This is a genomic window from Streptomyces dangxiongensis (assembly GCF_003675325.1).
GTDB lineage: Bacteria > Actinomycetota > Actinomycetes > Streptomycetales > Streptomycetaceae > Streptomyces > Streptomyces dangxiongensis.
Genome location: NZ_CP033073.1, coordinates 57,672 through 113,295, shown reverse-complemented (window position 1 = coordinate 113,295; position 55,624 = coordinate 57,672). Strand labels below are relative to the sequence as shown.

General features: G+C 69.5%; 52 protein-coding genes and 17 pseudogenes (2 of these 69 only partly in view). 33 read left to right on the top strand and 36 right to left on the bottom strand.

Features of this window, described 5'->3' with window-relative positions; all coding sequences use genetic code 11:
• Positions 1-139, top strand: the 3' end of a protein-coding gene (locus D9753_RS00850; protein ID WP_163010574.1) for a hypothetical protein. It extends 206 nt beyond the left edge of the window; only the last 139 of its 345 coding nucleotides appear in the window; its start codon lies beyond the left edge, outside the window; it ends in the stop codon at positions 137-139.
• Positions 140-250: 111 nt separating this feature from the next.
• Here the strand turns inward: D9753_RS00850 and D9753_RS00845 are convergent.
• Positions 251-694 (bottom strand): annotated as a pseudogene (locus D9753_RS00845) (methyltransferase type 11); the annotation flags it as partial.
• Positions 695-732: 38 nt separating this feature from the next.
• On the opposite strand from D9753_RS00845, the pseudogene D9753_RS37445 reads away from it, so the two are divergent.
• Positions 733-1,059: pseudogene (locus tag D9753_RS37445) on the top strand (helix-turn-helix domain-containing protein); the annotation flags it as partial.
• Between the two features lie 383 nt (positions 1,060-1,442).
• Here the strand turns inward: D9753_RS37445 and D9753_RS00835 are convergent.
• The gene (locus D9753_RS00835; protein ID WP_121785275.1) at positions 1,443-1,844 is read right to left on the bottom strand and encodes a gas vesicle structural protein GvpA; all 402 of its coding nucleotides are present in this window, start codon (positions 1,842-1,844) and stop codon (positions 1,443-1,445) included.
• A 78-nt stretch (positions 1,845-1,922) separates the two neighbouring features.
• Entirely contained in the window at positions 1,923-2,459 is a 537-nt protein-coding gene (locus D9753_RS00830; RefSeq protein ID WP_121785274.1) for a DUF5994 family protein, read from the bottom strand.
• A gap of 463 nt (positions 2,460-2,922) precedes the next feature.
• Between D9753_RS00830 and D9753_RS00825 the strand changes: the two are divergent.
• A pseudogene (locus tag D9753_RS00825) lies at positions 2,923-3,135 on the top strand (transposase); the annotation flags it as partial.
• Between the two features lie 74 nt (positions 3,136-3,209).
• Here the strand turns inward: D9753_RS00825 and D9753_RS00820 are convergent.
• Positions 3,210-4,448 (bottom strand): PP2C family protein-serine/threonine phosphatase, encoded by a 1,239-nt coding sequence (locus D9753_RS00820; protein ID WP_121785273.1) that lies wholly within the window; start codon positions 4,446-4,448, stop codon positions 3,210-3,212.
• A 252-nt stretch (positions 4,449-4,700) separates the two neighbouring features.
• Here D9753_RS00820 and D9753_RS00815 point away from each other — a divergent pair, with 252 nt between their 5' ends.
• Both D9753_RS00815 and D9753_RS00810 read left to right on the top strand, forming a co-directional pair.
• Positions 4,701-4,898 (top strand): hypothetical protein, encoded by a 198-nt coding sequence (locus tag D9753_RS00815; RefSeq protein WP_163010573.1) that lies wholly within the window; start codon positions 4,701-4,703, stop codon positions 4,896-4,898.
• Between the two features lie 125 nt (positions 4,899-5,023).
• The gene (locus tag D9753_RS00810; protein WP_121785271.1) at positions 5,024-5,464 is read left to right on the top strand and encodes a VOC family protein; all 441 of its coding nucleotides are present in this window, start codon (positions 5,024-5,026) and stop codon (positions 5,462-5,464) included.
• Between the two features lie 252 nt (positions 5,465-5,716).
• Here D9753_RS00810 and D9753_RS00805 read toward each other — a convergent pair whose 3' ends face one another.
• Positions 5,717-6,070 (bottom strand): ArsR/SmtB family transcription factor, encoded by a 354-nt coding sequence (locus D9753_RS00805; protein ID WP_121785270.1) that lies wholly within the window; start codon positions 6,068-6,070, stop codon positions 5,717-5,719.
• A gap of 111 nt (positions 6,071-6,181) precedes the next feature.
• Here D9753_RS00805 and D9753_RS00800 point away from each other — a divergent pair, with 111 nt between their 5' ends.
• The 3 genes from D9753_RS00800 (at position 6,182) to D9753_RS38880 (ending at position 8,483) form a co-directional block, all read left to right on the top strand.
• Complete coding sequence (locus tag D9753_RS00800) at positions 6,182-7,294, top strand: alkene reductase (protein ID WP_121785269.1); 1,113 nt, start codon at positions 6,182-6,184, stop codon at positions 7,292-7,294.
• 569 nt (positions 7,295-7,863) lie between these two features.
• A complete protein-coding gene (locus tag D9753_RS38885) occupies positions 7,864-8,145 on the top strand; it encodes an SDR family oxidoreductase (protein ID WP_338057954.1) in 282 nt (93 codons plus the stop codon).
• Positions 8,146-8,159: 14 nt separating this feature from the next.
• Positions 8,160-8,483: a Rossmann-fold NAD(P)-binding domain-containing protein gene (locus tag D9753_RS38880; protein WP_338057953.1), complete on the top strand. Its 324-nt coding sequence runs from the start codon at positions 8,160-8,162 to the stop codon at positions 8,481-8,483.
• A 625-nt stretch (positions 8,484-9,108) separates the two neighbouring features.
• Here D9753_RS38880 and D9753_RS00790 read toward each other — a convergent pair.
• A complete protein-coding gene (locus D9753_RS00790; RefSeq protein ID WP_240467975.1) occupies positions 9,109-9,543 on the bottom strand; it encodes a MarR family transcriptional regulator in 435 nt (144 codons plus the stop codon).
• 169 nt (positions 9,544-9,712) lie between these two features.
• On the opposite strand from D9753_RS00790, the gene D9753_RS00785 reads away from it, so the two are divergent.
• A complete protein-coding gene (locus tag D9753_RS00785; protein ID WP_121785268.1) occupies positions 9,713-10,102 on the top strand; it encodes an HGxxPAAW family protein in 390 nt (129 codons plus the stop codon).
• Between the two features lie 434 nt (positions 10,103-10,536).
• Positions 10,537-10,923, top strand: coding sequence for a protein kinase domain-containing protein (locus tag D9753_RS00780; protein WP_240467974.1), 387 nt, complete (start codon positions 10,537-10,539; stop codon positions 10,921-10,923).
• A 602-nt stretch (positions 10,924-11,525) separates the two neighbouring features.
• Here D9753_RS00780 and D9753_RS37440 read toward each other — a convergent pair.
• The 4 genes from D9753_RS37440 to D9753_RS00765 all read right to left on the bottom strand — a co-directional run bounded on the left by D9753_RS37440 (position 11,526) and on the right by D9753_RS00765 (position 13,619).
• Positions 11,526-11,909 carry a hypothetical protein gene (locus D9753_RS37440; RefSeq protein WP_240467973.1) on the bottom strand — a complete coding sequence of 128 codons (384 nt, stop codon included), beginning with the start codon at positions 11,907-11,909 and terminating at the stop codon, positions 11,526-11,528.
• A gap of 540 nt (positions 11,910-12,449) precedes the next feature.
• Entirely contained in the window at positions 12,450-12,854 is a 405-nt protein-coding gene (locus tag D9753_RS00770; protein ID WP_121785267.1) for a VOC family protein, read from the bottom strand.
• A gap of 156 nt (positions 12,855-13,010) precedes the next feature.
• Positions 13,011-13,172, bottom strand: coding sequence for a hypothetical protein (locus tag D9753_RS36905; protein WP_205614018.1), 162 nt, complete (start codon positions 13,170-13,172; stop codon positions 13,011-13,013).
• Between the two features lie 3 nt (positions 13,173-13,175).
• On the bottom strand, positions 13,176-13,619 hold the full coding sequence (locus D9753_RS00765; RefSeq protein ID WP_121785266.1) for a MarR family winged helix-turn-helix transcriptional regulator: 444 nt from the start codon (positions 13,617-13,619) through the stop codon (positions 13,176-13,178).
• A 51-nt stretch (positions 13,620-13,670) separates the two neighbouring features.
• Here D9753_RS00765 and D9753_RS00760 point away from each other — a divergent pair.
• Both D9753_RS00760 and D9753_RS00755 read left to right on the top strand, forming a co-directional pair.
• Positions 13,671-14,291: pseudogene (locus tag D9753_RS00760) on the top strand (TIGR03086 family metal-binding protein); the annotation flags it as partial.
• Between the two features lie 36 nt (positions 14,292-14,327).
• Positions 14,328-14,879: a GNAT family N-acetyltransferase gene (locus D9753_RS00755; protein ID WP_240468415.1), complete on the top strand. Its 552-nt coding sequence runs from the start codon at positions 14,328-14,330 to the stop codon at positions 14,877-14,879.
• A gap of 144 nt (positions 14,880-15,023) precedes the next feature.
• Here D9753_RS00755 and D9753_RS39180 read toward each other — a convergent pair.
• A pseudogene (locus tag D9753_RS39180) lies at positions 15,024-15,098 on the bottom strand (hypothetical protein); the annotation flags it as partial.
• On the bottom strand, positions 15,095-15,379 hold the full coding sequence (locus D9753_RS36900) for a winged helix-turn-helix domain-containing protein (protein ID WP_205614017.1): 285 nt from the start codon (positions 15,377-15,379) through the stop codon (positions 15,095-15,097). The gene D9753_RS36900 and the pseudogene D9753_RS39180, both read right to left, overlap by 4 nt.
• A 281-nt stretch (positions 15,380-15,660) precedes the next feature.
• Between D9753_RS36900 and D9753_RS00745 the strand changes: the two are divergent.
• A pseudogene (locus D9753_RS00745) lies at positions 15,661-16,337 on the top strand (FadR/GntR family transcriptional regulator).
• Positions 16,334-17,773, top strand: a complete 1,440-nt coding sequence (locus D9753_RS00740; protein ID WP_121785265.1) for an amino acid permease — start codon at positions 16,334-16,336, stop codon at positions 17,771-17,773. The pseudogene D9753_RS00745 and the gene D9753_RS00740 overlap by 4 nt, the downstream one beginning before the upstream one ends.
• 33 nt (positions 17,774-17,806) lie before the next feature.
• On the opposite strand, the gene D9753_RS36255 is transcribed toward D9753_RS00740, so the two are convergent.
• Both D9753_RS36255 and D9753_RS00735 read right to left on the bottom strand, forming a co-directional pair.
• Positions 17,807-17,977, bottom strand: coding sequence for a hypothetical protein (locus tag D9753_RS36255; RefSeq protein ID WP_163010572.1), 171 nt, complete (start codon positions 17,975-17,977; stop codon positions 17,807-17,809).
• Between the two features lie 41 nt (positions 17,978-18,018).
• Positions 18,019-19,113 carry an MFS transporter gene (locus D9753_RS00735; protein ID WP_240467972.1) on the bottom strand — a complete coding sequence of 365 codons (1,095 nt, stop codon included), beginning with the start codon at positions 19,111-19,113 and terminating at the stop codon, positions 18,019-18,021.
• A gap of 66 nt (positions 19,114-19,179) precedes the next feature.
• Between D9753_RS00735 and D9753_RS00730 the strand changes: the two genes are divergently transcribed.
• From D9753_RS00730 to D9753_RS37420, 6 genes and pseudogenes are all read left to right on the top strand, one after another.
• Positions 19,180-20,016: a helix-turn-helix domain-containing protein gene (locus D9753_RS00730; RefSeq protein WP_163010571.1), complete on the top strand. Its 837-nt coding sequence runs from the start codon at positions 19,180-19,182 to the stop codon at positions 20,014-20,016.
• 370 nt (positions 20,017-20,386) lie between these two features.
• The gene (locus D9753_RS37430; protein WP_240467971.1) at positions 20,387-20,914 is read left to right on the top strand and encodes a hypothetical protein; all 528 of its coding nucleotides are present in this window, start codon (positions 20,387-20,389) and stop codon (positions 20,912-20,914) included.
• A gap of 44 nt (positions 20,915-20,958) precedes the next feature.
• Positions 20,959-21,788: pseudogene (locus D9753_RS00720) on the top strand (IS5 family transposase).
• Between the two features lie 82 nt (positions 21,789-21,870).
• Positions 21,871-22,985: pseudogene (locus tag D9753_RS00715) on the top strand (IS701 family transposase); the annotation flags it as partial.
• A gap of 271 nt (positions 22,986-23,256) precedes the next feature.
• Positions 23,257-23,346 (top strand): hypothetical protein, encoded by a 90-nt coding sequence (locus D9753_RS37425; RefSeq protein WP_240467970.1) that lies wholly within the window; start codon positions 23,257-23,259, stop codon positions 23,344-23,346.
• Between the two features lie 55 nt (positions 23,347-23,401).
• A complete protein-coding gene (locus tag D9753_RS37420; RefSeq protein WP_240467969.1) occupies positions 23,402-23,674 on the top strand; it encodes a hypothetical protein in 273 nt (90 codons plus the stop codon).
• 29 nt (positions 23,675-23,703) lie between these two features.
• Here the strand turns inward: D9753_RS37420 and D9753_RS00700 are convergent, their stop codons facing one another.
• The 8 genes and pseudogenes from D9753_RS00700 to D9753_RS00675 form a co-directional block, all read right to left on the bottom strand.
• Positions 23,704-24,471: an SDR family NAD(P)-dependent oxidoreductase gene (locus tag D9753_RS00700; RefSeq protein WP_121785262.1), complete on the bottom strand. Its 768-nt coding sequence runs from the start codon at positions 24,469-24,471 to the stop codon at positions 23,704-23,706.
• A gap of 58 nt (positions 24,472-24,529) precedes the next feature.
• Complete coding sequence (locus D9753_RS00695; protein ID WP_338057952.1) at positions 24,530-25,054, bottom strand: SDR family oxidoreductase; 525 nt, start codon at positions 25,052-25,054, stop codon at positions 24,530-24,532.
• 38 nt (positions 25,055-25,092) lie between these two features.
• A pseudogene (locus D9753_RS38875) lies at positions 25,093-25,302 on the bottom strand (SDR family NAD(P)-dependent oxidoreductase); the annotation flags it as partial.
• A 51-nt stretch (positions 25,303-25,353) separates the two neighbouring features.
• Positions 25,354-25,749: an MFS transporter gene (locus tag D9753_RS37415; RefSeq protein ID WP_240468525.1), complete on the bottom strand. Its 396-nt coding sequence runs from the start codon at positions 25,747-25,749 to the stop codon at positions 25,354-25,356.
• A 16-nt stretch (positions 25,750-25,765) separates the two neighbouring features.
• Positions 25,766-26,446 (bottom strand): annotated as a pseudogene (locus tag D9753_RS37410) (MFS transporter); the annotation flags it as partial.
• Positions 26,447-26,566: 120 nt separating this feature from the next.
• Positions 26,567-26,917, bottom strand: coding sequence for a cyclophilin-like fold protein (locus D9753_RS00685; RefSeq protein ID WP_394346665.1), 351 nt, complete (start codon positions 26,915-26,917; stop codon positions 26,567-26,569).
• Positions 26,918-27,120: 203 nt separating this feature from the next.
• Positions 27,121-27,788, bottom strand: a pseudogene (locus D9753_RS00680) (SDR family NAD(P)-dependent oxidoreductase).
• A gap of 66 nt (positions 27,789-27,854) precedes the next feature.
• Positions 27,855-28,871, bottom strand: a complete 1,017-nt coding sequence (locus D9753_RS00675) for a zinc-dependent alcohol dehydrogenase family protein (RefSeq protein ID WP_121785260.1) — start codon at positions 28,869-28,871, stop codon at positions 27,855-27,857.
• Positions 28,872-29,062: 191 nt separating this feature from the next.
• Here D9753_RS00675 and D9753_RS00670 point away from each other — a divergent pair, with 191 nt between their 5' ends.
• The gene (locus D9753_RS00670) at positions 29,063-29,950 is read left to right on the top strand and encodes a helix-turn-helix transcriptional regulator (protein WP_121785259.1); all 888 of its coding nucleotides are present in this window, start codon (positions 29,063-29,065) and stop codon (positions 29,948-29,950) included.
• A gap of 439 nt (positions 29,951-30,389) precedes the next feature.
• On the opposite strand, the pseudogene D9753_RS38870 reads toward D9753_RS00670, so the two are convergent.
• Positions 30,390-30,506 (bottom strand): annotated as a pseudogene (locus D9753_RS38870) (IS5 family transposase); the annotation flags it as partial.
• Positions 30,507-30,717: 211 nt separating this feature from the next.
• Entirely contained in the window at positions 30,718-31,962 is a 1,245-nt protein-coding gene (locus D9753_RS00660; protein ID WP_205614016.1) for an alpha/beta hydrolase family protein, read from the bottom strand.
• A 76-nt stretch (positions 31,963-32,038) separates the two neighbouring features.
• Between D9753_RS00660 and D9753_RS00655 the strand changes: the two genes are divergently transcribed.
• The 4 genes from D9753_RS00655 (at position 32,039) to D9753_RS00640 (ending at position 35,097) form a co-directional block, all read left to right on the top strand.
• Complete coding sequence (locus tag D9753_RS00655; protein ID WP_121785257.1) at positions 32,039-32,446, top strand: hypothetical protein; 408 nt, start codon at positions 32,039-32,041, stop codon at positions 32,444-32,446.
• Positions 32,447-32,455: 9 nt separating this feature from the next.
• A complete protein-coding gene (locus D9753_RS00650) occupies positions 32,456-32,674 on the top strand; it encodes a helix-turn-helix transcriptional regulator (RefSeq protein WP_121785256.1) in 219 nt (72 codons plus the stop codon).
• A gap of 846 nt (positions 32,675-33,520) precedes the next feature.
• Entirely contained in the window at positions 33,521-33,778 is a 258-nt protein-coding gene (locus D9753_RS37405; RefSeq protein WP_240467968.1) for a hypothetical protein, read from the top strand.
• A 263-nt stretch (positions 33,779-34,041) separates the two neighbouring features.
• Positions 34,042-35,097 carry a cation diffusion facilitator family transporter gene (locus tag D9753_RS00640; RefSeq protein WP_121790805.1) on the top strand — a complete coding sequence of 352 codons (1,056 nt, stop codon included), beginning with the start codon at positions 34,042-34,044 and terminating at the stop codon, positions 35,095-35,097.
• 432 nt (positions 35,098-35,529) lie between these two features.
• Here the strand turns inward: D9753_RS00640 and D9753_RS36245 are convergent, their stop codons facing one another.
• From D9753_RS36245 to D9753_RS00595, 9 genes and pseudogenes are all read right to left on the bottom strand, one after another.
• On the bottom strand, positions 35,530-36,471 hold the full coding sequence (locus tag D9753_RS36245) for a hypothetical protein (RefSeq protein WP_240467967.1): 942 nt from the start codon (positions 36,469-36,471) through the stop codon (positions 35,530-35,532).
• 309 nt (positions 36,472-36,780) lie between these two features.
• A complete protein-coding gene (locus D9753_RS36240) occupies positions 36,781-37,479 on the bottom strand; it encodes a transposase (RefSeq protein ID WP_163010569.1) in 699 nt (232 codons plus the stop codon).
• Positions 37,480-37,648: 169 nt separating this feature from the next.
• Positions 37,649-38,371, bottom strand: coding sequence for an ISL3 family transposase (locus D9753_RS00625; protein WP_163010568.1), 723 nt, complete (start codon positions 38,369-38,371; stop codon positions 37,649-37,651).
• The gene (locus D9753_RS00620; RefSeq protein WP_394346664.1) at positions 38,271-38,849 is read right to left on the bottom strand and encodes a response regulator; all 579 of its coding nucleotides are present in this window, start codon (positions 38,847-38,849) and stop codon (positions 38,271-38,273) included. Before D9753_RS00620 ends, D9753_RS00625 begins: the two co-directional genes overlap by 101 nt.
• A 52-nt stretch (positions 38,850-38,901) precedes the next feature.
• On the bottom strand, positions 38,902-39,234 hold the full coding sequence (locus tag D9753_RS38595) for an FtsX-like permease family protein (RefSeq protein WP_394346793.1): 333 nt from the start codon (positions 39,232-39,234) through the stop codon (positions 38,902-38,904).
• Positions 39,235-39,291: 57 nt separating this feature from the next.
• Positions 39,292-39,962: pseudogene (locus D9753_RS00610) on the bottom strand (HEAT repeat domain-containing protein); the annotation flags it as partial.
• A gap of 24 nt (positions 39,963-39,986) precedes the next feature.
• Entirely contained in the window at positions 39,987-40,190 is a 204-nt protein-coding gene (locus D9753_RS00605) for a hypothetical protein (protein ID WP_121785253.1), read from the bottom strand.
• Between the two features lie 71 nt (positions 40,191-40,261).
• Positions 40,262-40,436 (bottom strand): annotated as a pseudogene (locus D9753_RS39175) (DUF317 domain-containing protein); the annotation flags it as partial.
• 75 nt (positions 40,437-40,511) lie between these two features.
• Positions 40,512-40,649 (bottom strand): annotated as a pseudogene (locus D9753_RS00595) (IS5/IS1182 family transposase); the annotation flags it as partial.
• On the opposite strand from D9753_RS00595, the gene D9753_RS00590 reads away from it, so the two are divergent.
• The 7 genes and pseudogenes from D9753_RS00590 to D9753_RS00555 all read left to right on the top strand — a co-directional run bounded on the left by D9753_RS00590 (position 40,642) and on the right by D9753_RS00555 (position 49,192).
• The gene (locus D9753_RS00590; protein WP_163010567.1) at positions 40,642-41,133 is read left to right on the top strand and encodes a hypothetical protein; all 492 of its coding nucleotides are present in this window, start codon (positions 40,642-40,644) and stop codon (positions 41,131-41,133) included. The pseudogene D9753_RS00595 and the gene D9753_RS00590 sit on opposite strands and share 8 nt — an antisense overlap.
• A gap of 83 nt (positions 41,134-41,216) precedes the next feature.
• The gene (locus D9753_RS00585) at positions 41,217-41,801 is read left to right on the top strand and encodes a TetR/AcrR family transcriptional regulator (protein ID WP_121785251.1); all 585 of its coding nucleotides are present in this window, start codon (positions 41,217-41,219) and stop codon (positions 41,799-41,801) included.
• Between the two features lie 44 nt (positions 41,802-41,845).
• Positions 41,846-43,237, top strand: a complete 1,392-nt coding sequence (locus tag D9753_RS00580) for an MFS transporter (protein ID WP_121785250.1) — start codon at positions 41,846-41,848, stop codon at positions 43,235-43,237.
• Between the two features lie 29 nt (positions 43,238-43,266).
• A complete protein-coding gene (locus tag D9753_RS00575; RefSeq protein WP_121785249.1) occupies positions 43,267-44,031 on the top strand; it encodes an SDR family NAD(P)-dependent oxidoreductase in 765 nt (254 codons plus the stop codon).
• Between the two features lie 305 nt (positions 44,032-44,336).
• Positions 44,337-44,958 (top strand): annotated as a pseudogene (locus tag D9753_RS00570) (IS30 family transposase); the annotation flags it as partial.
• Positions 44,959-45,618: 660 nt separating this feature from the next.
• Complete coding sequence (locus D9753_RS00565) at positions 45,619-47,811, top strand: M48 family metallopeptidase (RefSeq protein WP_163010566.1); 2,193 nt, start codon at positions 45,619-45,621, stop codon at positions 47,809-47,811.
• A 517-nt stretch (positions 47,812-48,328) separates the two neighbouring features.
• Complete coding sequence (locus D9753_RS00555; protein ID WP_121785246.1) at positions 48,329-49,192, top strand: sigma-70 family RNA polymerase sigma factor; 864 nt, start codon at positions 48,329-48,331, stop codon at positions 49,190-49,192.
• A gap of 182 nt (positions 49,193-49,374) precedes the next feature.
• On the opposite strand, the pseudogene D9753_RS39170 reads toward D9753_RS00555, so the two are convergent.
• Both D9753_RS39170 and D9753_RS00545 read right to left on the bottom strand, forming a co-directional pair.
• A pseudogene (locus D9753_RS39170) lies at positions 49,375-49,635 on the bottom strand (DUF4158 domain-containing protein); the annotation flags it as partial.
• 345 nt (positions 49,636-49,980) lie between these two features.
• The gene (locus D9753_RS00545; RefSeq protein ID WP_121785245.1) at positions 49,981-50,454 is read right to left on the bottom strand and encodes a nuclear transport factor 2 family protein; all 474 of its coding nucleotides are present in this window, start codon (positions 50,452-50,454) and stop codon (positions 49,981-49,983) included.
• A gap of 879 nt (positions 50,455-51,333) precedes the next feature.
• Here D9753_RS00545 and D9753_RS00535 point away from each other — a divergent pair.
• Entirely contained in the window at positions 51,334-53,640 is a 2,307-nt protein-coding gene (locus tag D9753_RS00535; RefSeq protein WP_163010565.1) for a LuxR C-terminal-related transcriptional regulator, read from the top strand.
• Between the two features lie 31 nt (positions 53,641-53,671).
• On the opposite strand, the gene D9753_RS00530 is transcribed toward D9753_RS00535, so the two are convergent.
• Positions 53,672-55,624, bottom strand: partial view of a non-ribosomal peptide synthetase gene (locus tag D9753_RS00530; RefSeq protein ID WP_240467964.1) — the 3' portion only. The gene runs 915 nt beyond the window's last position; 1,953 of the gene's 2,868 nt are visible here — the last part of the coding sequence; its start codon lies off the right edge, out of view; the stop codon is at positions 53,672-53,674.

The window sequence follows — 55,624 nt, the reverse complement described above, 5'->3', positions numbered from 1 at the left end:
GGTGGCCGCGGTGACGTTCGCCGACGAACGCCTGCGTGACGACGACCTCGCGTTCGCGGTCCGCACCGCGGCCACCATGCCCAACCTCGTGCACCATACGGTGCCCGGCCCCGACCACCGTCTGCCACGCGGGCCTTGACGACCTGTCGGCGCTGCCGGTCACCGATGCCCCCGAACGCGTACGCGGCCACCGCCTCGATCAACACGGTCGCCGCACCCCCGGGCCGGGAGTGCACTTCACCGACGCGGCCGGCGACGCCGTCCTGGTTGTCGCATCGGCCACCCCGTCGGCCAGCGGGAAGGGACGGAAGACGTCCCAGGCCACCGCGGCGCCTCGGTCGTGGGCACGGGCCGCCGAGCGCAGCGCGCGCACCGACGTGTCCAGACCCAGACCACGGGCGCCGGGCATCCGGTCGAGTACGCCGGCCAGGTAGTAGCCCGTGCCGCATCCCATGTCCACAACCGTGGCCTGCTCAGGCGCGGTGTCGGCCGCCAGGCGGGCCCCGACTTCGCGGATGGGCGCGTAGGTGCCGGTGGACGGGAACCGGCTCCGGGCCAGGACCATGGCTGCGTCGTCGCCGCTGGTGGCGCGGGTGCCCGTCAGCAGGCTGGCGTAGCCATGGCGGGCGACGCCGTCCGGCATCGCCCTCAGCGCCTTCCGGTCACAGGAAGCAGCAGTGCGGGGTGCTCGAATGCCACGTCATGAGTCTACGAGCATCGGCGAAGCCCGTCATGCCGCACCGGAGTCGGGAGAAGTGGATCGAGCCGTTCTCCGGGTTGACCGAGGTGCAGTTCGCCAGGCTGGTGGGCGTTGGTGCGGCGTCGTGGCGGCGACATCCGAGGTGGCCGTCCCTGGCGACTGCCGCTGGAGTACCGGGTACTGCTGGTGGCCACGTACTGGCGCACGAACCTCACGTTGCGGCAGGTAGCGCCGCTGTTCGGGCTTCGAGGTCCGCGGCCGACCGCATCCTCGATCACCTCGCACCGCTGCTGGCCATCTCACCGGCCCGCAGGCCGCGCAAGGACACCGTCTACATCGTCGACGGCACCCTCTCTCCCGCCGGCCCGCGCCGCCGCTCCATACGGACAGCCCTGTTGCGCGGTCGACGACCACGACTGGGGCGCGCGGCTGGACGGCGTCATAGGGCCTGTGTGCCCCGCCCCTGCGGAACTCACCGACTTACGCGGACCCCCCTTGGCCCACGTCGAAGCGCGTTCCGGTCGATATCAGGGAGAGGGAGGCTTGGCCCCAAGCCGCACTCGTGCCGATCAGCTTGTGCACGACCGGATCCCTCCGCAACGGGGCTACGCGGGTTCTCATCCGTTCGGCGGCCGGGTCGCTGCGGGTCCGGATACCTCCGCGGCGCCGCCTTCCGCAGTCGATGTCCTGGGGGAGTGGCGAGTGCGAGGCACGGATAACCGTAGACGCGACTACTCACCTGTCATTCCCCTCGCCTGCCCGGGGCGGGCCGTTCGGCCTGACGCTCCCGGCCTTCACCGCGTGCCTGCTGGAAGGCGTCGGAAACCGTCTCCGCGGCGCCGGACAAAGCTCCCTTCGTCTTGCCGCGGGCGCCGGACTCCGTGACCTGCCCTGTGAGCTCTTTGAGCCCGGCCGGCTTGCTCGGCCCCGCCTCCAGATCGAGGCGGTTGCACGCCTCCGCGAAGCGCAGGTAGGTGTCGACGCTGGCGACCACGATCCGAATATCGATCTTGAGTATCTCGATACCGACGACGGAGACCCGCACGAAAGCGTCGATCACCAGCCCGCGGTCGAGAATGAGCTCAAGGACGTCATAGAGGCCACTGGAACCTCCTCCGCCGCCCTGTTGTGTTGCCACGGTCATTACGACCAGCCCCTTGCCGCCTGTCTCTGTCCGGTCCCGCCCGACCTGTTCCTCTTCGAGGACACGGCCATGAGCCGGCTATCGCCCGTCGTGGCCGCCTTCGGAGTCCCAGACTGCCTCCAGGACGGAGTCCGAGGCGGACGCTTCCTCCTGTGAGGACCGGAAGCCCGCGGAATCCCGGACCAGGGCGCTCGCCGTGAGGCTCCGCGACGGGTCGCTGGCCTTGGTCATCAACCGGGCCGCGGTGGCCGGGTCCGTTTCCGGCGGGATCACCAGCAGGTCCCAGCGGCCGATTGTGCAGGAGAGCAGCAACAGCTCGTGCGGGTCCTGCTCGGCCTCGAACCAGCCGACGTGCACCACGTGCCCTCGGACGGGCACCTTCCGCGGAATGACCGGCCACGATGTGGGGTTAACTGTCACTCGGGTGATCCGCCCCCACAGCGGGTCGAGCACCTCGATGAGCGCCGGAAGCTCCGTCGTCAGGTCGCGGGAGCGGGGCCACCAAGCACCGTCGATCAATGCCGGTGACGTGCCGGCAGGTGCCAGCACGAGTCGGAGCCGCGACGAAGATGAAACCGGGTCTTCGACCGCGCGCATCGCAGAAGTAGCGGCCATGACGCGGACCCAACCCCGGGCCGGCTCGGCCGGCCCGGTTGTCGTGACTCGCCGAGAGCGACGTCAGCGTGGAAGCCGGTGCACGACATGCCCTCGGTATCGACGAGGATACTCCTCGTCCAGGCCCGGCGGGAGCGAGGCCGAAGTCGTGCCGCGCGGGAAGCGCGGTGCGCAAGCCACGATCGCCGCGGGACCCCGGCCGGCCCGAGGTCATTCCATCCGGCCCATCAGGAAGACCTGTGGCGAATCCAGGCGCTGGTTCAACGGAATGCACGAACCTCCCTGATCTACGTTGTCGCGTGAAAACCTTCCGTGATACGAAGCTCCCACTTCAAGATCCGATACGGACAAGCCCGTCCCCCAGCAGGGGGCCGGGTTCGCGGGCGACGGCGCGGATGCCGCGGTCGGCCAGCACGTCGGGGGCGTAACGGTCGGCTGGCGTGCGGTCGTCCGGAACGACTGGCTCCGCGAACGGAACATCACTCCTCGCATCGCCCGGCGCGGCGTCGAGAACTCACAAGAACTGGGCCGACACCGCTGGGTGGTCGAGCGCACCATGTCCCGGCTCGGCGGATGCCGTCGGCTCCACCGGCGCTACGAACGCAAGCCAGAGCACTTCCTGGCCTTCACCGCCATCGCCACCAGCCTCATCAACCACCGGCGACTCACCAAGTGAACCGACGTTCAAGGGCCACGCCGCAGGGATCACGCAAGCGGTGCGGCATGCGCGTGCTGGTTCGTGAGCGTGGTTCATTCCAGGACGGCGAGGTGGTCGGCCGTGCCGCCGCGCCACTCGATGAGGAAGAGGGTCGCGTCATCACTTGTTGCCCCGCGTTCCCATTTCAGGGTGTGGGAAAGCAGGAGAGCTGTTGCCCGTAGTCCTTCCCCGGTGAGTTCGATGCGGTTGACGCACGCGATGAGTCGTTCCTCGCCGAACTGCTCCCCGCCCCTGCCGCGCTCTTCGATCAGACCGTCGGTGTAGCACAGCACCCGGTCGCCACGCCGGAGCGTGTATTCACTGACCTTCGGCGGTGGGCCGCCCAAGCCGACGGGCAGGGTGGCGGGGCCTCCCAGTTGGCGGGCGACCTCGTGGTTGCGGATCAGCAGGGGTGCGGGGTGGCCCGCGTTGACCCATTTCAGGCGGCCGGTGACGATGTTCAAGTCCATCATCTGCGCGGTGACGAAGTGGTCGGGTCCGAACTGTTCGGCGATGGCCTGGTCCATGAACGCGTACTTCTCAGCGAGGCTGATGCCGGCGCGTCTGGCGTGCCGGTAGGCGCCGACCGCGACGGTCGCCATCGTGGCCGCGTCCAGGCCATGGCCCATCGCATCGATCACGGACGCATGCAGGATGTCGTCGTTGAGGGCGTAGTCGATACTGTCGCCGGCGATATCGTAGGCGGGCTCCAGGATGCCGGCCACCTCGACCTGCGGCACGGACATCGACAGCGGCGGCAGCAAGGACCACTGCATCTCCGCGGCCAAGCTCATCGGCTGGCGGCGCCGGGCCTGGAAGAACCGGTCCGTGTAGGCGTGCTTGGTGACCAGCATGTCGGCGACCAGACCCGCCAGCCTGCGTAGCAGCCGCCGGTCGTCGTCATCGACGCTGCCCAGGGTAAGAGCCATCACCCCCACCTCGTCGCTGCCGTCCAGCAACGGCAAGTACACCCGAACGCCGTCGGTCCGCGCGACCTCGACCGGGGTCATCCGGAGGAAAGCCGTGCCCGCCGCGGAGTCACCGATCGCTTCTGGCTCACCGACCAGTAGTCCCCTCCCCGGTAGCGGCACCAGGAACTCCTGCCCATAGTCCTGCAGGAGGATCGAGACCTCGCGTCCACCGACCTGGGCCACACCCTCCGCGATCAACGGAGCGATCAACTGCGGCGGCATCTCGTGTGCCCGGTCCAGCAGCACCCCCAGCAACCGCTCTCCGAATCCCTCCGACCGGTCCATCCTGGCTTTGTCACGCTTCGACTCACCCTCGGCCACGGCTGTCCCCAATCGGCCTGACCGGCCCATCGCCGGTCACCTTCATGAGTCGGCGACGGCCTTCTCGCCCCACAGGCACACACATCGTTCGATCATCACGCGCCGACCCAGCGCTCACCACTCGCAACGGCACCGGCTCCCGGCGAATCGCTCAAACGGGGCAGGCGACGGCTCTGCCATCTTCGTCGGCTCCCGGACGAACGTCTCGGGCGGCCACTCCGGTACCGCCCGCCCGCGCACCAGCCGGCAGTGATGCCCGAGCAGCTCCTCCTCTTCGACCAGGAGCAGCCGGCCCTGGCGCAAGACCGCCAGGCGGTCGACCTTGCGGACCTGCGCACCGACTTAGTGAAAAGCGGGGACGGCACGCTGCGGCTGATCGTCTTCAGGGGAGCGGTCACCTGCGCCGCACTCACTCTCGGTGGCGGCGCCTGGCTCGCGGGTCTGCTGTAGCGGTGCGGCGCGATCCAGATTTTTCGGAGTTGGGCGGTCCGAGGATGTCGAGAACGTGCCACCGGCTCCGTCCCAGGGACATCAGCGGCCACCACCAGCCGCACGAGGAAGAAGGAGAAAACAGCATGGCGATTCAGCGGATGGACAACGTCGGCATCGTCGTCGAGGACATGGATGCCGCCATCGCGTTCTTCGTGGAACTCGGTATGGAGCTGGAGGGCAGGGCGGAGGTCGAGGGCCTCTTCGCCGACCAGTGCACCGGACTCGACGGCGTCCGCTGTGACATCGCGATGATCCGGACCCCGGACGGTCACAGCCGGCTCGAGCTGGCGAAGTACCGCAGCCCCGCGGTGATCAGCGCCGGGCCGCGCAACCGGCCGCACAACATTCTGGGCACGCACCGCGTCATGTTCGCCGTCGACGACATCAAGGACACCGTTGCCCGCCTGCGCCCTCACGGCGCCGAACTCGTCGGCCAGATCGCCCGGTTCGAGGACAGCTATCTGCTCTGCTACCTCCGCGGCCCGGAGGGCATCATCGTCGGACTGGCCGAGCAACTGCGCTGAGCCGCCCCGTGGCTCCCCGGTGGACGCGCGCCGGGTGGGAGGCCGACGTCGCCGGGCTCGCCCATGACCGTGGCGGCGCGCCCGGCCCTCGGTGGTGATCGAGGTGGCCGTGCGCCGGTTCAAGTGTCTGACGCCGTGGTGCGAGGCGGTCGCGTTCTTCGCCCGGATCCAGGGCCGGTCAGGCCGTACGAGTGCGTCATGCCGCTGCGACGGGTCCGGTTCGTCGCGTCCGCAGCCGGGCGCTCCGAAGGCTCAGGCGCTGTCGCAGTCGGTGTAGGGCTCCACGCGGCCGACGCTCTCCTTGAGGACGAGGTCGATCAGCCCGGGGAACCGCTGGTCCAGTTCTTCCTTGCGCAAAGTGTTGATGCGGCGGGTGCCGACGTCGCGCTGCCTGATGACACCGGCTTCGCGCAGGACTCGAAAGTGGCGGGTCAGCACGGACGCGGTGACATCCCGGTTGAAGCCGCTGCAGGCCAGACCAGGTGAGGCAGCAAGAGTGACGACGATGGTGAGCCGGAGCTCGTCGGTCAGCGCGCTCATGATCTTGAAAAGGTCGAGGTCTTCCACGTCGGGGTGGACGAGCGGGGACGAGGTGCGGCTGGCCATGAGGGAAGGGTAACGCCACGGCCTCATGTTCGCGTTTGCGCGTACATGGGCTCCAGTGAAGAAACGGAATGACCTTCATACCGTTATTCACCTCTCTGCACAAGGACGCCCATGTCCGTCACCATTTCGGAATTCTCGCCTGTTCCGTCGCTTTTCTCCCCTGTCGCCCTCGGGAAGATCGAGCTCGCCAACCGCATCGTCATGGCACCGCTGACCCGGGTCCGGGCCGGTTCCACCGGCATCCCCGGGGACCTGATGGTCGAGTACTACCGGCAGCGGGCGAGCGTCGGACTGATCATCACCGAGGGCACCTACCCCGACCATGCATCGCAGGGATGGGTCGGCGAGCCGGGCATCGCCACCGACGAGCAAGCGGCCGGCTGGCGACGGGTGACCGAGGCGGTGCACGCCCAGGGCGGCCGCATCGTCATGCAGATCATGCACGCCGGCCGCGCCGCCCACCCCGACATCAACGGCGGCCGGCGCGTCCTCGCCCCCAGCGCGATCGCCATCGACGGCAAGGTGTTCACGGAGAAGGGCGAACAGCCCTTCCCCGTGCCGGAAGCGATGACCACCGCAGACGCCCGGACAGCCCTGGAGAACTTCGTCGCCGCGGCTCGCAGGGCCATCGAGGCGGGAGCGGACGGCGTGGAGATCCACGGCGCCAACGGCTACCTGCTCCACCAGTTCCTCTCCCCGGCGGCCAACCAGCGCACCGACGAATACGGCGGCTCGCCGCAGAACCGGGCCCGCTTCGTCATCGATGTGGTCACGGAGGTCGCGAAGGCCGTCGGTGCCGAGCGGGTCGGACTGCGGATCTCGCCGGAGATCAGCATCGGGGACGTCTTCGAGACCGACCGGGATGACGTCCTGGCCACCTACGGCACCCTGGTGGACCAACTGCGCCCGCTGGGCCTGGCCTACCTTTCCGTGCTGCACAGCGAGCCGGGCGGAGCGCTGGTGCAGGAGCTGCGGCAGCGCTTGGACGGCAAGCTGATCGTCAACAGCGGCTTCCTCGGGGGGCAGACCACCCGCGAGGACGCGATGCGGCGGATCGAGGCCGACCACGCCGACGCCGTGGTCGTCGGCCGAGCCCTGATCGCCAACCCCGACCTGGTCGAACGCTGGCGGAACGGACACCCCGAGAACGAGCCCCGGCCGGAACTCTTCTACGCGCCGAGCGCGGAAGGCTACACCGACTACCCCTTCCTCCAAGCGGATTGACGCCCACGGTCACGCCTGTGCCTACTGCAGCCCACCCGCACATGCACAGAGTCATGACGATGACGGCACACCGACCACCAGCCGGCGCCCGGCACGCCCGCCCCGAACACAGGCCCGACCAGCACCGGGCAAGCCGTCCCGGCCTCCTGCGGTGCGCACTTGGGTTGCCCCTTTGGAACCCACTTCGGTGCCCGGCACCGAGCAGAATGGAAAACCCGCAGGTCACAACAAGGACAAGCCCCAGCGGAAGCAGGCCCGCACCGCCTCGCACCTCGGGGCACTCTCCGATGTGCGTAAGCACGGCCTGGTGGAGAACAGCGGGAGGACCTCAAGCGGGGACACCCTGCGCAACCTCGCGCCCATGGGGCTGACGGCCGCCTCCTACGAGCTGGGTCGGCCCGTGGGGGAGATGGGCGGCCCGGCCCGTGGCGCGGGCCGCAGCGGCGCCTCCCACGCGACAGCGGTCAACGACGTGGCACCGAACCACAAAGTGGACCGGAGTGACTGCGCGGAATGGTCACGGCCGAAGCCCGTGTGTCACAGGCGACGACGAAGCAACCAGGAACTTGGTGAGGGCCGCGCAATCGGCCAGGGTGCAACACCTGGTGTTCACCGGTGGCACCGGAACGTTGGGCAGCCTCGTGGTGCCGCTTCTGCGGCAAGCCGGCCACGAGGTGCGCATCCTGACGCGTCACGGCCGCGGACCGGGCGACGGCATCGAGTACCACACCTGCGACCTGCTCCAAGGGGGCGGGCTGAGTAGTGCGCTGGACGGCGTCGAGACGGTACTGCACCTCGCCGGCGGCCCCAGGGGACCCTGCGCGCGGCCCAGTTCCACGACCTGGCACTGACCGTGGCGCAGAAGATGAGCAAACTGCCACTCATCCCTTCACCGGGCGGCATGCGCTGGCAGCCCGTGGACGCCCGGGACATGGCGGAGCGCCTTGTCGAACTGGCGCTGACAGCACCCGCCGGCCGGACCCCCGACCTCGCGGGTCCCCGGACGTACGGCCTGGGGGACCTTCTGCGCAGCTACCTCGAGACAACAGGAAGGCGGCGCCCGTTGCTGCCGGTCCGCATCCCCGGCCCCGTCGGTCGTGCTTGCCGCGCCGGTGAGAACCTCGCCGCCGAGGACGCCAGTACGGGACAGCGAACCTGGGAGGCTTTCCTGTCCGAGCGGGCAGCGTAGGACAAATCTGCCCAAGTCGGGCTGCTCCCGGGCGACGTCATACGCAGGCGCTGCAACCTTACCCCCACCGTACAGAAGGCGTTCGGGGGCCGGCCGAGGACGCCGTCCCGCCGTCCTGGTGGGTCGTGGCGGGCGTGGGTGCTGGCCCTGGGCTGGGGCTGTGATGTGCGGGTTGGTCAGGTAGCTCACCGTGGTGATCAGGCCGTGTTCTCTGTGCTGCGCACGGTACGTGTGATCGTCGGTATCGGCGGCTTGGTCGAGCCGTCCGCTTTTGCGCCAGGTCGGCCGGGCGAGGGCGGGCCAGGTACGCCCCGGCTTCCAGCCGCCGCGTGCTCCGTGCCGCCAGGGGGGCCCGCGTCCGTCGTCCGCCCGTCCGTCGTCCGCCGCCCGGCGCCGGCTCTCCAGGGGCGTGGGGTCCGGCCCCGTGCCGGCCCCGCGCCTGCCGGGCGTTGCCTCGCCGCCCGGCCGCCCGTGTCCGGTCGCCGTGTCGGGCTGGGCCGGGCCCGCGCCGCACGCTCGGGTCCGCCGTGGGGGCCCGCGTTGAGGGAACGGGTCGGCCTGCCGGTGTCGCCAACGCCTCGCTTGCCAAGGGAAAGCGCAGGTGCAGCCTTGCGGAACCGTTCCGTCACCGGGAACCCGGCGGCTCCTCTCGGATCTCCTGCAATGCCTCCTCGAACAGGCCCCGGGCCCTGGTGAACCAGTCGGCCAGTACTGCGACCTCCTCGGCCTCGTAGTCGGCGAAGAGTGCGGCCAGGCGTTGGTACACGGGGCCGTACACCGCCAGAATGCGCTCTTGCGCCGTTTCGTCCATCACTACGACCACACGTCGGCGGTCGCCCGGGTCCGGGGTGCGACGGATGTAAGCGGCCTTCTCCAACCGGTTCAGTACACCCGTCACCGCTCCCGTGGTCAGCCTCGCCCGCTCCGCCAGGTCGCCGGCGACCAAGGACTCACCGGCCATGGATGCCTCGGTGAGGAAGCCCAGGCAGGTGAGGTCGGTGACGTTCAGGCCGAGGCGGCGTGCGATGTCCTGTTGGCCGAACTGTGCTGTCGCGATCATTCGGTCCATGGCGTACAGAGCCTGGTCGCCCGTTGCGGCCGGGCGCGCCTTGCGGTGCCCCACAGATTCCCCTTAGTATCTAAGTAACTTAGGTCGTGAGGCATTCTACCTGTGACGTGCTCTCGCGACCGTTCACGCTCCCGTCCGCAGCTCTTGAAGGAGTGCCATCATGTTCATACACGGAGACGACCCGTATGACCTGGGGCATACGGTCGCCGGCTGGACCGGAGTGGCCGTGGCGACGCTGGGTGCCGGGCTGTGCGGCATCGGCGTGATCGTGGTCTCGGGACCGCTCGTGTGTGTCGGCATCGGCGTTCTCGCCCTGGCCATCCTGGTCACGTGGGTGCTTCATCTGGCCGGCTGGGGTAAGTCGAGTGGGCCGCGTCCGATCGAGCAGTGGGACTGGCGTGTCCGGGACACCAGCGCGAAGGCCGGGCACGCTGATTGCCTGGGGTGTCGCCTGGCGGGACGGCGTGGCGCACGTCGCGCGCGCTCTGCGCCTGAGGTGGAATCCGCCAGGACAGCCGAGTCTTGGCTCAGCACGTCGACGTCTGCCTGACGAACGCCGCCGAGAAGCTCCACCAACGATGGTGCACGGTGGGTGAAACGGAGCACCAGACGCCCCACTCCGTCAACTCGCAGAAAAACCGGGCCGCGCAACGGCAGAGCATCGTTAACGGGTAGGCGCACTCGCCATCAGCACGACAGGACACCGGCCGCCATCCGGCCGGCGGCGGCATGACCGGTGCGTAGCGCCGGGCCGAGATCCGTGCATCGCCGACCATCTTGGCCCTGCCTCGCTCACTGCACCCAGGACCCACCCCTCCTGCTCGCCGCCGCGCCCGCCGCCGGCCTGACCGCGGTCAAGGCGGGCGCCGCCGTGAACCGACGGCATCCACCCCCGGGCCCTGCGGCGTCGGCCCGGGTCGACCAGGCCCCGGCCGCCGCCGCACCGTGCCCGGTCGGCCCGCCCGGGCCGTGCACCGGGGACAGGTGCACCGCGACATCAAACCGCAAAACCTCCTGCTCACCGGGGCCAGCGACCACGCGACCATCAAAGTCGCCGACGTCGGCCTGTCCAAGGCGTTCGACAGTGCAGGCCTGTCCGGCCACACCCTCACCGGCGCGATGGGCGGCAGCCTGGCCTTCATGCCGCGCAGCCAGGTCATCGACTTCAAGTACGCACTGCCCGGAGTCGATCCGTGGGCTATGACGGCCTGTCTGTACTGGATGCTCACCGGTTCACCCCCGCGCGACTTCCCGGCCGACGCCGATCCGGTTCGCCGTCGTTCTGCGCGAGCCGGCCGTGCCCATACGCGACCGGCTACCCACGCTGCCACGCCGAATCGCCGCGGTCATCGACACCGCTCTCATCGATGAGCCCCGTATCGCTCCCACTACCGCGGCCGACTTGTCGCACGCGATCCGCCAAGCGCTCTGAGCGGTGTCGTAGCGGCCCGGCAGTACCGTCCGGGGGTCGGCGGGGGAGCCGGTGACGGCCCGGGTGGACCCGCACCCTGTACGTGGGTCACGACCGCGTCGGGCGCCAGGGCCCGTCCAGCGGGGACTCCAGCCCGTAGTCCGCGAACAGCGCCAAGCGCGGCACGCCGCCGCTCGTACGCCCTCCGAGTGCACGATTTCCGGCGTCTGCTCTCCGGCCGGGCGAAGCGAAGGCTGCGCTGCGCTGATCAAGGAGGTGCGTCGTTTCGGAGGTCTCGGAGTGCGCGCCGGGCCGCAGGGCCGGCTGTCAGGCGCCAGTCGGGTTCTCCCCCCGGGGGAGGCGCGCACGCCAATGTGCCGCCTCCCGTTGATCCCCTTGCTGGTCACGAAGCCGTATCAGTGCCGCCGTGGCGAAGGGGTGGCCGCCGTTGGCGCGGTTCGCCAGCGGCACTATCTTGACCGGCTGCCCGTGGAAGGAAGGTGCTCATCCCGCCCCCGTCCTCGCGTGCCCACCGATAACTTCCGGCACGCGGATCAGCCGTTCACCGGCGGAGCCGGGACACCAGCACCGTGCGCACGGCCTTGGCCACCTTGCTCGCGGCGGACCCGTCCTCTTCTTCGGTTTCCGGTTCGAGCATGCGCTGGATCTGCGACAGCAGTTGGCTGGTCGACCGCCAGAGCGGGACGAACATGCCGGCGACCGGCCCGACGCCCTGGATCGCGCCGTCGGACAGCTCGATGACCTTCTTGGCGGTCGTGACCGTCGTCGGGTCCCGAAGGATCAGGTGCACCTCATCGTCGACCAGCCGGATCTCCATCTGGCGCGCGGCGGCTTCCTCCGGGTTCGCGTCCGTGGTCGTCTCCGGATCCAGTGCGTCGATCTTGGCGGCGACCGCGTCCGGGTGGACCCCGAGTTCCCGCAGCACCCTGGCCCGCCATGCTGTTCTCCGTCCGCAGCATCGCCTCCAGCAGGTGATGGCTGCCGACCGGTGCGCCACCGGCCAACGCGCTGGCGGTGGAAACGGTGTCCTCGGTGGCAGGTGTGCCGGCCGGCCAAGGGACGGCCGCAACATCCTGCGATCCCTCCAGCACTGCCAGCACCGCGTCACGGATCTTGCTGATCGGAGCGATCCGCTCGGCGAGCACCTCAGCGCCGACGCCCTCACCTTCGAAGGGAAGCCGAACCCCCTGTCGGTCCTGATCACGGCCCGGCATCGCGGGGACTCGCCCATTCCAAGCCGTCTCGGGGCACACCGGGGTTGCGCGTCCGGCCCGGGGCCGGACGCGGGCACCCGGCCGCGGGGAGCCCGCGCCGATGAAGCGTATGCCTCCCGCCGGAACCGCACCTACCCGCGACGGCGCGGCGACCGTGGCCACGCCACCGACGAGTTCGCGGTCGTCACGAGTCGACCGTCCTCGTCGCGACCATCGCCGAGTGGCTGCGGGCCGGCCCGATTGACCAACGGCTAATCGTCGAGCTCGGTGAAGAGAGTCAGCTGAAGAGCGCCCGGTGCCTCAAGCCGCGAGTTGAGCGAGTTCCAGGGGGTGCGTGTCGGCTCGGCGACCACCTGGGCTCCGGCCGCGGCCAGTTTCGACGTTGTGGCGACGGAGTCGTCGACCTGGAAGGCAACGCGAATGTGGCCGGCTACCCGCCGACCGACCTCGACGTCGTCGATGAAGGCAGCGTGGTTTGGATCTGTCAGTTCCAAGGTGGCTCGGCCGGCGTCAAGAATGGTGACCCGGCCGTCTGGAGAGGCGAACGCGCCGCGCTCCGGCAGGCCAAGGACGTCACGGTAGAAGTGCAGCGCCGCATCATAGTCTGCCGCCGTGACCACCAAGCGGAGTTCACGCACAGCGGGTTCGTCGGTCATGCCAGCTCCTTCGAGATCTCTTACTGATCGCCAGGTCAACCCCGTGATTGGCGGACGATTCCCCAGACGCGTCTCCCCGCCGCAGCCCTCACGGTCGAAGACCACTTCCCTGGTCTCGCTCACCGCTTCCCACGCCCTCTTGCCTTGGCCTCGCATTCACTGCGTGGAGAACGCCGTCACCCACCGCCTGGCCACGTTCAGCACCACGTCGTACTCCCATCGCGGCGACAGCACGAACGGCGGTCCGTCCGACACCTCCGCCTCGCCCAGCCGTGCCGCCCGGGTCGAGCGTTTCGACGGAAAACCCAGCCCCCGCACACCTCATCCACGGCGTTGGGCGTCTATCGAGTCGGCCAAGGCGTTCAGCGCGCTCAGGAAGGCGCGGCGGTCGGCTGGCGTGAGTGTGGCGAGGACGCGGTCCTCGCCTGCACGGATGGCGGCGCGCACCGAGTGGTGGACTTCGCGCCCTTCCTTGGTGATCGCCAGGAGGCGGACACGGCGATCGGCCGGGTCCGGCAACCGGGAGATGAGCCCGGCCGCCTGGAGCTTGTCGAGGGTGGTGATGATGCGCGTCTTGTCCGCACCGATGGCTTCACACAGTGCCGCCTGTGTGCGTACCGGGCCGTCGCTCAGGGCGCCGAGCACGGCGTATCCCCACATGGACAGGTCGTGAGCGGCGAGTACCGGCAGTTCCGCATCGACCAGGGAACTGAGCAGCGGCTGGAGCATCGCGGCGACATCGCGACTCCTGTGGTCGACGGCCATGGCGACATAATACTCGTTGACAGACCATAAGCATGAAGAGATCGTAGGCGCATGCCTATGAATGAGGAAGCCCAGTCTGCGAAGTCCGCGTCGCGCGGTCCTTCGTCGCCGCTGACGGGAAAGGAACTCCTCGCACTCGACGCCGACGCCGTGCGCACCAGCACGGAGGTGGTGTCGCTGGTGAGCGCGGCTGATCTCGACCGTGCGACCCCCTGCACCGCATGGACGTTGCGCGAACTACTGGCCCATATGACCGCCCAGCACAACGGCTTCGCGGCCGCAGCACGAGGAGACAGCGACCTTGGGCCATGGCAGCCGCAGACCGGCGAGCATGACCCCGTCGGCGCCTACCGGCGTTCGGCCGAGCGTGTCCTGGAGGCCTTCGCCGAGGCCGACGTCCTTGGCCGGTCCTTCCACCTGCCGGAGATCGACGTCGAGCGGCCCTTCCCCGCGGCCCGCGCCGTCGGCTTCCACCTCGTCGACTACGTAGTGCACGGCTGGGACGTGGCCCGGAGCCTGGACGCCACAGTGAACTTCAGTCCCCAGTTGCTCGACGCCGCTCTCGCCATAGCGAAGGCCGTCCCTGACGGCTCCGCCCGCACTGCTCCCGGCGCCGCCTTCGCCCCCCGCGTCTCGTATCCCTGCCGGACTCCCCTGGAGGAGATCCTTGCCCTCCTGGGGCGGTCCCCCACCTGGCCGGAGCGAGCCGTGGACGCCTTCTGGCCCCTCCGCACTGATCGCCTCCACCTGAGACTGTTCACCCCCGACGACATCGAAGCCATGTACGCCTACCAAAGCCTCTCCGAGGTTGCGCGTTACCTGTACCGCCCACCGCGCACTCGCCAGGACTGCGCGGATGCCATCGCCAGGGTCTCGACGGCCACCGCCTGGGCGCACGACGGCGACACCCTCACCCTGGCCGTCTGCCGCAACGACTCCCGGCACGTCATCGGCGAGATCCTCCTTAAACTCGCTGACGCCCGGGCCCGTCAAGTGGAGATCGGCTGGGTCTTCCACCCCGCCCACAGCGGCCGGGGCTACGCCACCGAGGCGGCCCGGGCAGCGGCGGTGGCAGCCTTCGGCCCACTGCGCGCGCATCGCCTCTTCGCCCGCCTGGACACGCGTAACGGCGCCTCCGTCCGGCTGTGTGAACGGCTGGGAATGCGCCGGGAAGCACACCTGGTCGAGAACGACCTCGACGCAACGGGCTGGGGCAGTGAATACATCTACGCCGCCTTGTCCCACGAACTCGCTCGATGACGACACCTGGCCGCAGGGCACTGACGCCAGGTGCTCACCCAATTGGGCCCGAGGGGGAAGGGACAGAGTGCCAGCCCGTTCGACAGTGCGGATGACCGGCGCCGTCTCCATGCCGCGGATGGCGTCGAGGGAGGCGATCCGCTCGGTGAGATAGCGGGAAGGGCCTTGTGTGTCACTACAGTTGACCGCGGCAAGGAGATTGGTCGGCCCGGTGGTCATGACCACCAGTGAGGCTTCGGGGTGCTTCGGCAACGCCGCTGCCACCATGGCGCCTGGGAAGGCTGGACGGTCATCCAGATCCGGGCCTCGGCGCGGAAGCGCAGGGCGGCCGAGGGGACGTCCACGAGGCAGTTCAGGGCCCCGGTGCGGCGCAGGGTGGCGATAGGGTGCCGGACGGCGGAGTCCGACCAGTTGGTGGTGGCGGCGAGTTCCGGGCGGCTCGTCCGCCCGTCCCGGGCCAGGGCGCTGAGCAGGGACTGGTCGCCGTCACCCAGGTCCACCGGTGAGTCGTCGCTCGGCGGCGGCGCGGGGGCGAGGAGTGCGGTCTGCTCGGGGGTGAGGCTCGCGGAGCCGGCCCAACGGTTGGGCAGGACGTACGAGGGCGCGGCCGAACACGACTATGACCCCGAGGCACGTAAGTTCAACTTCTCCGTGAAGCCCATGGCCAAAGAGGACAACCACCCGGGCGTCTTGACAGCGACCTCGGGCCACGCGGAGTATCACTCCCGTGAACCTGTCAGACAGCCAGACAGGTGGTCGGGCCCCGCGGCGCGTCGGCGCCATGGAAGCGGTCCTCACCCACCTCCGCGGCGCCATCGAGCGCGGCGAGTACCCCATCGGCGACAAGCTCCCCTCCGATGCGGAGCTCTGCCGCACCCTAGAGGTGCCCCGGCCCGTCCTGCGGGAGGCCCTGCGGGCGCTGCAGACCATGAGACTGACCGGCGCCGAGACGGGCAAGGGCACCTTCGTGATCGCGAACATCGTCGAAGACCCCACCTTCGGCGAGTACGCGGCCAGCGACCTGCTCGATGTGCGCCGCCACGTCGAGATCCCGGTCGCCGGGTACGCCGCCCTTCGCCGCACCCCGGAGAACCTGGACCATCTCGCCCACCTGCTGGACCGCATGGATGGGGAGACGGACACCACCGCCTGGGTCGCGATGGACACCCTCTTCCACCTGGCCGTCGCGAAGCCGCCCAAAACCCGGTCTTCTGCCGGGTCATCGAGGAGATCCGGGACGCACTGGCGCGTCAGTCGGCCTTCCTCGACGAGCTGGGCGGACGGCGCGAGCGGTCCAACCGCGAGCACCGGGCCATCGTCGAGGCCCTGATCGACGGTTCCGAGTCCGACGCGGTGGAGGCCATGAGCCACCACCTCGACCGCGTCGAGACGACCCTCACCGATATCGTGCGCGCCCCGCGCGCGAACTCTCCCCTGGAAGGCGGACCCGAGGCGTGAGCGAACAGCACCTCAAAGACGAGACGCGCCCCTCGCCCCGTCACGTCGACGCCGGAGACGCCGGCTACAGCAAGTCGCTGAAGTCCCGGCACGTCAACATGATCGCCATCGGCGGCGCCATCGGCACCGGCCTCTTCCTCGGCGCGGGCGGCCGGCTCGCCGACGCCGGCCCCTCCCTCTTCATCGCCTACGCGGTCTGCGGGATCTTCGCCTTCCTGGTCGTGCGCGCCCTCGGCGAGCTCGTCCTCTACCGTCCGTCCTCCGGCGCCTTCGTGTCCTACGCCCGAGAGTTCATGGGCGAGAAGGGCGCGTACACGGCCGGCTGGATGTACTTCCTGAACTGGGCCACCACCGGCATCGCCGACATCACGGCGGTGGCCACGTACACCCACTACTGGGGCATGTTCTCCGACATCCCGCAGTGGGTGATCGCCCTGATCGCCCTGGCCGTGGTCCTCACCGTGAACCTCATCTCGGTGAAGATCTTCGGCGAACTGGAGTTCTGGTTCGCCATCGTCAAGGTCAGCGCACTGGTGATCTTCATGTGCATCGGGATTTTCCTGCTGGTCACCCGGCACCCGGTGGACGGCTCCACTCCCGGCCCGTCCCTGATCACCGACAACGGCGGCGTCTTCCCCAACGGTCTGCTGCCCATGCTGCTGATCATCCAGGGCGTCGTCTTCGCCTACGCCTCCGTCGAGCTGGTCGGCGTCGCCGCCGGCGAGACCGAGAACCCCGAGAAGATCATGCCCAGGGCGATCAACTCGATCATGTGGCGCGTGGGCCTGTTCTACGTCGGCTCGGTGGTCCTGCTGTCGATGCTGCTGCCGTGGAACAAGTACACGTCCGGCGAGAGCCCCTTCGTGACGGTCCTGTCCAACGTCGGCATCCCGGCGGCGGGCTGGGTCATGAACCTCGTCGTCCTCACGGCGGCCATGTCCTCGCTCAACTCCGGCCTGTACTCCACCGGCCGCATCCTGCGCTCCATGGCGATGTCCGGCTCGGCCCCGAAGTTCACCTCGGTGATGAGCCGCAGCCAGGTCCCGTACGGCGGAATCCTGCTCACCAGCGGTATCTGTGTCCTCGGCGTCGCCCTGAACTTCGTCGTCCCGGCGGACGCCTTCGAGATCGTCCTGAACTTCGCGGCGATCGGCATCCTCTCCACCTGGGGCATGATCATGGTCTGTCACCTCCTCTTCTGGCGGAAGACCCAGAAGGGCGAGCTGACCCGTCCGGGCTACCGACTCCCGGGCTCCCCCTGGACCGAACTGGTGACGCTGGTCTTCCTCGTCTCGGTCCTGGCCCTCATGTACGCCGACGGCGGCGCCGGACGCACCACCGTGCTGTGCCTGCCGCTGATCGTCGCCGCGCTCGTGGCGGGTTGGTACGCCGTCCGCCGCAGCCTCGCGCGCACCTCGTCCAAGGCCGACGCGTGACCCGGTCGTCGGCCCCCGCCAACCCACAAGCGATCAGGCAGTGATGTTCGGGACCAACAACTGCCGGTGGACGTGACCTGGCTGAATGCCGTCAACGACCAGGTCGCTGGGATCGCTGGTCAGCGCTGTGGCGCAGGAGTCCGCGACGCGTTCGCGGTACCGTGCGGCATGCGCGCGGACGAGCTCGCTGGACGGTCGGCTCACGGCTGCTCCTCCCGGGGTATAGGAGCTGGAGAACCTCAGCACTATGCCCGCCCGGGCCTTGACCCGTCAGCCCTCTGCTTCCAGCGTGCTCGGCCCACCGCCGCGGCCATCGTCAGGGGCACGGTCAGGAGCGCCGCCAGCCAGAACAGGGGCCGGTAGTCATGCGCCTGAGCGGTGGAGGCCGCCAGCCCGCTGGCCACGGCGCTGCCCACGTACAGGGCAACACCGAACGTGGTCACGCCCGTTGCACGGGCCGCCGGGGACAGGGCCGTCGCCCACGACTGGATCGTGGAGTGCATGAAGGACCAGCCGCCCCCGAGGAGCAGGGCGACCACGACGAGCGCCCCGGTGGACTGGTTGTAGCCGGCGAGCAGGTACGCCAGAGCCATCTGCACCCCACCGGCCACGATCAGGCCCGCCGGGGACCACTGTCCGACGAGCCGTTCGACCACCTGCGCCGCGGCTATGGAACCGACCCCGTACAGGGCCGCGACCACGCCGGCCAGGGTGGTGGGAACTCCACGCGCCTCCAGGGCCGGGGCCAGGTAGGTCAGGAAACCGAGCAGCACCGCCCCCTCCAGCATCGCCACCGCCATGACGTACCACTGCCACCGTGAGGACAGGACCACGCGGAAGGGCGCCAGCAGTGATCCGGAGGGAGCCCGCTCGGGCTCGGGCAGACGGCGCAGGGCCACCGTCAGGTAGGCGGCGAGGACGCCGGGTAGCGCGAACACCAGCCGCCACGTGAGGTAGTGCGCCAGCGCTCCGGCGACGACCGTTGCCACGGCGGTGCCCAGCGCGGACGCGGTCATCAGCTCACTGAGGGGGCCCTGCCGTATGACGGCGGGCACCATGTCGCCCACGTACGTCAAGGAGGCAGCGATGGAGGCGGCGAAGAACGCGCCGGCCAGGGCGCGCGCCCCGATCAGTAGGGGAACGTCGGGGGCGAGGGCCGGGGCCAGGGCGGCCACTGCCGCGCCGGTGAGCGACACCCGCATCACCCGCACACGGCCCCATCGGTCGCTGGCCACCCCCCACACCGGCTGCATCAGCCCGTAGGTGAGGTAGTAACCGCTCGCGGCCAGCACCACGGTGGGGAGCGGGGTCCCGAGCCGGGGGCCGATAAGCACCAGCATGGGCGCACCGCCCACTGCGGACCACGGTTCCTCGCCGGTCACGGCCGGCCGCCGGCGCGGTGGCCGGTGAGCACCGTACCCACACCGCCGGGCGAGTACCCCCGCCATGAACTGGGGGCCTTTCTGCGGTCCCGCCGTGAACGGCTGACGCCGAAGGACGTGGGCCTGCCGGACGCCTCGGGCCGCCGGACACCGGGGCTGCGGCGGGCCGAGGTCGCCGAACTCGCCGGCATCAGCATCTCCTGGTACACGTGGCTGGAACAGGGCCGGGTGCGCACCTCGGAGCAGGTGCTGCGCGCGGTGTCGCGGGTGCTGCGACTGGACGCCGCGGAAACCGCGCACGTCCTGTCGTTCGTGGAGGAGAGCAGGCCGCCCACCGACGCCCCCACCTGGGTGTCACCCAACCTGCTCACTCTGGTGCAGGCCATGACACCACACCCCGCCGTGGTGCTCCACCCGCACTGGGACCTGCTGGCGTGGAACACCGGGTACGCCGCGCTACTGACCGATCCGGCACGGCTGCACTCCAAGCAGCGCAACCTCCTCTGGTTGGTGTTCCGCTGGCCGCCGGCCCGCACCCTGCTCCCCGACTGGGAACACGAAGCCCGCGCCCTGCTCGGCCAATTCCGATTCCGGGCGGCTCGCCGGCCGAACGATCCGCGGTTCGCCGAACTCATCGGCGAGCTGCTGTCCGACGGCGACGCGGCCCGCTGGTGCGAGCGCCGGGAAACAGCCGCATTCCAGCCCTCCGTCCGCCGTTTTCGGCACCCGGCCGTGGGCGAACTGCGCCTGCGGTACGTGAAGCTGGCCGCCGTCGACGAGCCCGGTCACCGCTTTCTGGCCTACCTGCCCGACGACCGGGGCTCCGAGGACGCCCTGCGCCGCCTGCAGGCAGGTGGATGAGCCCCGGTGGCCCAGGCGTTCCGGGACACGGCGACGACATTCATGAACAACGAGGGGAGTGCGGTGGCGCCGGGCACGACGCAAGTGCGGCCCAGGACGCTGACCGTCGGTCCGCCGGCTGCACTGCGGTGATCCGGCAGACCCGGTCCCGACCGCGCCCACCGGTCCGGGGAGAGAGCGTGCGCGGGCTACCGCCGCGCGAGACTTGCGGGGTCCGCGCGCGGGTGCCACATGAGGCTCGGCGGCCGGGGACGTCCACCGGGCGGCGCGGCTGCGCGGCCGTCTGTGGGAGAAGGACCAGCAGGCCGCGCGCACCGGATACGACCCCTTCGGCCGGCTGGTCCTGCACAACCCGGACACCGGCGCGCTCGTGGCGGAGCGGCCCCGCGCCCTCAACGACGTCACGTGGGGCTACGACGGCACCGGTCCCGGCACGCTTGTCACGGCGCTGTCCTTCGCGGTCCTGGACCACCCCGACCGCGACCATCCCCAGACGTTCCACGAGCGGCCGCCCGCCGTCCGCGACTACCTGGAGCGCCTGGTCGCCGAGGAGGCGGACCAGAAGGAGCCGTTCAGCATCACCGACCATCTGGGCTCGTACGAGTGGTCGAACGAGGAGACGGCCGCGTACGAGGCGGCGATCGAGGCGGTGAACGGGGCGGTCGGCGCCTACAGTGCGCTCATCGCCTCCGAGAAGGCCAAGCCCGAGCCGGACCAGGCGGTCATCACCGAGGCCCGCGCGGGCAGTCCCGGCTCGCCCGCGAGCGTGAAGACCTGCGCTCCACCGACCGCGAGCAGATCGCCCAGGCCCGTGCCGGCTACGCGCAGCTCGCCCGCGAGGTGCGGGAGCGGATCGCCTGATAGACAGGCAGAGATCGAGCGGTACCGGCTGCCCTAGGTCGTGTCTTCAAATGATCTTGAGTGGTGGATCATGGTCGGGTGATACGTCGCCATGAACTGTCTGATGCCGAGTGGGAGTTCGTCCGGCCGTTGCTGCCCGAGTCGTTGCGGGGCAGGAAGCGGTTGGACGACCGCACGGTGCTCAACGGGATCGTGTGGAAGTTCCGTACCGGGACGGCCTGGCGGGACGTGCCCGAGCGGTACGGTCCATGGGCCACTCTGCACACCCGCTTTCGCCGGTGGGCGCTGGACGGCACCTTCGACCGGATGCTCCAGGCCGCCCAGGCACACGCCGACTCGGCGGGGGACATCGACTGGCTGGTGTCGGTCGACTCCACCATCGTCCGTGCTCACCAGCACGCCGCCGGGGCCCGAAAAGGGGGGCCCGCAGTCCCGGCCTCGGACGTTCCCGTGGCGGCCTGACCAGCAAAATTCACCTCGCCTGCGACGGTGTCGGCCGCCCGCTCGCTTTTACCCTCACCGGCGGCAACACCAACGACTGCACCCAGTTCACCGCTGTGATGGAAGCGATACGAGTGCCCCGCATCGGCCCGGGACGTCCCCGCGTGCGGCCCGCCCACGTCCTGGGCGACAAGGGTTACAGCTCCCGGGCCATCCGCACCTGGCTGCGACGGCGAGGCATCGGCCACACCATCCCGGAGCGGGCCGACCAGGTCCGCAACCGGCTCCGGCGCGGCAGCCGGGGCGGGCGCCCGCCGGCCTTCGACAAGCAGCTCTACAAGCACCGCAACGTCGTCGAACGCTGCTTCAACCGCCTCAAGCAATGGCGCGGCATCGCCACCAGGTACGACAAGACCGCCCAGTCCTACCAAGCAGCCGTCACCCTCGCATCGCTCCTGATGTGGGCGTGAACACTTTGACGACAACTCCTAGTACTCCAGTCAGAAATCGTTGCCTGAGCTGGTCGGCCTCGTTGTTCCAGGCATGGTGGGGATGGGCGAAGCTGACCTGTGGGCTGGGGAGTTGGAGTCGGTGTTCGCCCGTGTGGCGGGCCGCTTCTCGCGGGTGGATCTGCGGTGGCGGATGCGGGACTACGTGCGTGGTCTGCTGGCTCCGGTGGAGCGGAAGAACGGCTGGCAGCTGGCCGAGTACGCAGGTCACCGCGGACCGGCCGGCTTCCAGCACCTGCTGAACGGTGCCTCCTGGGACGCTGACGCGGTCCGGGACGACCTGCAGCAGTACGTCGCCGAGCGGCTCGGCACCCCGGACGGGGTTCTGATCGTCGACGACACCGGCTTCCTGAAGAAGGGCACCACCTCTGCCGGCGTGCAGCGGCAGTACTCGGGCACCGCCGGCCGTACCGAGAACTGCCAGATCGGGGTCTTCGCCGCGTATGCCTCCTCCAAAGGAAGGGCTTTGGTGGACCGGGAGCTTTACCTGCCCAAGTCCTGGACCTCGGATGCAGACCGGTGCCGGGCGGCGAGAGTCCCTGACAGCCGTGGCTTCGCGACCAAGGGAGAACTGGCCCGCGCGATGATCCTGCGGGCTCTTGCCTCCCCCCTCCCGATCGCCTGGGTGACGGGCGACTGCGCCTATGGACAGGAATGGCGCATGCGCCGCACCCTGGAGGAAGCCGGTATCGGCTATGTCCTGGCCGTGCCGAAGTCCCAGCAACTGCACGCTCCCTTCGGCCGTATCGACCAGGCCATCGCCGACGTTCCCGATCAGGCGTGGGAACGACGCTCCTGCGGCGACGGCGCCAAAGGCCCGCGCGCCTCTACGACTGGGCAGCCGCCCGTCTGCCGGTGATCGAAGTCTTCGACGGTGACCGGCCCACCCATCAGCGGTGGGTGCTGGCCCGCCGCAGCCCGGCCCGACCGGAGGAGATCGCCTACTACCTCGCCTACGCACCCAACGGCACCAGCGTCACCGACCTGGTCCGCATCGCCGGATCGCGCTGGGCGATCGAGGAAGCCTTCCAGGCAGCGAAGAACGAATGCGGCCTCGACCAGTACGAAGTTCGCCGCTACCCGGGCTGGTACCGGCACATCACACTTGCCATGCTCGCCCACGCGTTCCTGGCCGCCGTCGCAGCCCAGACCACCGAAAGGGGGGCCGCAGAAACGAGCCCACCAGCACCATCCACTTCACCGTGGCAGAAGTCCGCCGACTCCTGGACGCTCTGCTGCCCCCGCCCCACACCCCGCCTCGGACCCGTTGCACATGCCCTGAACTGGTCCCTCTGGCGCAGACGACACCAAGCCACAGCCCGCCGCTGCCACTACCGAAGAAGAACCAGCTCAGGCAACGATTTCTGACTGGAGTACTAGGCCGAGAACCAGCGGACAGCCCGGCGCGGGCAAGAGCCGGGTCACCGAGATGGTGGCCGCCCAGCTCAACCAGCACGGCGGCTTCGCGGACATCGACAGCGACCTGTACAAGCCCTACCACCCCGCTACGCGGAGTTGATGGACCGGGACGACACGCTGATGGCCGCCTACACCCGCGCCGGCGGCCGGGCCGGATGGCGCAGGCAGAGCAGTACGTCCGCGGCCACGGTCTGCACGCGATCATCCAGGGGACTTCGCAGAACGCCCAGGCCGTGGAGGAGAAGCTGCGCGCCTGCCGTCAGTTCGTGCCGACGGCGCCGGATGAGAAGCGCACGAGGTTGGCGCGTATCCGGGACGGTTCCTGGCCGGCGACGATCACGCCCACCAGCGTCGCCGGTGAACCAGTCGGCCGGGGCCTTGCTGGTGGGCTGCTGCTGAACGAATTCCGTAGCAATCCTTCGTGCTGATGGAGCGGAGTGGCTGACTGGCTCGGGCCCTACTGGGCGGTGTAGCCGCCGTCGACGGGCAGGGCGATGCCGGTGACGTAGCTGGCGCCGGGGCTGCATAGCCACAGGACGGCCTGGGCGATCTCCTCGGCGGTGCCGAGCCGGTGGATGGCCTGGCCCGTTTCGGCCTGGTCGCGGTCGAGTTCTCCGCCTTCGACCATGGCGTCGACCATGGGGGTGCTGATGGTGCCGGGGCAGACGGCGTTGACGCGCACACCGCGCGGGCCGTATTCGAGGGCGGCGCTCCTGGTCAGACCGATTACGCCGTGCTTGGAGGCGTGGTAGGCGGCACGTCCGGGGTTGCCGACGAGGCCGCCGAGAGAGGAGCAGTTGACGATGGCGCCGCTGCCCTGGTCGCGCATGTGGCGCAGTTCGTGTTTCATGCTCGCCCAGATGCCGCGCAGGTTGATGCCCTGGACGCGGTCGAACTGCTCGGCGCTCTCGTCGGCGGCGTCGGTGGGCGGGGGCATGATGCCGGCGTTGTTGTAGGCCATGTCGAGGCGGCCGAAGGTCTCCACCGTGCGGTCGACGGCGACGCCGACCTGGTCCTCGTCGGTGACGTCACAGACCAGGGCGAGGGCCCGGCGGCCCGCGTCGGTGAGCTCCTTCGCCGCCTGGTTCACGGCCGTCTCGTCGATGTCGGCGAGGGTGACGGCGGCGCCCGCTTCGGCGAACGCGCGGGCGGCGGCCAGGCCCATGCCCGAGGAGGCGCCGGTGACGAAGGCGACCTGGCCGGTGAAGTCGTAGGTGGGGTTCATGGGGGGTGACTCCTCACGTGGGATTTCGACGCCGGGGTGTGGTGGGGATGCTGGCGGCTCAGGTGGTCTGGCCGCCGTCGACGACGAGGGCGGTGCCGATGGTGAAGGCGGCGCCGTCGGAGCACAGCCAGAGCACGGCGGAGGCGATCTCCTCGGGCTTGCCGAGGCGGCCGACGGGTTCGTCGGCGATGAGCCCTTCGCGTCCGCCGGGGCGGGTGTCGCCGAAGCGGCGGATCATCTCGGTGTCGATGATCCCGGGGCAGACAGGCGTTGATGCGAATGCCCTGCGCGGCGTGATCAAGAGCGGTGGAGCGGGTGAACCGATGATCCCGTGCTTGGCGGCGGCGCAGGCGGCCTGGCCCTGGAAACCCTTGACCCCGGCGCCGGAAGAGACGTTGACGATGGCGCCGCCGCCGCCGTCCTGCTGGAGCATCTGCCGGATCTGGGCGCCGGTGCACAGGAACGCTCCGGTGAGGCTGACTCCGAGGATGCGGTCCCAGTCGTCCTTGGCGGTGTCGGAGGCCGGCTGGACGGGCTGTTCGACGCCGGCGTTGTTGAAGGCGCGTCCAGGCTTCCGAAGCATTCGACGGTCCGGTCGACCGCGGCCTGGACGTCTTCCTCGCCGGTGACATCACAGATGAGGGTGAGGGCTTCGCCGCCACCGGTGGCGGCGATCAGGCGGGCGGTCTCTTGCAGGCCGTCGGCGGACATGTCGGCGAGGGCGAGGCGTGCCCCCGCGCGGGCGAAGGTGAGGGCGGTGGCACGGCCGATGCCGCCGGCGGCGCCGGTGACGAAGGCGGTCTTGTCGTGGAAGTCGTAGGTGATGTTCACGCGGGTTCTCCCATCGAGAGGCGGGCCGTGGACGACGGGCCCGGAGATGGGTCAGTGCCGTGAAGGCCCCGGTGCGGTGATGTCGTCGTCTACGGGGGCCGGGGCGGTGCGCTGGGCCACGATCCGGGCTTGTCGTCGGGTGCCGCTGAGGGCGAGGGCGATGAGCGGCAGGAGGGTGAGGGTGGCGAAGAGGGCGCCGACCAGGGCCGGTCCGGTCAGGCCGAGGGAGGTGTTCAGGGCTTGGCCTGCGAGGGCGGAGCCGGCGGCGATGCCGGTGTTGTAGGCGGAGGTGGTCAGCGCCGAGGTGAGGGTGGGGGCGTCGCCGGCGGCACGGAGGGCGACGGAGGTGACGACAGGGTTGACGGTGAACCCGGCCAGGGCCATGAGGAAGACCAGGGCGACGGCGGTGACGGGGCCGGCCGCCGATGGCGGTGCCGCCCAGGGCACCGAGCCCGAAGACGATCAGGACCAGCGGGACGGCCCCGGCCGGGATGCCGGCGCGGTCGGTCAGCAGAGGGGTGATGTAGGTGTAGGTGGCCAGGACGCCGCCCATGATCAGTACGGCCGCGGCCAGGGCGAGCCACAGTCGGCCCTGGCGCAGGGCGCGGACCTCGGCCCGTACCGAGATCTTGGCCCGCTGTTCCGTCCGGGGGATGAAACGGCCGACGAACACGGCGGCGAGACCCGCGAGGACGGCCAGGGCCCAGAAGGGGCCGCGCCAGCCGGTGTACTGGCCGACGAAGGAGCCGATCGGCACGCCGACGACGTTGGCCAGGGTCAGGCCGCCCATCATGACGCCGATGGCCCGGGTGGCGCGGGCCGGGCCTGCGGCGGCGGTGGCGATGACGAAGCCGACGGCCCAGAACGCGCCGGTGGCCAGCGCGGTCACCACTCGGGCGGCCAGGACGACGGTGAAGGAGGTGCTGAGCGCGGCGACGACGTGCCCGAGGGCGAAGACGGTCAGGGCCAGGACGAGGGTCAGGCGCTGGGGCAGGCGCAGTGTGGCCAGGGCCATGGTCGGCCCGCCGACGATCATGCCGATCGCGAAGGCGGTGATCAGCAGACCGGCGCGGGAGACGCCGACGCCGAGGTCACCGGCGATCTCCGGGAGGAGTCCGGCGATGACGAACTCGGTGGTGCCCATCAGGAACGTGCCGGCGGCGAGCACCCACACGACGAAGGGCAGCTTGCCCGTGGGGGTGCTGGCTGCGGAAGGCATACAGGTACTTCTCTTCCTCTAGGGGGGTTCAGGGAGTCGCCGGGGTCAGGAGGTGGGTTCGATGGTGATGCGCTTGGCCTGGCCGAGCTGGGCGGCGCTGACGTCGAGGTGGCCGAGGACGAGCAGGTCGGCGGAGGCGGCGGGCCCGTCCTGGTAGAAGAGGGCCAGGTTGCCCCAGGGGGCGTAGTAGGCGATGTCGCCGACCTTGGCCGCGGTCGGTTCGGGGGCGCCGGAGGTGTCCAGCTTGCGCGGCAGGTCGGCCACCCGCTCCGTGTCGTGGAAGTCCTCCAGGTCCAAGGTGAGCGGGAGCAGCGCGGCGAAGTCGCGGGCGGCGGGGCTGTCGTTCAAGGCGGCGTCGACGGGTCGGCGGCCGTCGAGGGTGACCCGGATGTCCATGGGAGTGCTCCTCTCGGAGGTGGACGGCGGGGTGGGGGCTGCTGTCTCCTGCGGCCCCGGGGAGGCGGAAGACGCGGAGGGCGGCGTGGCCTCTTGCGCGTCGCTGGAGCAGGCGGTCACGGCCGGAAGCAGGGCGGCTGCCGCAGCGAAGCGGACCAGACCGCGGTGGACCGCGGAGTGCATGAGGGAATATCCCGGGGTCGTCATGCGGGCATGGGCTCGGCGTAGTGCCGGAACCTGCTGCGCTTGGTGTGGATGGCGTACAGGCGCTCGGCCAAGGCTTCAGGGCTGGAATGCTCGGCATCCGAGCGGATCGCCCCGGGGACGATCAATTGGGCGACGTGGATGTTCTCAGGGGCGAGGGCGTCGTGGAGCATCGCCGTGTAGGCGCTCTCGGCGGCGAACGCGATCGAGGTGCCGGCCACTCCGGGGTTCGGGCGCACGGCGCTGCCGCCGTTGACGAACAGCAGCGTGCCCCGGCCAAGGGCCCGCATTCCGGGCAGGACGGCGTTCACACAGGTCACCGGCCCCTTGACGGAGAAAGCCAGCGGATCGTCCAGGTCGCCGGCGGTGGTGTCCAAGACCGGCTTCATGAAGTCGCCGCGGGGCACCGGACTGAACTGCAGGATCTCCACCGGTCCCAGCTCTTCCGCGGCGCTGCGCAGGGCCGTGGTGAGGGAGCCGGGGTCGAGGACATCGGCGGTGTAACGGCGGGCCTGGATCCCATCACCATCTAGCTCGGCCACGAGACCGTCGAGGTGTGCGGCACTCCGGGAGATCAGGGCGACGGTGTGCACCGCCCGGCGCCGAAGCGCCGGGCGGTGGCGAGGCCCAGGCCGGGGCCGGCGCCGATGAGGGCGAAGGTGGTCACGGTGCGGTTCTCCTCGAAGACGCGGAGACGGGCGGGAGGGGCCCGTGCGGGGGAAAGCGGAGCAGGTCAGGGGGTGAGGAGGGTCTTGACGGCGCGGCGCTCGTCCATGGCCTTGTAGCCCTCGGCGACCTGCTCCAGCGGCAGGGTGAGGTCGAAGACCTTGCCGGGGTCGATCCGGCGCGAGAGCACGCGGTCGATGAGGTCGGGGAGGTAGCGCCGTACGGGGGCGGGGCCGCCGCGCAGGCCGACGGGGGAGAAGAACAGCTCCTCGCCGTCGACGGCGACCTCGTGGGGGACGCCGACGAAGCCGACGTCGCCACCGGGCCGGGCCGACTGCAGGGCCTGCCGCATGGCCTCGGAAGTGCCGACGCACTCCATTACGCTGTCGGCGCCGATCCCGCCGGTCATCTCCTTGATCCTCTCGACGCCCTCGTCGCCGCGTTCGGTGACGATGTCGGTGGCACCGAACTCCCGCGCGAGCTTCTGCCGGGACTCGTGGCGGGTCATGGCGATGATCCGCTCCGCGCCCATCTCCCGTGCCGCGATCACCCCGCACAGGCCGACCGCGCCGTCGCCGACGACCACGGCGGTCGAGCCGGGCTTCACCTCGGCGGCGTCGGCGGCCCACCAGCCGGTGCCCATCACGTCCGAGACGGCCAGCAGCCCGGGCCACAGCTCCTCGCCCGGCACCTCGTCGGTGGCGACCAGAGTGCCCTGGGCGTTGGGGATACGGACGTAGTCGGCCTGGCAGGTGGACATGAACTCGCGGTGCAGACAGCCGGACTGGAAGCCGTTCTGGCAGTTCACGCAGGTGTTGTCGCTGGTGGCGAAGGACCCGACGACGAACTGGCCGGGCGTGACCGAGGTGACGGCGCTGCCGACCTCCTCCACGAAGCCGACGTACTCGTGGCCCATCGGATGCGGGGCGCCGACCGGCTCCGCGCCGCGGTAGGGCCACAGGTCTGAGCCGCACACACAGGTCACGGCCGTACGGATGATCGCGTCGGTCGGCTGGAGGATCTTCGGGTCGTCGAGGGATTCGAAGCGGACATCGCCGGGGGCGTAGATCATTGCTCCGTGCATCAGGGGTTCCTAGGTACGAGGGGACCGGGCCGTCTGCGGCGGCCCGCGTGCCGTCCTTCCCTGCCATCTGTCCGGCGGGGAAAGCGCCGCCTCACCCAGGTAACCCACACTTCGCACGGACAGCGAGTCACTGACAAAGGGTGTACCGGCAGTGCATCCCTCCCGTGGCGTGCGGCACGTACCGTCGAGGGGTGGACAACCAGCGAGAGGCCAGCGAGTTCCTCACCTCGCGGCGAGCCAGGATCACCCCCGAGCAGGCCGGGCTCCCCGCCGGCACCCGGCGCCGCGTTCCCGGCCTGCGCCGCAGCGAGGTCGCCGCCCTCGCCGACGTCAGCGTCGAGTACTACGCCAAGCTGGAGCGCGGCAACCTCGCCGGCGTCTCTCCGGCCGTCCTCGAAGCCGTCGCCCGCGCCCTCCAGCTCGACGACGCCGAACGTGCCCACCTCCTCCATCTGGCCCAGGCCGCCGACGGCTCCGACGCCCTCACCCGCCCCCGTCGCCGCACCACCCGGCAGTGGAAAGCCCACCGCAGCCTGCAGTGGACCCTCGACGCCGTCACCGCCGGGCCCGCCTTCGTCCGCAACGGCCGCATGGACCTCCTCGCCGCCAACCAGCTCGCACGCGCCTTCTACGCCGACGTCTACGCCAACCCCCACAACCAGGAAAACCTCGCCCGCTTCCAGTTCCTCGACCCCGCCTCCCGCCGCTTCTACCCCGACTGGGACCAGGCCGCCGACATCGCCGTCGCCATCCTGCGCACCGAAGCCGGCCGCAACCCCCACGACAGAGACCTCCACGACCTCGTCGGCGAGCTCTCCACCCGCAGCGACGCCTTCCGCACCCGCTGGGGCGCCCACAACGTCCGCCACCACGGCACCGGCACCAAGCGCTACCACCACCACGCGGTAGGGGACCTCACCCTCGCCTACGAGGGCCTGGAGATGGCCGCCGAACCCGGCCTCACCCTCACCATCTACACCGCCGAACCCGCCTCACCCTCCGACGAAGGCCTACGCCTACTCGCCTCCTGGGCTGCCCCCCACGAAGCCGACGTATCTTCCCCGCAAGGGTCCAGCTGACCCCACCCCGCTGCTCAGCCTCCGAGGACTGCCGCACTCCGGTACCGGGGAACCAGGCCGCTTCTGCGGCCCATAGATGAGGACCCGGACAGGTTCGGCGGCCACTGAGCGCGGGAATTGGCGAACCCACGCGCTTCCCGTGACCCGGGGCGGAACTGGCGGCCGGGACGCAGGTCGGGCACGAAGGCGTCCGGGACGACCCGGCGGAAGCGCCGACGCCGGGCGGGGGTGAGGTGCTGGAGGTCGGCGGTGAAGCGGGGGAGGGTCTCGAAGGCGGGCACGGTGGTGCGTTCCTTGGCACTCGGTGGTGCTCAGTGGTGCTTGTCGGTGTCGTCCGGGTCGTGTTGTGAGGGCTGCCGGGCTGCCGGAGAGCGATGACATTCGCTTCCGGCCCGGGGCCGCTTCCCGCGTGGCGGGCACCTGAGAAGAAAGTTCGGCCGCTGCTGGAGGTCATGACGCTCTGGGCGTCGATCACACAAGCCGATGGCTCGGCATTCCGACCTTCCTTCTTCCGCAGCAGCTACCTGAGTAGGCCGTTGAGATGGGCGAACACTCCCCGTATTGAGCCGAGGCGCGAAACTTGTCACAAAGGCAGGCTTTTTGTCACCGGCCTGGCGTCGGGTAGCGGGCTGCTGTGCGAGACGGCGGGTGACCTTGCGAGCCGGGGTATCTCGGGGGGAAGGAACGTCGCGGCTGCGAGAGTGCCCCCGTGCGGGATCACCGCGGGCATGGAGGGGGGTGACCGTGGTGCGGGTATGGCGGGTGCCTCATCGGAGGAACCGGATTTGCGGGTAGCGGGGTGAGGGGTGCTGGAGCAGGTGGTTGTCGAGGTGGCGTAGATGAAGGTCGAAGAATGCTCGTGTGTAGTCGCGTTGTGTCTGGATGGCGCGGTGCGGGTCGAGGGGGCCGATTGCTTGCGTCACCTGGCTGGACGTCAGCCCGAGGGCGGGCGCGGCCTGGGGTAGCAGTGTTTCCAGGTCGGTGAACGAGGTGTGTGTGGAGCCGGTGAGGGCCAGTTCGCGTTTCCAGCCGTACTGGCTGGTCCAGAACTGATCCCAGCTTGGATCCTCCGGGCCTGGGCCGGGGTCGCTGCCGAAGAGAAGGAATGGCCGGTCGGTGCCGGCGGTGACGGGTAGCAGGAGGCTGCCGTCCAGGTTGACGCCGGCCCGCAGGCGCCGGTCGGCGCGGATGGCTGCGGCGGCTGTGGCACCACCGAGGGAGTGGCCGAGCATGCCGACGCGGGACAGGTCGAACGCGCCGGCGAGGGTGGGTGGCAGGGGGCGACGTCCGGCGTCGGTGTTGTGTCCGACGTTGAGTGCGGTGAGCTGGTCCAGCACGAACCGGGTGTCCGCGGTGCGGACAGCGAGGGCCTTGGCGATCAGCGCATCGTCGATGTCACCGGTAATGGCGAAGGTTTCCACCCGGCCGTCGGGAAACTCGACTTGGTCGGCGTCGTAGGTGTGGTCGATGGCGACGACCAGGTAGCCGTGGCTGGCTAGTTCCTCGATCAGGACTGTGCCGAGGCTGCGGTCGCTGCGCAGGCCCGGTGAGTACAGGACGACCGGCCTCCCGCACCGGCCGCGGTCCACCGGTGCGGCCAGATGGGCGTGCGTGGTCGGCAGCAGCAGCGTGCCGGACGGGATGCCCTGTTCCCGCTCGAAGAAGGTGACGGCGCCGGGTGACATCCAAGGCGCGGGCCGGTGGTCACGGGCGGCGCGTGCCGGGTACCAGAGCTGGATCATGAGTTCCCGAGCCTGGCGGGAACCCTGCCAGGGATCGACGCGCGACCGGTCGACGAGGTGCGCGGTGACCGTGCCCAGGGGATGCGGACCGGTTGGTGCGGGCAGGGTAAGCCGCACCGGAGTCGGCGTGGGGTCGGCGGCGACCGGCGAGTCCGCGGCGGGTCGCGACTGGGCGGACGCCGCGGTGGCCATCGGGACGGAAGCGATGGCTGACGCCACGGCGGTACCGAGCAGTGCTCGGCGGGTCAGGAGCTGTCTCTCGTTCAACATGGCAAAAATGTAAGGTTCTCCTTCCATCGAGTCAAGGATGCTTGACTTGATGGAAAGGAGACCTTACATTCATTGCATGGTAAAGCAGGTACAGCAGGACCAGGTGACGCGCGCGGCCCGCCGCGCTGTGCTCATCGACGGCATACCCGTGTCTACTTTGGGCGTGATAGCCCTGGCACTGGGCAGCAGCCCCAATCCGGGCACCACCCAGAAGGCCTGGTGGATCGCGACCACCGCCGTCTTCACCCTCGCGATCGTCTGGGTGCTGCTGCGGGCATTCCGGCGCGCGGACGAATACCTGCGCAGGATCCAGTTGGAGAGCATGGCCATCGCTTTCGCCGCAGTCCTCGTGGGGCTGCAAGTGGCTACCCTGCTCGATGCCGCAGGCATCATCCAGCTACATCAGCTCGTACAGTTGATCCTCCTTGGCGGCGTGGCCATCTGGATGACGATCGCCGACCTTCGTACCCGCCTGAACCGGTGACGGCGCACTTTGAAGAACCGACTACGCGAACTGCGTGCAGCTCGCCGGTGGAGCCAGGCCGACCTGGCCGACCGGTGCCGGGTCTCCCGGCAGGCCATCAACGCCATCGAAACCGAGCGGCACGATCCCAGCCTGCCTCTGGCGTTCACCATCGCCGACGTCTTCGGCCTGACCATCGAGGAAATCTTCCGTCCCGACCGGACGGAAACGACGGGCAACCCGGCCTGACATTGAGTCCTTTCAGCCGGGCCCTTCGGAGAGCGTTGTCGACCAGGTGAGCCAAAGGGCGACAGTCGTCACCAAGATCTCCGGACAAGTGGCGCCGGGCTCTCCGCCGGACCCGCTGGGCAGCCCAGGCGAACAGCGGAGCACCGGCGCAGGTGACACTGCCCCTGCTTCGCACGCCACCCGTGACAGATAGCGCGCCCATCTGGTGACACCTATCGTGCTTCGACCTCACCGAAGCCGCAGGTCAGTGGAGGCTGATGGTGACACCTATAGTGCTTCGGCTCACATATTCACGGGCCGCCGTACAGCGCTCTGGTGGCGGCCCGCCCTGATTCCTCATCACGAGTGCGAGGCCGAAGATGACCACGCCCTGGCCGCCCCGGCGCACCGCGCACCGACTTCTCGCCCCGCGCGTCGCCGCGCCCCGCGAGCCGGTCGATCCCGCCCGCGTCGTCCGGCGCCGAGCGAAGGGGATGGACGCCGGCGCCGTCGCGGCGGCCCTCGAGGAAGCGCGGTTCGACGCCACCCCGGGAGGACTCCCGACACGAGGACCTGGCCGACGACGTCCGTGGCCGGGCGGAACTCGCGGAGTGGGAGCGCCTCGCCCGCTGCTCGCCGCAGCGGCACCGCGCACCGACTACGACCCGGACGCCGACGAAGTCGTCCAGGCCGAGCTCGCCGCCGACGCCGCGGCCGCCACCGCCCGGGAAGCCGAGCTGCGCGAAGCCGCCCGGATCGCGGCCCGCGCCGATGAGCTCCAGGCGCTGCGCGAGCTGGGCACGCTGGAGCACACCGAGCCCCGCGACGGCGACGAAGCCGTACGCGACGAACTCACCCGCCGCACCGGTGGCTACATACGTCGACGCCTGGCTCGCCCACTCCCTGGCCGCGCACCTCGGGCACCACCGCGACCCGGCCGCCCGCGAGGCCGCCGCCGGTCTTCTGTCGCCACCGGTCCTCGCGCACGCCGCGCTGCTCGCCGAACTCGCCCGCCTGGTCCCCGATGCTGACGTCGACCAGCTGGCGTTCGCGGCCCGGATCGCCACCACCGAACCCGAAGCCGCCGGTTACCTCGCCGCGTTCCTCGCCCGCGCCCGCTCGTAGCGCAGCATTCGCACGAGCCGCTCCGGTGGGTCCGCACCCTCCCTGTCCTCTGACACAGAAACCGGACCGTTTGCCACTGAAGATTCACCACCGGAACTGCCCGCTATCCGGCGGGAAGCCGGCAAACGACGACCGGAACACCCAGCGGAGATCGACTAAACGCGCCTGTGGCGTCTGATGGGTAGTTGCGAGGGCATCGCACCCGGTCAGAGCACGTATTACGGTGATGGCCGCAATCGGGTGAATCTGGCACGGTGGGCGCCATGGACAACGGTGGGCACCCTCACGACCACGGCCACGGGCAGCATCACGAAGAACACGGACACGGTGATTCGCGGTGGTCCCGGCTTCGCCACCAGCTCGGGCACATGCTCGCCCCGCACAGCCATGAGGCAGGGGACAAGGTCGATTCCTCGATGGAGACCTCCCGCGAGGGCATGCGGACCTTGTGGCTGTCGCTGGGCATCCTGGGGGCGACCACGGTGGTACAGGCCGTGATCGTGGCGGTGTCGGGGTCGGTGGCGCTGCTGGGGGACACGATCCACAACGCGGCCGACGCGCTGACCGCTGTCCCGCTGGGAATCGCGTTCGTGCTGGGACGGCGTGAGGCCAACCGCCGCTACACCTACGGCTACGGCCGCGCCGAGGACCTGGCCGGCATCGCGATCGTGCTGACCATCGCCGCATCATCCGCTCTGGCCGCCTACGAAGCCGTCGACCGCCTCCTCAACCCCCGCGACGTCACTCACCTGTGGGCGGTCGCCATTGCCGCAGTTGCCGGGTTCGCCGGCAACGAGTGGGTGGCCCGCTACCGCATCCGCACCGGCCGCCGCATCGGCTCCGCAGCCCTGGTCGCCGACGGTCTGCACGCCCGCACCGACGGCTTCACCTCACTCGCCGTCCTGCTCGGTGCCGGCGGCGCCGCGATCGGCCGGCGCTGGGCGGACCCGGTCGTGGGCCTGCTGATCACCATCGCGATCCTCGCCGTGCTCAAGGACGCAGCCCGCGAGGTCTACCGCCGGCTGATGGACTCCGTCGACCCCGAACTGATCACCACCGCCGAAACCGCGCTGCGCGAGGTCGACGGCGTCCTGGACGTCGGACAGGTCCGGATGCGGTGGATCGGCCACACCCTGCGCGCGGAAGCCGACATTGTTGTCCACCCTCACCACACCGTCGTCCACGCCCACGCCCTGGCCGTGAACGCCGAACACGCCCTCATCCACGCCATTCCCCGGCTGACCGCAGCCACCGTCCACACCGACCACACCACCCACGGCGGCAACCCCCACGCCGCCCTCGCCCACCACACCGGCTGAACACCACAACCACCTCCGGCGCCCCTGCCGAAAATCCCGGTGCCTCAGTGGTCAAACATCGATGGCAAACGGTCAGGACTCAGTGGCACCGGACACTCCCGAACGGTGTCACGTTGACAGGGCGTGAGCGTGACACCGGCTGCCACCCTCCCCTGGAAAGGTGTCACCCGCTTCAACTGTGTACGTAGTTGTCCCGTTTCTCGAAGCCTGTAGGGGCCTCCAGGCCGTATTTCGGGGGCGGACGTGATATCTCAGCGTTGACCTCCGCGCGCTTGTGAGCAGTACGGAACGTAGCCGCGCGACGGGTCTCGCCCGGAGAGGTCCCGGGCCCCGATCCCCGGCGACACCGCCGGCCCCAGCTACGCGAGTATGCCGACGAAGTCGAGCCCCCATGGGCCGCCAGTTGGTGGGAAGTTAACTGGCCGCGAGCGGTCACTCTGCGTTGACGCGCGTCTGGTGGGTGGAATGGGTCCGGAGCCAGTACGAGCGGGCAGCGACAATCAGTGCGACTCCATAGACCGCGAACGCGGTCATGCCGATCCAGGCGACCAGCAGTGCATCGCTCGAGGAGTGGAAGTCGCCTCGCCGCATCGTCACCATGCCGGCCGTGGCCAGCGCCACGTAGCCAACACCGAACACCCCGTACGGAGCCAGGGTGGCGGCGCCGATCAAGGCCGGGGCCAGGGGGAGCCAGCGGGGGACGCGGCGGCCGCGCAGCCACAGCGCCCAGCGCGGGAAGACCTGGCCCCACGGACGGACCAGGCCCCACAGCAGGAAGGCGCCGAGCGCAGCCAGCAGCGCGGTGCCGTCCAGGCCCCAGGACTCCAGGGTGAGCCAGATTCCTGACGCACCATTGCGCTTGGATATGGCGAGCATTTCCTCGCCGGTCATCCCGGCGAAGGTGCCGCCCAACGCCCAGATGAGCTTCATCGCCGCGTAGGGAAGAAAAGCCGCCGTTCCGGCGCAGGCGGCGAACTGGACCGGCCCGGAGGCGGCGGAAGGGGCCCGCACGGCGGCGGCGGCGGGCGTGCGGCGGACGGACCGGGCGGTGGCCGCGAGCAGCAGGACTCCGGCCGCCGCCAGCGCATGGTTCGCCGCGGCCACACCACTGTCCACCCCCTGACCGAATGCCAGTGTGATGATGTCCATCAGCAAGCCGAACGCGGCCATCCCGGCCAGCGCGCAGACCACCCACAGCAGCACCCGCAACGCCGACTGCAGTCCGTACCGCGCCACCGCGCCACAGGCCAGGGCCGCCAGCGCCCCCACCCCCGCCACCCCCCAGCCCAGCGCCGAGGGCCCCGGGTCGCTGCCCAGGTAGAGCAGCGGCGTCCCGCTCAGCGCGCATGCCAGGCCGAAGCCGGCATACACCACCGCCCACACCATCGTTGCCCGGCCCACCCAGCGCCGCCACCACGTGCGCCGAGGCGCCCTCGTCGTCCCTGTCGCACCGACCATGCACTGACCATCGCATCGACCGCAGCAGCGCGACATCCACTGCTAGAACGAGCTCCATCCGCCTATCGGGTGAGCACTCGCTACGCCTCAGGTATGTCTCACACAGCGTGATGTCATAGCTGACCGGACGGGGGAATGCGACCTGACCGCCGCCCTAACGGGCGGCTGGCTGCCCCACGTTCGCAGCCACGACAATGCCGTCGTTTCCCCTTGACAGGCATGAGCCTACTGATCGCCCAATGACTCCGGAGCCGGTCGACAAACGCTGTCCCAAGAAAGGTTCTGGCTCAGCTCGATCCGGTTGACATGGCCTTTGACGACGCCGGAGTTCCAGGGCAGGGTCAGGCCGGCGATGACGGCATCGCGATCTCGGTCGATGCCGGCGGCGAGGGCGTGGAGGCTGGGCAGGTCGTCCTGCCGGACGGCCTCGAGCCAGTCCGGCAGGCGTTGGCCCTGGCGCTCGGTGAGCATGGTCGCGAAGTACCGGACGTGGCTGGTCAGAGCGTCGAGTTCGGGGCAGTGCGTCCGGACGGACTTGGGTTGGATCTGCTCGGACTCGGTCAGGTTGTCGGGGTGCCGGAGGATCCATCCGGCGACCGTTCGGGGCGGGGGCGGCCGTGCGGTCACCGGCCGTGGTGAGGTGCGTTTGTCGTGCAGGTAGGCGCGAACGCGCTGGTAGCAGCCTTCGTAGCCGAGCGGCACGATCTCTTCCCACAGCTTCCAGGCGTTGGTGCAGCCTTCGTTCCAACGGTCGTCCAGGTAGGGCTTGTAGTCGTCGGGGACGGAGGGCCGGTGCTGCCATTGGCCGGTGAACAGGTCCTCCGGCTTCGCAGCGTCGGCGAACTGTTTGACGGTCCGCCAGGTCATCCCGGGCTGTCCCTGGATCGAGCGTTGGCTGTTCCCTGCCTTCAGCAGGGCGTGCACGGCTGCGTTGCCGGGACCGGGTCCGGTCGGCGAAACCGGCGTCCGCGTGGCCATGGCGAAGTGGCCGGGTCCACGGCCGGGACCGTCGCGGGCTGGGGCTCAGGTGACGCGGATGTCAGGACATCCGGACAGCGGCGATGTTGGGCAACACTTCGCTCGGCGGCTTCGCTCAGGTTGTGCCAGAGATGCCACCTGTCCGCGGCCTGGACCGCGCTCCGGCGGCGGCGCCCTCGGCAAAGAACGGTGCTCGGTCCCGGCAGACCACCTCGACGTCTGGCCGCCGAGCGAGCCAGGCTGCCAGACTGGATGCCTTGCGGTCCGGGAGGAGATCGATCGGACGGCGGGTTTCGACGTCCACCAGGGCAGTGCCGTAGTGGCGGCCCTTGCGGATGGCGTACTCGTCGACGCCGACCACCCTCGGCGCCGGTACTTCCGGCTCGGGAAGCGCGTTGACCAGGCGCAAGACCGTGCTCCGGCTCACGGACACGCCGAGGACGGCGGCCAGCCGGGCGCCGGCCCGGCCGGCCAGGGCGAGACCGAGGGCGGCCAGGGTCGAACGCAGTCGTTCCGTGCGCTGACCGTGCCTTCGGGTGAGGCCGGATATCTGCTCCACCAAGGTCCGGCGCGGACACAACGTCGTCGGGCACCGGAACCGCCGGACGCGAAGTTGCAGCACAACCCTTCGCCCGGCGCTCGGCACGTCGGCGGGAAGCCGCAGGTAGGAACTGTGAACGCGGGTCGACCAGGCCCCACACTCGGGGCAGGCAGCGCCAGCCGTGGTGCACTGCACGTCAACACGCACTATCGCGATGTTCACGTCCACCGACAGCACCGCGACGTTCGCGATCGACGGGAACAAAAGCTCCTTCAGCCGGAGCACGACCTCTTCCACGGATCCGAATTTGACGGCAGCGGCGGGCCACGACGTCGAGGTCGAGGTCGGCCAGCCGGAGGGGTTGCTGCGGCGGCGTGGCGACGACCCGGTGGCGCAGATGGGCGCGGAGCCGGGCGAGCAGCACGGTCAGGCTGAACGGCTTGACGAGGTAGTCATCGGCCCCCGCGTCCAGCCCGGCGATGACGTCGATGTCGTCCGTGCGGGCCGTCAGGATGACGATCAGGAGGTCTGGGTGCCGGGCGCGCACGGCGCGCGCGACGTCCAGACCGTCGATGTCGGGCAGCCCCAGGTCGAGCAGCAGCACGTCGTACGGGGTGTGCGCGGTCTCGGCCAGGGCTGCGGAACCCGTCCGGCTCCAGGTCGGTGTGTAGCCGTTGCCGCGCAGGCCGGTTTCCAGATGGCGGCCGATGGTGTCGTCGTCCTCTACGACGAGGACGCGGTGGCGGCTGGGAGCGGCGGTCGCGTGCGTGCGCATGCTGGACAGCGTAGGAGCGGGCGGGGCGCTCTGCCCGCCCGCTCCCGGCCGCTCACAGGTCGCGCAGTTCCTCCACGGCGGGCCGGCCGGCGCTGCGGATGCCGTTCAGCGCGGCGGCCAGTACGGCGACGACGGCCGCGCCCGCGGTCAGGGCCAGGTAGCCGCCGGGCACCGACAGGCTCGCGGGCGGCGGAACGAAGACGCCCGTCAGGACCTTCACGAGCATCTCGGACAGCGCCCACCCGATGAGCGCGCCCCCGGCCAGACCGTCGGCGGCCAGCAGCAGGGCCTCGGTGAGGACCATGCCGCGCAACTGGCCGCTCTTGGCACCGAGGACTGTGGCGATGGCGAAAGTGCGGCGGCGTTCGGCGAGTCCGAGGGCCAGGACCAGACCGCCGGCCCCGGCGGCCAGCAGGACGGCGAAGGCGAGTTCACGGCTCTGTCGTCCGTCCTGAGGGGCCCCTTCGAGGGCCACGACGCGCTTGGCCTCCTTGATCGCCAGCTCGAATCCGGCGTCCGGGTCGCGCAGCAGCCGTTGCGTTGCGAGTGCGTGCGCACGCGCGGGTCATCAGCCGTCGTCGCGGCATGCAGGACCGGCACGATCACTTTACCCAGTGCGACCAACGCCTGGCTGAGACTCAGCTACGTCTCCTGCTCACCGCGCCCGAGCTGCGTCGCCAGGACCGTGGCCAGGGCGGACTCCTCGCCTTCCGGCACGAGCACGAGCACGACCGCGGCCCGCCAGGCGCTCCGCGCCACCTCGTGGTCGGCGTCGGGCAACAGCGCCCGTGTGATCGCCGGCCGCGCCTGCCGGTCCCCGATCTTGGACAGCGTGTGCAGCACCTGGCTGCGTGCCTGCGCACGCTCCGAGTGGACTTCGCGGAGCAGCTTGGGGAGCGTCAGGGACACCGGGTGGCGGGTAAGCGCCCAGGTCAGCGTATCGCGGACGAAGAACTCGGGCTCGATCGCGCATCGTTCGATGAGCTTGTCGACGAAGCACGGGTCAGGCGCCGTACCGACCGCCAGAGCAGCCCGCAGTCGCACGGACGAACGACTGTCCTCCAGCCCCTGGAGCGCTCGTACCGCATCCGTGTCCCCTCTCGTCATGGTGATCGGGACCACCTCCTCGGGAAGCAGTCAAGACCTTGTCACCGTGTCAAGGTCGAACGGGGTCGACTGCCCGATCACGTGCACGGATGCCCCGGTGTGCGCCAGATGGTCCGGCTCCAGGTGCTCGATGATCGCGGCGCGGTCGCGTGCGGCGTAGGCGCGCGTCAGGTCGAGCGCCCGCAATGCGGCTTTGTTGATCCCGGGGTCGGTGAGGTCCTGGAAGTCCTTCATCGCATCTCCGTGCTCGATCGGTCGGCGGCGTCGGCCGGTGTGCGGGGGCGAGGTACACCGGACGCACTCACCAGGACCGGGGCGGGGCTGGCGCTGGTCGCGGTGAGGACCCACATGCGCTCGGAGACGGGCGTTTTCGTAGGCGGCCACGGTCCACGCGGTCTCGTAGGCAGGGGCTTCGTGGACGCGTGCGATACGCAGGGTCTGGGACTCGTGGATGGCGTGAGTTGTCTGATCGGCCCAGGTTCACTGGTAACGCGGTCGTATGCGCGAGCTGCAGTATTCCCCGGCGTGCACAGGCCGGGGGATTAACAAGTCATCTTATTCGGTGAGTCGGCGGTAGCAGATGAGTGTGCAGGCGATGCTGGTGAAGGCCAGGAAGTGGGTGGCTTTGCGTTCGTAGCGGCGGTGGAGGCGTCGGCAGCCGGCGAGCCAGGCCATGGTGCGTTCGATGGTCCAGCCCTACTGCCGCGACATCGCCGACATCCACGACGCCCTGGTCGGTCTCCAGGCCGAACTGGGGCGCTGTATCGACCACATCGACCAGCACGGCGACGCCGACGACCTGCCGCGCCTGACCGTGGTGTTCGAGGCCGCCGACGCCACCCTGCGCCACCTCGCCCGCCACTGGGACACGGTCCGGGGGGAGGGCGACCCGAAGACGTCCCCCGCCATCGCCGCGCTCAAGGAACTCCTCTTCGCCGGCCGCCAGGCCCGCATGCGCGTCCTCCTCGCCGGCCACCTCAACCGCCCCCTCGGCCCGGAGGCGCGCGAGAACTTCTCCACCCTGGTCCTCGGGCGGGTCACCACCCACACCTGGGACCGGCTGGCCCCGCACATCGACACCGCCCCGCAGGGCAACACGCAGCCCGGCCGCGTCCACGTCGTACAGGGCTTCTCTGAACGACGAGTAATGGTGATGCGCCAGGCATGCCTGAGATGAGCATGCGGGCAGCATCCCTGGTGACGCCGTTAGCTTCAGAAAATACTTGACCGATCGTTTCAATATCTTCTAGGGTTTCGAGCGTGGCCAGAACCAAGGAATTCGACCCGGACGCCGCACTGCAGTCAGCCCTGGAGCTGTTCTGGCAGCGTGGCTACGAGGCGACCTCGATGGCGGACCTCGTCGAACGCCTCGGCATCGGGCGCGCCAGCATCTACGCGACCTTCGGCAACAAGCACGAGCTGTATCTGAAGGCGCTGGACCGGTACAACGAGAGCCGGGATGCGGGTCTTCTGTGCGAACTGTCCCAGCCGGGCCCTGCACTGCCTGTCGTGCGGACGGTGGTACGGCGTTTCGCGGCCGAGGCGAGCTCCAACGATCAGCGTGGCAAAGGGTGCTTCGTCACCAACACTGCCGCCGAGCTGGGTGCGCAAGACCCGGCGGCGGCCCGCCGGGTCGAGGCAAGCTGGGCGCACATCGAGACCCTGCTGCACTCAGCGCTGGAGCGGGCCCACGCACAGGGCGAACTATCCGCGGATCGCGATCCGCGGACGCTCGCACGGATGCTGCTGGTGCTGATGCAAGGCCTGCGGGTGGTCGGCAAGGCGTCGAATGACCCGGGCCGGGTGCGGGACGCGGCCGAGCAGGCACTGAGGCTGCTGGACTGAACAGCGCACCACCTGGTGCGGATGCCTCATCGGCTAATTATGGAATGGTCAGTCAAATAGATGGGGGAGAAGTGGCCGTGACGCGGTGGTGGAACGCCACGCCCGCAGGCACCTCGACCGCGGCTGCGTCCGGCGCAGCCTTCGCGCTGCTCGGCACCGTACAGATGTCGCTCATTTTCACGCTCACTTCGCTCACCGTGCCGCTACCCCGTATCGGCCGCGAGTTCTCCCTCGACCGGGACGACTTAATTCTCCTCAGCGCCGCTTACGGGTTGGCCTTCTCCGGACTGCTCCTCTTCGGCGGCCGCGTCGCCGACCGGTTCGGTGGGCGACGCGGCCTCTCCGCCGGGCTGCTTGTGTTCACTGCGGCGTCCCTTGCCACGCTGCTCGTCCCGGGTCCGGAAACGCTGCTCACCGCGCGCTTCGGGCAAGGGGTCGGTGCGGCGCTGACCGCGCCCGCCGCCATGGCCGTGCTACGCGCGGTCTTCCCCCAACCCGCTGCATACGCGAGGGCGATGGTCACCTGGGGTGGTCTCTCGGTCGTGGGCGCGACCGCAGGGAACCTGCTCTCCGGGGTCATCTCGGCGCTCACGTCCTGGCGGCTGGCCTTCGCCGTCCCGGTCGCAGTGGGCGCTCTCGCCCTCGTCCTCGCACCGCGGCTGCTTCCCCCAACCCCGGGCGAGCGAAACCGCTCCCTGGATCCGCTGGGTGCGCTTCTCGCCACCGCCGGAATCACCCTGGTCAGCTACGGCCTCGTCGTCACCGATGTTCATCCTTGGGGATCGTCGGCCGTCCTTGCCCCCCTGCTCGCCGGAGCTACCCTCCTCGTAGGGTTCTTGACCACTGAGCGCCGCGCCCACGACCCTCTGCTCCCCCTCGAATTCCTCCGCGACCACCGCCGAGCCCTCGCGCTGGCCGCCATCGGCCTGACCGCTGCCGGGACCGCCACGACGTTCGTCCTGCTCTCGCTCCATCTCCAGCAGGACCGCGGCTGGTCGGCGCTGCAGACTTCCGCCGCCTTCGTTCCCTTCGCGGTGGCACTGCTCGTAACGGGCCGTATCACAGGCCGGCTCATTGCCAGATACGGAGCATCAGCCGTTACCACCTCCGGGCTCACTCTCTCCGCGACGGGTCTCGCGCTGCTCGCACTCACCGGTCTGGCACCGCACACCCCGTATGTGTACGGACTCCTCCCTGGCCTGCTCACGCTGCCGGCGGGCGGAGCCGCCAGCTTCGCGGGGGCTGCTGTCCTCGCGACAGACGGGGTGGAGCCGCAGCAGACCGGACTCGCGGGCGGCGTCATGAACACCGCGATGGAACTGGGCCCCACCGTCATCTTCGCTGCCGCTCTCACTCTGGGCTCCGACGCCACCTCACTCGCCGCGATGACGGTTGCCTTCACCGCTGCTGCTTTCCTCAATGCCCGCACCAAATAAACCGAGTATCGACCAAGAAAGTCATCACCATGACCGCACGTTTCACCGGCAAGACCGTCCTCGTCACGGGAGCAGGCTCCGGCATCGGCCGGGCCATCGCTCTCGCTTTCGCCGCCGAAGGGGCCTCGGTGGTCGCGGCCGGACGTACCGCGCCATCGCTCGACGAGACAGTCGCCCTGATCGAGAAGGAGGGAGGCACAGCGGCCGCGGTCACCGCCGACGTAACCCGCTCCGAGGACGTCAAAGCTCTGGTCGGCCGCACCGTCGAACACTTCGGCAGCCTCGATGTCGCCGTCAACAATGCTGGAGTCTTCCGGGGCGGCGCACCCGTAGCCGACCTCCCGGAGGAGGACTGGCGCAGCCTGCTCGACATCAACGTCACCGGCGTCCTGTTCAGTCTCCAGGCCGAAATCGCCCAGATGCGTAACCAGCCCACCGGCGGCGCGATCGTCAACATCGCCGCCAACCTCGGCGCCCACCGCCGCACTCCGGGCTTGGCCGGCTACATCGCCAGCAAAGCGGCCGTCTCCGCGTTGACCCGGGCAGCTGCTCTGGACCACATAGCCGAGGGGATCCGCATCAACGCTGTAAGTCCCGGCCCGTCCGCCACACCCATGTCACTGCGCCCCGGTGAGACCGACGCCGACCGCGCCGACCGGATGAAGAGAGTCTCCCCGCTGGGGCGTGTCTCATCCACCGCCGAGATCGCAGCAGCGGTGCTGTATCTGGCCTCGCCGGACGCCGCCTCCGTGGTCGGCAGCGACCTCGTCGTCGACGGCGGCGCCGCCGCCTAAAAATGTCTTGCCTCAGCGCCTGCTGCACGCTGAACCCACATTCAGGGCACGTAGAAGAACAGATATTGCAAATTTGGACTCCACAGGTCCTTCGGCGAGGCGTGTGTGGTCTGCCCGGCTGTTGATGGGGCTGAGTGCGCTGGCTGCAGCCGGATGCGAGAAGGTAGGACCTCCCCCTGGAACTACGGAAGCGCTTCCTCGACATCGATGGCACGGCCGGTAAACTCTCCGAAAGTGGGGACTCCCATAAAGACCGGAGACGGGGCGCCGGGCCAAGCAGGCCAAGCAACCCTCGTCGGCGGTAGGCGATCGACCGCAGCCTCACTCAGCGCCTGCGGTCAGCCCGGCCCATGCGCCGCCCGAAGATCGCCCGTCGGCCCCACCGGGCGGGGCATCATTCGCGGCATGGTGTCCATCACCGCCCGCCCCGCCGAGGTCGAGGACGGCAAGGTCCCTGGTCGTTGGGAGGGCGACCTCGTGATGGGCACCCGGCCTTCGGCGGTCGCCACGCTCGTCGAGCGCACCAGCCGCCACACGGCCATCGTCGCGCTGCCGGACGGCATCAGGGCCGAGCAGGTCACTTCGCGCACCAGGAGTCTGCTCGGCATCCCGCCCCAACTGCGGCGGACGCTCACCTGGGACCGCGGCCGGGAGATCGCCGAGCACCAGGCCATCACCACCGAGACCAGGATGCCGATCTACCATTGCAAGCCGCGGAGTCCGTGGCAGCGAGGCACCAACGAGAACACCAACCGGCTGCTTCGGCAGTACCTCCCCAAGGGTGCGGACCTCCGCACGTTCAGCCAGGCTGACCTGGACGCCATCGCCCACGAACTCAACCACCGTCCGCGCAAGACCCACGGCTACCGCACTCCGACAGAGATCTACGCTGACCTTCTGAACAGCGGTGATGCGCTGACCGCTTGAGCTCGCCATCGTTTACCGACAGTCCAAGAAGTCGTGAGCCGGTTAACGAAGCAAGACTCGCTGTCCCGTCTCCGGCGAACTGGTCCCCGTCTCAAGCGACCTGGTCCGACTTGCTCGTGGCGAACCAGGTCGCTTGAGATGCCCAGATCAGACACCGTGGACGCCTGTTCGGCGTGCTGGCGAAATATCTGCGCGGACCAGCTCAATATCAATCAGGATTCGGCTCGGCTGTGTGTCTCAACCGATCTGGTCGTCGCAGGTGAGGGGCGTCGCACGGGACCAGCTCCTTGGAGACGGGACACTCCCTGAGGGCAAGTTGTCTCCCGCACTTTCGAACAGCGCGTTCGATACACATCGGCAAACCCACGCACTACCGTGGTTTTCCGGTGCTTGGGGGGGATATGGATCACCCAATCGTGTTATCAGTCGGCGCTGCGCCCTCGCCGCGGGGCATTCTGCAGAGCACCGATCGTGAAGATCACGAGCCGGAGGCCGCCTTCCAGGTCCTGAATCGCCGCATCCGACACGAAGCTGAGTCCTGCGAACGGCCCCCATTCGGGCTGTGGCCCAGAAGGCTGCTGGCTGGATGGGGTTTCGCCAATGAGTGACCTCGGCCATCGGCGTCTGCCAGACGCCCCTCCCACCATCTGGATGCGAGCAGTGGCCGCGGTGATGCTGCTCGCAGGGCTTGTCATCCTCCTGCTGGCAGTTGCGGTGGGACTGGTAGCCGTCACCGCGTGGTACGTGCTGATCGATAGCAGTAAAGGTTACGGGCTCAGTGGCAATACCCTCAGATTTGCCATGCTGACAGTGGCGGTCATCGCGATAACAGTCACCGCCTGGCGTGCCGCCGCCAAGGCGCCGTCGCCCGAGGGTGTCAGTTTGGACACAGCCTGCATTCCCGAACTGTGGGAGCTTGTCGGCGACCTGGCGGCACGCCTTGAGGTGCGACCGCCGGACGAGATCGTCCTCATGGCCGGCACAGATGTGCACGTGGCCGAGGAAGCGGAATGGCTGGGGCTGCTGCCTGGGCGTCGTCAGCTTCGTCTCGGCGTCGCGGGACTCATGTGCCTGAGTGTGGGCGAGCTTAAGACGGTGCTCGTGCATGAGCTGAGTCACTACGCCCGCCGGGATACACGGTTTGACCCGGTGGTCTTCCAGGGAAGCGTTGCGCTCCAAAGGGCGATCGCCCGGATGGACCCCTTCGCCAGCGATGTTCAGCTCATCTGGCTGGTACGTCCCTTCCTTCTCGGGTATTCGTGGATCTTCCACACAGTGGCACGGCCGATCCAGCAACGGCAGGAGCTCGCGGCCGACCGTGCGGCGGTCGCCCTGGCAGGCAAGGCTCCCGCGATCAGCGCGCTGCGCAAACACGTGGACACTGACCAGTACTGGGCGAAGTACCTGGACGCATGCCATGTAGACAAGGCGCGGGACTATGTGCTGGCTGGCATCCATGAGAACTTCCGCGGGTTTCTTACCGCAGTGCCCATTCCAGTTGGCGCTGGGCCTCTACCGAAGCCCTCAGAGTCCTCTCGGTGGGACACGCACCCGCCAGTCTCCCTACGAATCGGCGCTATGCGCGAGATGGACACTGCGGACTGGTCGCCGTCGCCAGCCGATGAACGACCCGCCAGTGACTTGCTCCCCGCTTTTGACACTATTGTGCCCGGCCCCGACCTTAACGGTAAGGAGGGGCTGGACACCTTCGGCACGAGACTCGACATGCTGCTGTTCCCTGCTCTGCAACGCCCGGAGCCACGCCCGCTGACAGAGCACGTTCGCTCCGTGTGCCAAGCGAAGCACAGTGATGCCGCTGATGTGCTTTACCGCGTCACTGCCCGTTTCGCCAAGCAGGCGGACGCAGGCCTCACTGACGTGCTGAAGGTGCTCGCCGACGGGGCGGCGGCGCCGCTCGCAGCCGCGCTCACACGGGCCCGACCGACCCAAGCCAGATGGGACGATACCGACGAATCATTGGACATCAACCCCACCTACCTGCTCACAAGCGGACTTGCGAGCGCCTTGGCTGTCACCGCCGTAAGCTGCGAGGCCGCCCACTGGCACCAGTCATGGCCTTGGCAGATTGATCTCCTGGCTAGCGACGGCACACCCATGGACGTGTGGTCGTGGGCCAACGATGCAGTGAGCGAGCCAAAGTCCGTCCCAGGTGTTAAGCAGTCACTGGCCGAGGCTCGTGTGAGGGAGGATGCTGGCCACCCCATACCCTCTGCCGCGTCCGTCGACGCAGACGTGATCGGCGCGATGGCAAACGCGCGAGTGAACGGAAACCTCTTTGGACGCCTCTACGACGTTCTGATCTGCTCCCGTGGTCTTGTGTTCCTCCCGGGCAACAGACGGGATTTCAGCAAGGCGCGGATGGCCGCCTTGGTGGATGAACTCCGCTCGGGAGAGCAGAGGGTTTCAGATGTCAGCCTGGCCTACGAAGACATCCGCGCAGCGACCGTGCTGCACCACACACGCGCGAACATCTGCTTCACCTGCCATGACGGGACGACCGTGAAGGTGCAGGAGACCATCAAAGCTGGGCAGTATGTGGCCGGCCAAACCGAGGGCGACAGCCACCGTGCCCGCGCCGAGCTGCGGAAAGTGGCCAGTGTCATCCAGCAGGTCGGCTCGGCAACAGGCTCAGTCGCCATGCCTCGCCGAAGAGCTCGGCGCAGCCGGGGGACAAACTTCATCGCCGCAGGCGCGCTTCTGCTGCTCACCATGCTCATCACCGCCGTGATCAAAACGATCTCTGGGGACCGGATCAAATGGTCCCTGTGGTTGTTTGCGGCCGTCGGGGCCGTACTCGTCGTCCTCGGGACTGTGCGGCGGCGAGGGCGGTGACGCAAGAGAGCAGGGAACGCCTGGAAGATCGCAGGAGGTTCTGGGTGATCCTGAGCGTTGGCGCAGCGGCGGGCCGCAGCGATCACCAGTCGCGCCTCATGGCAACTGACCTGGTCATTCCCGCGATTCTGTTCACGGTCGGGCTGATGCTGGCGCAACGCGCCCAAGAGCGAGGCGGCAGGCAACGCCGGGACCGCGCTCGCCAGTAGTCCGAAGAAGTCGCGGCTGCAGGTAAATGAAGGCGCCTCGAATCGCCACAGGATAAGTGAGGCGGTAAGTGGCGATCCAGACCCGGATCGGCACCGCCTCCGGTAGGAGGCTTCCTGATGATGCTCGATCCTGACAGGCTGGTCCTGACGATCGCTCTCCTGCGAATCGTCGGGTGCTGTACCGATGCGCTTGCCCAAGTCTTGATCCTGCGGGCCCGTGCTGATCTGGCACGCGCCAGGCAGGGCGCCCACCCTGAGGCCACCCCCGCCCCCGTCCTCCGCGCACAGACGGAGAGGCACGAGCGCGCATGACCATCGAACCCGACCCCAGCGCCGGAACGCCTGAGACCCCAGCGCACGCGGAAGAGGTCAAGCAGTTCCTTGAGGTGAATCTCGCGCCGCTGCTGAAGCACCTTTGCCACGAGGCCAAGGAAGCGGGCCTTCCTCAACAAGCCGGCGAGGACGCGGTCCAGGATGCCCTCGAGGAAGCCTACCTGTCTCTGTGTGCAAAATGGACCGAGATCCAGCACCCCAAGGCGTATCTGCGGAAGGTGGCTGAGCGCAAGCTCGGTGAGGCTTGCAAGCAGTACCGGCGCGATGCGCCAGCAGATCTGACAGGGCTCGACGCCGCGGCCACACCCCACCGTTTGCCCCTCCACGCCAGGCACACCGACCTTGAACGTGTGGTGTTTGTCCGCCTGATGGTGGACGACATGCTCAGCGGGCACCCACGGAGGCGGCCAACGCAGGGCACAGGAGGAAAGGAAAGCAACGACCTGACGAAAAATCAGGGTCATGCCTTCTATATGACGTGGGTGCGCGGCGACACGCAGCATGAGATCGGCGAGCATCTCGGCATCAAGGAAGGCACCGTGGGAGCACATGTAGACAGAGCTAAGAAGAAGCTCGTACGCAAATGGTCGGGGTACCGCCGAGCTGGGCAGGGGCTCCCGGCACCGCAACCCTTTGACGGTCTCGCCGCCCTGCTGCCGGTTGTCCTGCTGGCGGGGCTGTTCAGCCTGCTGTTGCACTGGGCGGGTGCTCCCACCCCGATCGTCATCGGTGTGCCCCTGGCAAGTGCAGCCACCCTCGTAATGGGATGGTGGCTGGTGCGAGTCACACGGCCATGGCGCCACCGGGCATCTGTAAAGAGGAAGGGCGGCGGGCGGTAAAGGGGTGACTCTCTGACCCGCTTCCTGACCCGCGTGGAATCGGTTCTGTGCGGGCCAGGAAGCCCCGCTCGCCAAGGACGTCGTGGCTCATGCCTGCGTCGTCGACACAGGGCGCTCGGCCCGGTACAGCCGGCCGCCCGTTCAGGGCGGGTTACCGCTGGGTCGCACCGCCCCGGGGCGGGCGGCTCGATGCACCGCGTACGACAGCGGGCCAACAGATCCACCCGCACCTGCTCCGGCCGCCGTTCCTTGCACGCGACGTGCTCGGCCAGCCAGGCCATCAGCTTGTCCGCCTCCGCAACAGTGCACTCACGGAAGCCCAGGTGCCCGCGGATCTGCGCACGGTGGTACTCGATCCTCCGGCCGGTCCACTCGTACGCCCCCCTCTCGGACGCAGGCACCTGCACCTGCCGCGCGACGAACGCCACGGCCTCGCCCGGCAGCTCGAACCGGCCCCGGGGAAAACCGACCGTACTGCGTGTAGAACTTCAGCAGTACGGCGAAGCCCAGTCTCGTCGCACCTCGCTTGCCCGCCACGAGCGTCTGCTCGTCCTTCAGCAGCGTCCAGTGCTCAACCGACTCATCAAGGTCCATCGGCGCCCGTGCCACGGTGGCCGATCGTCCAAGCCCGTCCTCAACCGCCGCAGCAGTACGACTATCCGTTCACCCGCACGAGGTACGCGAGGGGCTGTCGCCGTGCCTCGCAACGTCGGATCCGTGGGTTCGCGGTGAAGTCGCCGGGCCAGCGCGATGGCGCCGGACGGACATAGCCGGGTTGGGCCCCACAGTCATGATTGGTCGGGGTGGCTGAGACGCACCGTCTCTCCGCCGAATGGCAGGAGCGTGACCCGGTTGGCTAGGAACCAGGTGTCCTCGACCTTCCGGAACGTGTCCTCGTAGTGGCCCACGTTCGCGGGGAGCGTCGGGGGCACCATGCCGTCGGTATAGCCGTCGACCCGGTAAGTGGCGAAGTAAGAGGTGGCGGTGGCCGCCCACGCAGAATTCACCGTGACCAAGATGTTCGTCGACATGCGCCGTGACAGCCGGTCCTTGGGTCGCGAACCGAAGTAGCGGCGGAGCGCCTCACGCCCCTCCACCCTGCGGTCGCCGTGAGGCCACTCCCACACCCCGTCAGGCGTGAAGAGGTCCGCGACGCTGCCCGGATCTCCCAGGTCAAGGCGGCGCACGAACTCGACGATCAGACGCTCGCAAGCTCGCTCGGCCAAGAGACGTTCGATTGGGTCAAGGGCTTCAGTCGACATCGTCAATTGCTACCCGCCCTGTATGGGGCATCGCCGCGGCTTTTTGCTGCCGATCCCCTCGGTGTGTGGACGCGACGCCCTCTTCGACGTGACACGACAGTCAGAGGTCGTTTTCATCTGGTTTGCACCGCTTCACGCACCTCGGTGCCGCACTCGCGCCTCGCGTGTATCGGGTTCGTGCGCGGCACGGTGAGAATAATCGCCGGTATGGGTACCTCGTGGAGCGAAACAGGCCTCATTGGATAGGACCGGCAATGCGGGCTCGCGCCGACTCCCACCGGCCACGTTGGTGCACCAAGGCCTCGCATGTCACACCTCGACACCGGAACGAGTTGAGAGCAGGAAGACTTCGCCGATTAAAAGGACCTCTCAAGATCTGTACCAGAACCCCCTTCCCGGGTTCCGGTCCGTTCCCCGGGGTGGGGGACAGCAGGGCCTCTGCGCGGTTCCGGCAGAGACCCCCAGACCAGGACACCCAGACGAGGACACCCAGGCCAGAACCCCCAGGTCAGGACACCCGTCCGCGGCACCACCTTCACCGAGGACGCCTCCCGGGTCCGCACAGGTCACGGCCCGGAGAACACAGCGACCTCGCGGGACCTGGCGATCAACGGCCTCCGCACCGCCGGGCCCCGCACCATCGCCGTCGGCCTCCGCCGTACGTCCTGCGAGTCCTTCGCTCGCCCACTCGACCTTCTGAGCATCGCCTGACCAGCACATTTGCGAGATCGTCAGGGCTTTTCAACACCCCTGCCCCTCTGTGATCATCGAGAACACATCCGTTGTACCGTCAACTCCAAGCCGCCTACCACCCATTGGCGGAATTCTTGCATGCGTGGGGGAACGCTTATGTCTGAAATATCGGGATTGCCTGTCGATGTGACTGATTTGCTGCTGGATCCGGCGCCCTCGGTCCACGTCCTCGAGGTGACCGGTGGCCGGTGGACCGGGAAGAGCACCCTGCTTGCCCGGCTGGCCGACGAGGCGGAGGAACGCGGCTGGCGGGTCGCCGTCGGACGCGCGGCCGTGCAGCCCTCGTCGGCCCGGCCCCCCTTCGGACTGTTCCTCGGCGTGATGGACGACCTCCTGACCAGGGGTGGTGTCGAGACGCGGGAGGAAGGGCAGGAGGAGTGGGCCAGGCGCGCGTTCGACGGACTGCTGGGGCTTGGTGAGGGGACGGCCGAGCTGCGGGACGACCCGGTCCTCCGGTACCAGAACTTCCGCACCGTACGCGGGCTTCTCGAGGAGGCCGCGTCCTCGCGCGGTCTGCTCTTGGTCCTGGACGACGTGCACTGGGCCGACGAGGGCTCGTTGGAGCTCCTGGAACACCTCGTGCGCCATCCCCCGCGCGGAACCGTGCTGCTTGCTCTGGCACATCGGCCGCGCCAGAGCAGCCTCCAACTGCACACCGTGCTCAACGAGGTCGTACGGGACGGCCAGGCCCGCCGGGTCGCACCGCCCCGGCTCTCCGCCGAAGAAGCCGGAGCCCTGCTGCCGGAGGACATCAGCCGGGTGCAGAGCTCGCTGCTCCTGGAGGAATCGGATCACAACCCCGGGCTCCTCAAGGCCTTCGCCGCGATGCGGCTTCCGCTGCATCCCCAGTGGCCCTCCAGGACCAACCTGCCCGTGGAGGCCCTGGCCGAAGTGCTCCGAGACTTCCACGCCCTGTCACCGCTGGGCTGGCGGGTGGCCCGCGCCGCCGCGATCCTGGACGAACCGTTCAGCCTCAACGTCCTGCAAGCCGTCTCCCAGGTCGACGACGAGGAACTGCACACGGCGATCGACGAACTCGCCGGACAGGACATCTTCGAGGCCGACGCGAATGCCCGGCACCTCAGGTTCAGCAACTCCCTGCTCCGGGCCGCCGCCCACCAGTCGGCCGGCCCCGGCTGGCTGCTCGGCGCACACGCCCGCGCCGCGCGCTTGCTCGCCCGGCAGCGAACCGACGACGTCCGGCTCGCGGAACACCTGCAGTTCCAGATCGCGGGCGAGGACAGCCGCACCAGCCGCCTCCTGCTCGACGCGGCCGCCGGGCACCGGTGGACGGACGCCATGGACGCCTGCGCCTGGGCCGAGACCGCGCTGACCATCGGCGACTCGGGCGGCGACGAGGCCTGGGCCACGACCGTCCTGGGCAGCGCACTCGCCCTCTCCGGCCAGCTCGGCCGCAGCCTGGAAGTGCTCCAGCGCGTGGGCGGGAGCGCCGCCTCCCACGCCCATGCCGTGGAGGCGCTGCTGTGGACGGCCTGGGCACGGCGGATGCTCGGCGAGGCGGATGTGGCCGAGCGTGAACTGGCCACGGCCGTGCGCTCGGCGCCCGGCCTCGGCCCCGTGGAGCGGGCCGAGCTGCTTGCCGACTGGGTGTCCTGCACCCTCCACCTGGACAGGCCGGTGCCTGCCGAGCCGGTGGCGGAACTTCTCGGCCTGGTCGAGGCCCTGCCGACCGGTGAGCAGGTGCGGGTCCACGCGCTCAGTGCGATGGCAGGGCTTCGCGAGAGCGGCGGCACGGTGGCCAGGGCGCGGGCCCAGACGGAGGCCGCAGCCCGGCTGCTCGCCCCGCTGCGGGACGACGACCTCGTCGAGCACCTGGACGGGCTGATCTGGCTGGCCCGGGCCGAGGCGGAGCTGAAGCGGCCCGAGGTGGCGATCGGGCATCTGGAACGCGGCCTCAGCATGGCCGAGGGCCGGCGCTTCCACAGCGTGGTCCCGCTCTTCGCGGGGGCGCTCGCCCGGGTCGAGTCGGGCGTCGGGGACCCGCACGGCGCGGTACGGCACGCCTCCGTCGCGGTCGCGGCGGCCCGCCGTACCGACAGCCCGTACCTGCGGGAACGGTCCGAGGGCATCCACGCGGCGCTCGCCTCCGGCCCCGGCCGGAGCGGCATCGGGCGCTTCACCGTGCTCGGGGGCGAGGTGGCGGCGGCCGACGCGCTCGACGTACTGAGCAAGCGGGAGCTCCAGATCGCCGTCCTGGTGAGCAATGGGCGGACCAACAGCCAGATCGCCCGTGCGCTCGTCGTCAGCCAGAAGACGGTGGAGACGCACCTCGGCCGGATCTTCAAGAAGCTGGCGGTCGCTTCCCGCGCCGAGGTCGCCGCCTGCGTCGGCCGTTCCTACGACCACCGCGATCCGCTCTCCCGTACCGGCGTGGACGCCCGGACGGGCCTCAGCTCCCGGGCCGTCTCCTGAGAGCGGGGTGGGCGGTCACGCCCCAGGACGGTCACGACCCGCCGCCCCCGGCCTCGGGCCGGGCACGCCGGCGGAGTTCCGCGGCCAGGCCCGCCGCCGTGTGAAACTGGTAGATGTCCCTGACCCCGGCCGCGAGGCCGGCCTCCCGCAGCGCGTGGCACACCCGTAGCGCCAGCAGGGAGTTGCCGCCGAGGTCGAAGAAATCCTCCTCGGCGGTGGCGTCGGTCCCCAGGACCGTCCGCCACGCGGCCAGCACAAGCGCGTCGAGGTCCTTCTCGGGGGCCTCCGCGCCGGCCGCCGGTGCCTCCCGTGTCTCCGGTACGGGAGGCACCGCCGGGGGCTGCGGCACGGCCTCGGCGGCCAGTGCCGCGAGACGGACCACGTCCGTCTTCCCGTTGACCGTGAGCGGGATCTCCGGCACCGCGACCACGCTCGGCACCATGTACTCCGGCAGGGTGCGGGCCGCGTGCCGCCGGATCTCACGTGCGTCCCCGCCCCTCAGCACGACATAGCCGTCGAGCCGGGCGGCGTCCTCGTCGCCCTCCTTCCGCGCCACCACCACGGCGGCGTCCCGCACCGCCTCGTGGCCGAGCAGCACGTGCCGGATCTCGTCCGGCTCGACGCGGTGGCCGCGCAGCTGCACCTGGGAGTCGATGCGCCCGTGGTGCTCCAGCTCCCCGTCGGGACGCAGCATCCCCAGGTCTCCGCTGAGGTACAGGCGCGTGCTGTCCACGGGGGCCGTGACGAAGCGCTGGGCCGTCAGCTCGGGCCGCTCCAGGTAGCCCTGGGCGAGGCCGTCGCCCGCCACCGCGATCTCTCCGAGTACGCCCGGCGGCAGGGGCCTGCGGCTCCCGTCGAGGATCCGCACCGACCAGCCCGGGATGGCTCGGCCCACTGAACGGTTCCCGGTCAGCGCGTCCTCGCGGGTCATGGTTCGGGCCGTGACGTGCACGGTGGTCTCGGTGATGCCGAACATGTTCACCACTCGGCACGCGGACTCGGGGTGGGCGTCGAACCAGGGGAGGAGCCGGGCCGGGTCGAGCGGTTCGCCGCCCAGGATCACCAGGCGCACGGAGCCGAGCACCGCCTCCTCGCGTTCCAGGTCGATGAGGCGGGCGAAGGCGGAGGGCGTCTGGTTCAGCACGGTGACCCGCTCGCGTACTAGCAGCTCGCGGAAGTCGCGGGGGGAGCGGCAGGTCCAGTACGGAACCACCACGACCCGGCCGCCGGTGGCCAGTCCGCCCCAGATCTCCCACACCGAGAAGTCGAAGGCGGCCGAGTGGAACCAGGCCCACGTGTCCTCGGCGCCGCATGCGAAGTCCTCACCGGTCGTGGCGATCAGGGCCGCCACATTGCGGTGCGGCACGACCACGCCCTTGGGGCGTCCCGTGGAGCCCGAGGTGTAGATGACGTACGCCGGAGCATCGGGGTCCGCCGACCGGGCCGGGGCCTTTGGGGCGGTGGCGGCCCGCTCCAGGAGCGTCTGGGGCGACACGGTGACCCGCGAGGCGAACGGGCCGTCCTGCGCGGCCGCCTCGTCGTCCACCAGGACGACGCCCAGTCCGGCGTCCTCGGCGGTGTAGGCGAGCCGGTCGGCCGGATATGCGGGGTCGAGCGTGACATAGGCGGCGCCCGTGACGAGCACGGCGAGCAGTGACACCACCAGGTCCGCCGTGCGCTCCAGGCAGACGCCGACCCGGTCGCCGGGGAGGACCCCGATCCCGCGCAACGCCCGGGCCGTCAGTTCGGCCCGGGCGAGCAGCTCCTGGTAGCTGAGGTGGGTGTCGCCGTCGGTCAGCGCGATCGCGTCCGGGGTCTCGGCGGCGCGGGAACGGACCAGTTCGGGGATGGTCAGCCGGGGCGCCGGGCCCTTGCGGCCGAGGCCGCCGAGCTCCAGGACCTCGCGCCGCCGCGCCGGGCCGAGCAGCTCCACCCCGGCCGCTGTGGCGTCCGGGGCGGCTCCGGCCAGGCCGTCGGCGGCCGT

What these genes read in the sequence shown, in the direction of transcription:
- D9753_RS00835 (WP_121785275.1), bottom strand. Translation starts at nt 1,844, where the DNA reads ATGACCGTGGCAACACAACAGGGCGGCGGAGGAGGTTCCAGTGGCCTC.
- D9753_RS00830 (WP_121785274.1), bottom strand. Translation starts at nt 2,459, where the DNA reads ATGGCCGCTACTTCTGCGATGCGCGCGGTCGAAGACCCGGTTTCATCT.
- D9753_RS00815 (WP_163010573.1), top strand. Translation starts at nt 4,701, where the DNA reads ATGCCCGAGCAGCTCCTCCTCTTCGACCAGGAGCAGCCGGCCCTGGCG.
- D9753_RS00810 (WP_121785271.1), top strand. Translation starts at nt 5,024, where the DNA reads ATGGCGATTCAGCGGATGGACAACGTCGGCATCGTCGTCGAGGACATG.
- D9753_RS00805 (WP_121785270.1), bottom strand. Translation starts at nt 6,070, where the DNA reads ATGGCCAGCCGCACCTCGTCCCCGCTCGTCCACCCCGACGTGGAAGAC.
- D9753_RS00800 (WP_121785269.1), top strand. Translation starts at nt 6,182, where the DNA reads ATGTCCGTCACCATTTCGGAATTCTCGCCTGTTCCGTCGCTTTTCTCC.
- D9753_RS38880 (WP_338057953.1), top strand. Translation starts at nt 8,160, where the DNA reads ATGAGCAAACTGCCACTCATCCCTTCACCGGGCGGCATGCGCTGGCAG.
- D9753_RS00790 (WP_240467975.1), bottom strand. Translation starts at nt 9,543, where the DNA reads ATGATCGCGACAGCACAGTTCGGCCAACAGGACATCGCACGCCGCCTC.
- D9753_RS00785 (WP_121785268.1), top strand. Translation starts at nt 9,713, where the DNA reads ATGTTCATACACGGAGACGACCCGTATGACCTGGGGCATACGGTCGCC.
- D9753_RS00770 (WP_121785267.1), bottom strand. Translation starts at nt 12,854, where the DNA reads ATGACCGACGAACCCGCTGTGCGTGAACTCCGCTTGGTGGTCACGGCG.
- D9753_RS00765 (WP_121785266.1), bottom strand. Translation starts at nt 13,619, where the DNA reads ATGGCCGTCGACCACAGGAGTCGCGATGTCGCCGCGATGCTCCAGCCG.
- D9753_RS00735 (WP_240467972.1), bottom strand. Translation starts at nt 19,113, where the DNA reads ATGCTGGTGCTTATCGGCCCCCGGCTCGGGACCCCGCTCCCCACCGTG.
- D9753_RS37425 (WP_240467970.1), top strand. Translation starts at nt 23,257, where the DNA reads ATGGTGGCCGCCCAGCTCAACCAGCACGGCGGCTTCGCGGACATCGAC.
- D9753_RS37420 (WP_240467969.1), top strand. Translation starts at nt 23,402, where the DNA reads ATGGCGCAGGCAGAGCAGTACGTCCGCGGCCACGGTCTGCACGCGATC.
- D9753_RS00700 (WP_121785262.1), bottom strand. Translation starts at nt 24,471, where the DNA reads ATGAACCCCACCTACGACTTCACCGGCCAGGTCGCCTTCGTCACCGGC.
- D9753_RS00695 (WP_338057952.1), bottom strand. Translation starts at nt 25,054, where the DNA reads ATGCTTCGGAAGCCTGGACGCGCCTTCAACAACGCCGGCGTCGAACAG.
- D9753_RS00685 (WP_394346665.1), bottom strand. Translation starts at nt 26,917, where the DNA reads ATGGACATCCGGGTCACCCTCGACGGCCGCCGACCCGTCGACGCCGCC.
- D9753_RS00675 (WP_121785260.1), bottom strand. Translation starts at nt 28,871, where the DNA reads ATGCACGGAGCAATGATCTACGCCCCCGGCGATGTCCGCTTCGAATCC.
- D9753_RS00660 (WP_205614016.1), bottom strand. Translation starts at nt 31,962, where the DNA reads ATGTTGAACGAGAGACAGCTCCTGACCCGCCGAGCACTGCTCGGTACC.
- D9753_RS00655 (WP_121785257.1), top strand. Translation starts at nt 32,039, where the DNA reads ATGGTAAAGCAGGTACAGCAGGACCAGGTGACGCGCGCGGCCCGCCGC.
- D9753_RS00640 (WP_121790805.1), top strand. Translation starts at nt 34,042, where the DNA reads ATGGACAACGGTGGGCACCCTCACGACCACGGCCACGGGCAGCATCAC.
- D9753_RS00620 (WP_394346664.1), bottom strand. Translation starts at nt 38,849, where the DNA reads ATGCGCACGCACGCGACCGCCGCTCCCAGCCGCCACCGCGTCCTCGTC.
- D9753_RS00605 (WP_121785253.1), bottom strand. Translation starts at nt 40,190, where the DNA reads ATGAAGGACTTCCAGGACCTCACCGACCCCGGGATCAACAAAGCCGCA.
- D9753_RS00590 (WP_163010567.1), top strand. Translation starts at nt 40,642, where the DNA reads ATGGTCCAGCCCTACTGCCGCGACATCGCCGACATCCACGACGCCCTG.
- D9753_RS00580 (WP_121785250.1), top strand. Translation starts at nt 41,846, where the DNA reads ATGGTCAGTCAAATAGATGGGGGAGAAGTGGCCGTGACGCGGTGGTGG.
- D9753_RS00575 (WP_121785249.1), top strand. Translation starts at nt 43,267, where the DNA reads ATGACCGCACGTTTCACCGGCAAGACCGTCCTCGTCACGGGAGCAGGC.
- D9753_RS00555 (WP_121785246.1), top strand. Translation starts at nt 48,329, where the DNA reads ATGACCATCGAACCCGACCCCAGCGCCGGAACGCCTGAGACCCCAGCG.
- D9753_RS00545 (WP_121785245.1), bottom strand. Translation starts at nt 50,454, where the DNA reads ATGTCGACTGAAGCCCTTGACCCAATCGAACGTCTCTTGGCCGAGCGA.